Origin of the sequence: Serratia sp. MF1(2023), assembly GCF_030954545.1 — a bacterium.
GTDB classification, from domain to species: Bacteria; Pseudomonadota; Gammaproteobacteria; order Enterobacterales; family Enterobacteriaceae; genus Serratia; species Serratia sarumanii.
In genome coordinates this window covers 1-54,125 of sequence record NZ_JAVHUX010000017.1, presented here as the reverse complement: position 1 = coordinate 54,125, position 54,125 = coordinate 1, and the positions used below count along the sequence as shown (strand labels likewise).

Here is a 54,125-nt window from a genome sequence, read left to right as displayed (position 1 = left end):
GGATAACCGAACTGCGGGCAGTGAACGGGCATCCGTTTCGGTCCACAATATCCATCAGGCCAACGATCTCAGTTATCGGACGGTTGCAGAAAACCGCCCTGCCAACAACGAGCCAAATCATCGATTCAAGAGGGAGTTTTCGCTTGCGTAGGGTGACGGTATCGGTAAGCGTCAGGGCTTGCTGGATAAATTCAGTGGGGATAAGGTCGGAACGAGAAGGAGCACGCTCGGGTGTGGTGAAATTGATAATGCCCAGAGCCTGGGAAAGTTCCATTTTTAGGGTCCATGATGATGCCATGGACCCTTTTTACAGCAACTACCGGATCGGTCAATTGATCCTTAAACGATCGGCATTAGCCGCCAGGGCTGGTTTTTCATCTTGCGGGCGGGACATTGGCCTTACTTCTTGCCTTCGACCCACTTGCCGTCCACGTAGAACGCGGACCAACCGGTCGCCTTGCCGTCTTTTTCAGAAGAGACGTACTGCTGTTTGGTTTTGCGGCTGAAACGCACCAGCGTTTTATTGCCTTCGGCGTCCGCCACCGGCGCATCGGCCAGATAGCGCAGCTTCTCCGGCAGGCGATCCTTGAAGCGAGCCAGCTCTTCCACCAGCGGCGCGCGGGTCTCGCGCGATTTAGGGAAGGTGTTGGCCGCCAGGAACACGCCGGCAGCGCCGTCACGCAGCACGAAATAGGCGTCCGACTTCTCGCACGGCAGCTCCGGCAACGGCACCGGATCTTCCTTCGGCGGCGCGACGTCGCCGTTACGCAGGATCTTGCGGGTGTTTTTGCAGTTCTCGTTGGTGCAGCCCATGTACTTGCCGAAACGCCCCATTTTCAGGTGCATTTCCGAGCCGCACTTGTCGCACTCCACCACCGGGCCGTCGTAGCCTTTCAGACGGAACTCGCCCTCTTCGATCTCGTAACCGTCGCACGCCGGGTTGTTACCGCAGACGTGCAGCTTGCGCTGGTTGTCGATCAGATAGCTGTCCATCGCCGTACCGCATTTCTTGCAGCGGCGGCGGGCGCGCAGCGCGTTGGTTTCCGCCTCATCCCCTTCAAGGATGTTGAGCACTTCCGCTTCCGGCACCAGGTTGATGGTGGTTTTGCAGCGCTCCTTCGGCGGCAGCGCGTAGCCGGAACAGCCGAGGAACACGCCGGTGCTGGCGGTACGGATACCCATCTTGCGGCCGCAGGTCGGGCAGTCGATGCTGGTCATCACCATCTGGTTAGGCCGCATGCCGCCTTCTTCCGGATCCTTCTCCGCCGTTTCCAGCTGTTCGCTGAAGTCGACGAAGAACTCGTCCAGCACCGCTTTCCACTCGGCCTGGTTGTTGGCGACCTCATCGAGGCCATCTTCCATGCGCGCGGTGAAGTCATAGTTCATCAGCTCGCGGAAGTTTTCTTCCAGGCGATCGGTGACGATCTCGCCCATTTTCTCGGCATAAAAGCGGCGGCTTTCCACCCGCACATAACCGCGATCCTGAATGGTCGAGATGATGGAGGCGTAGGTGGACGGGCGGCCGATGCCGCGTTTTTCCAGCTCTTTCACCAGCGAGGCTTCGCTGTAGCGCGCCGGCGGCTTGGTGAAGTGCTGGCTTGGGATCAGTTTCTGCAGATCCAGTTCGCTGCCGATTTCGACGTATGGCAGGGTGCGATCTTCATCGCCCTTACGCAGCGCCGGCATCACCTTGGTCCAGCCGTCAAAGCGCAGCGTACGGCCCTTGGCGCGCAGCTGATAATCGCCGGCCTTCACCGTCAGCGTGGTGGAATCGTATTGCGCCGGCGTCATCTGGCAGGCAACGAACTGGCGCCAGATCAGCTGATACAGCTTCTGCGCGTCCGCTTCCATGTCTTTCAACTGCTCAGCGAGCACGTTCACGTCCGAAGGACGGATCGCTTCGTGCGCTTCCTGCGAATTCTCTTTGCTGCTGTACTGATTCGGCGCCTTCGGCAGGTATTTGTCGCCGAAGTTGTCGCCGATGTAGCCACGCACCATGTTGAGCGCATCTTGGCTCAGGTTGGTGGAATCGGTACGCATATAGGTGATGTGGCCGGCTTCATACAGCCGTTGCGCCATCATCATGGTTTTTTTCACGCCGAAGCTCAGGCGGGTACTGGCGGCCTGCTGCAGCGTGGAGGTAATGAAAGGCGCGCCCGGTTTGCTGCTGGTCGGTTTGTCTTCGCGATCCAGCACCGTGTAGCGGGCTTTTTCCAGCAGCTTGACCGCGGCGTGAGTCTGCTCGCGGTTGACCGGTTTGAACGGCTTGTCGTGCGCGTGGGTCACTTCCATCTGCAGCGCGGTTTCACCCTTCGCCAGCAGATCGGCATGCAGCTCCCAGTACTCTTCCGGCACGAAGGCCTTGATGTCGCGCTCGCGCTCAACCACCAGGCGCACCGCCACCGACTGCACGCGGCCGGCGGACAGGCCGCGGGCGATTTTCTTCCACAGCAGCGGCGAGACCATATAGCCCACCACGCGGTCCATGAACCGGCGCGCCTGCTGCGCGTTGACGCGGTCAATGTTCAGCTCGCCCGGCTGTTTGAACGCCTGCTGGATCGCGTTTTTGGTGATTTCGTTAAACACCACGCGGCTAAAGCGTTTGTCATCCCCACCGATCACTTCCCGTAGGTGCCAGGCGATGGCTTCCCCTTCGCGGTCAAGGTCGGTTGCGAGATAAATGTGGTCGGCGTTTTCCGCCAACGATTTTAACTCGGCGACCACTTTTTCTTTACCCGGCAGGATTTCATAATGCGCTTTCCAGCCGTGGTAAGGGTCGACGCCCATGCGATTTACCAGCGCCGCCTTCTCATCTTTTTTAACTTTTTTCTTGGCTTTGTCTTCGGTTGAGTCAGCGCTCTTTTTGCTGGCTGAGCCACTGGTCGGCAAATCACGGATATGACCGACGCTGGACTTCACCACGTAGTCACTTCCTAAATATTTATTAATAGTTTTGGCTTTTGCCGGGGACTCAACTATTACGAGAGCTTTACCCATATTTACCTTTACCTAATTTATTTCTTCTAAAAAGAAGTCTTTTATCTCGCCGTGCCGCGGCAATTCGTGTCTCTTTTTTTATATTGCGGCAGTCTGGCAAGAGATCAACAGATTTTTTCCTTTTGGTTGCCCAACCGCTCAACCTGAACGCAAGTTGTTGATCCTGCCTGCTATTCACCCATGCCCCAGAAGTATGGCTGTGTGAGTTTTATTCATGGCGTAAACAAAACCTTCCACCCGACGCCGCAAAATCCCACACTGTACCTGATAAAAAGCGTCACGCAACCTAATTAGCACGGAAAGACCGATTTCGCCAACCGGCGGCCGCGCATGGCCATCCAGACGGCAAATAAACCTTAGTCGGTTTGCGGATAAAAGCGAACCGGCGTTAGAATATGCGCAGAGTTTTTAGTTTGGAGTCTAATAAATGCGCACAAATACTGCCCCTATCGGCCGCGAGGCCCTGCTGGCGGAAGCAAATAACATCATCCGCCAACACGAAGATTATCTGCACGGCATGATCGCCACCGACGTTGAACAAAAAAACGGCGTTTTAGTTTTCCGCGGCGAATACTTTTTGGATGCCGACGGATTGCCCACCGCCAAAACCACCGCGGTATTTAATATGTTTAAACATTTGGCCCATCTGCTTTCGGAAAAATACCACCTGGTCGATTGAGAAAAGAAAACGGGGGCGCCCGGCCCCCGCTGATTCACGCTATCGCCGCCGTTACAGCAGCGGCTTTTCCCCACGCTGCCACCAGCGCAACAGCAAGCGATCGACGCTTTCCGCCGCGCTGCCGGTAAAGCGATCCATCAGGCGTTTGCGGCGCGAATAGCGCACGGCGATCACTTCGTGGTTATCCAGCTCGGCGATCAGCAAGTCATCGCTGGTGCCGATAGCGTCAATCAGGCCCTTCTCTTTCGCCTGTGAACCGAACCAGTGCTCACCGGTGGCGACGCTGTCGATGTCGAGCGACGGGCGCTGCTCATGCACGAAGCGTTTGAACAGCTCGTGGGTTTCGTTCAGATCTTCGCGGAACTTCTCGCGCCCCTGCTCGGTGTTTTCACCGAACAGCGTCAGCGTGCGTTTGAACTGCCCGGCTGTGTGCAACTCCACGTCGATGTCGTTCTTCTTCAGCAGGCGGTGGAAGTTCGGGATCTGCGCCACCACGCCGATCGAGCCGATGATGGCGAACGGCGCCGCCACGATGCGATCCGCGACGCAGGCCATCATGTAGCCGCCGCTGGCCGCCACTTTATCCACCGCCACCGTCAGGCGAATGCCGCCTTTACGCAGGCGCTCCAGCTGCGAGGCCGCCAGGCCGTAGCCGTGCACCACTCCGCCAGGGCTTTCCAGCCGCAGCAGGACTTCATCCTGCGCCGACGCCACCGCCAACACCGCCGAGATCTCTTCGCGCAGCGAGGTCACCTCGTGCGCGTCCATGCTGCCCTTGAAATCCAGCACATACAGGCACGGCTTGGCCACCTCGACCGCGCCGGACTTGGCGCGCTGCTTTTTCAGCTTGTCGTCGGCCTTGGTCTGTTTCTTGAACTGTTTCAGCCAGACCTTCTGCTCGGCGGTATCCATACGCGCCAGGCGCATATCACGCTGCATCTCGCGATACTGTTCACCGAGATCGGTCAGCTGCAGCTCCCCTTTCTGGCGGCTCTTGCGTTGCCCCAGACTGACAGCCAGTATGGCCAACGCGGCGATGGCGAGCACCACCGTGGCAACCTTGGCCAGAAACAGGCCATAAACAGATATAAACTCCACAGATTCCGCCTTTATTTACAGGTTGTTAGTATGATTCTTCCCATTTTAGCCAACCGCAGCGGCTGCTGTCGCGGCTAAATGAAAATTCATTGCGCACGGAGCATCACTATGGGGACGATTTGCGGCCGAACCAAGCCGTCGCCGCCGCGCTTTTGTTACAAAAGAATGCCATTTCAGCCTGCTACGCATTGAAAATGCCGGCGGATTAAGGCATATAACACCCATTATTCATCAATATGATGAGACGCATTCGCTGCGCGGCCCGCAGACGGTCGAGCCTTCGCTCCCGCCCCGGCCGCGCGTTTCACTCTTGCTCCCCGATATCTGCGGGAGAACGGCCACCCAGGCGAGGATTTATCGTGCATTACCAACCCAAGCAAGATCTGCTCGAACAACGTATCATTCTGGTCACCGGCGCCGGCGACGGCATCGGCCGCGAAGCGGCGCTGACCTACGCGCGCTTCGGTGCCCGGCTGGTGCTGCTGGGGCGCACCGAGAGCAAGCTGCTGGCGGTACAACAAGAGATCGCGGCCCAGGGCAGCGCCCCGGCGTTGGTGGTGACGCTGGACTTGCTGCACGCCACGCCGGAGCAATGCCGGCAGATAGCCGACGATCTGGCGCGCCAGATCCCCCGCCTTGACGGCGTGCTGCACAACGCCGGCCTGCTCGGCGACATCGCGCCGATGGCCGACCTGTCGATGACCATGTGGCAAGAGGTGATGCAGGTTAACGTCAACGCCACCTTTATGCTGACTCAGGCGCTGCTGCCGCTGCTGCTGAAATCCCACGCGGGTTCGCTGGTGTTCACCAGTTCCAGCGTCGGGCGCACCGGCCGCGCAGACTGGGGCGCCTATGCGGTGTCGAAGTTCGCCACCGAGGGCATGATGCAGGTGTTGGCCGACGAGTATAAAAACCGCAATTTGCGGGTGAACTGCATCAATCCGGGCGGCACCCGCACCAAAATGCGCGCATCTGCCTTCCCGCACGAAGACAAGAACAAGCTGAAAACCCCGGCCGATATCATGCCGCTGTATCTGTATCTGATGGGCGAAGACAGCCGCCGCAAAACCGGCATGAGCTTCGACGCCCAGCCGAACCGTAAACCCGGCGCGGCCGAATAAGGAGCGTTTTCATGGCGGAAGATCGTCATCAACAGCGCCAGCAGCGCCTGAAAGAACAGGTCGATGCGCGCATCGACGCGGCGCAGGACACGCGCGGCCTGCTGCTGGTGTTTACCGGCAACGGCAAGGGTAAGACCACCGCCGCCTTCGGCACCGTCACCCGGGCGGTCGGCCACGGCATGCGCGCCGGGGTGATCCAGTTCATCAAGGGCGAATGGCCCAATGGCGAAAAGAATCTGCTGCAGCAACACGGCGTTGAATTTCAGGTGATGGCCACCGGCTTCACCTGGGAGACGCAGAACAAAGCCGGCGATACCGCCGCCTGCCAGGCGGTGTGGCAACACGGCAAACGCATGCTGGCCGACAGCAGCCTGGATCTGGTGCTGCTGGACGAAGTGACCTACATGCTGACCTACGGTTATCTGGAACTGGAAGAGCTGAAGGCCGCGTTGCTGGAGCGCCCTGCGCACCAAACGGTGATCCTGACCGGGCGCGGTTGCCATCGCGATCTGCTGGAACTGGCGGATACGGTCACGGAGATGCGGCCGGTGAAGCACGCGTTTGATGCGGGCGTGAAGGCGCAACAGGGGATCGATTGGTAACAAAAGTTCTGGCCCCGAACGGGGCCAGAATGAGAGATTAGCTGCGTTTGCTCGGCTTGCCCGGTTTACCCGGCTTGCTGCCTGGCGCACTGCGGCGGCCGCTGCCGGCCACCTGCGAATGGCGCTTGACCGCGCGGCGGATCTGGTTGGCCTTCACGCGGCGGCGCTCACGCTCCACCGGCATCTTGCTGACCGTTTCCGGCTTCAATTCCACCAGCTCGCGCAGGTAGTTGATCGCCGGCAGATCCAGCTCGGCCCAGCCGCCGCGCGGCAGGCCTTTCGGCAGATCGATGTCGCCATAGCGCACACGGATCAGGCGGCTCACCTGCACGCCCACCGCTTCCCACAGGCGACGCACTTCACGGTTGCGGCCTTCGGTCAGGGTCACGTTGTACCACTGGTTGAGGCCTTCACCGCCCTGGAAGCTGATGGTGCGGAAGGCGGCCGGGCCGTCTTCCAGCTGCACGCCCTTGCTCAGCTGCTTCACTTTCGCATCGTCGACCTGGCCGAACACGCGTACCGCGTACTCGCGCTCCACTTCACGGCTCGGGTGCATCAGACGGTTGGCCAGTTCGCCATCGGTGGTGAACAGCAGCAGACCGGAGGTGTTGACGTCCAGGCGCCCTACCGCCACCCAGCGCGAACCGCGCAGCTTAGGCAAACGATCGAACACCATCGGGCGGCCTTCAGGATCGCTGCGGGTACACAGCTCGCCTTCCGGTTTGTAGTAGGCCAGCACTCGGCAGACCACGTCTTCAGACTCTTTGATCGACAGGACATGACCGTCCAGGCGAATTTTCATCGCCGGCGTCACTTCAACGCGATCGCCCAGCTTGGCGACCTTGCCGTCGACGCTGACGCGCCCGGCTTCAATCATGGTTTCGATTTCACGACGCGAGCCATGCCCGGCGCGCGCTAAAACTTTCTGTAACTTTTCGCTCATTGAGCAACCTCTAATGTCGCCTTCACAGGCGTCGGGGGGATAACCGCCGCGGCCAACCGCCACAACGGTAACAATACATTTATCAGGATCGAACCGCGTATTATACAGGCTTTCTAAGGTGTTGAAACCCACTTTATCGGCGGCGACCTCCCTCGGGCGGCGTTTACGGCGCCAAAAAATCCTCCACCGCCCACAGCACCGCGTCGGGCCGTTCCAGAATGCCGAGGTGAGTGCGAGCCTCCCCCAAACGCACCACGGAGAAAAACGGCTGCTCGGCGGCAAATGCCTGCTGGCGCCGCAGATAGTCGTCGCGGCGATCCAGCGAGTAGATGTGGCGGCACGGCGGCGGCGCGCTCATTCCCGCCAGACGTTGCAGCGGCGAGCCGAATTGCCGGTAGGCCTGTTCGATGGCCACGCCGGCGGCACGCCAGAGCCGGTAATCTTCTTGTGCCATCTCGACCTCCAGATGGCGTTTGACCCGTTCGTGGCGGATGCCGCCCTGCCAGAAGGCGAACAAGGCGTCGCGCGCCGCCAGCCACTGCTGCGGCTGCTGCATACGGCTCACCGCCGTAAAAAACGCCGGTTCTGGCTGCGTCATGATCCAATCGAGAAACACCATGCCCCGCACCCGCTGCGGCAACGCTTCGGCCAACGCCACCGCCAGCCAGCTGGCGTGCGCCACCGACAGAGTCACCACGTTGTCCAAACGCAGCGCCGTCAGTAGCTGACGCACATCTTCCAGCAAATCGTCCGCCGCGAGCGACATCTCCGCCGTTTTTGACGACAGGCCGTGGCCGCGCCAGTCGATGCTGATCACCCGATAACGTTCTGCCGCCAGGGCGATGAAGGGATCGAACACGGTTTTCGGCTCGCACCAGCCGGGCAGCAGCACCAGCGTGAGCGGCCCTGAGCCGATATCCTGATAATCGAGAGCGATGTTGGCGCTGTGAAATGTGGTCATATAACCTCCTGCGCGTCTCTCCCCGACCCGTTCGGGGGATGCCGACGATGCTAAGGTGACAGCGCCGCGGAGATTGATCTATTGAAGTTCGTGCGGAAAGTATGAGAGCGCACCTTATGAAAAAATGCGCACTAAATGGAATGCAAATTTAATGGCGCACGCAGGTATAGGCGGCGCTTAACGCCAGCATGATCACCGAAGGCGCAGAGTAATGCAACTGCTCGGGATGCTCGTTCAAATAGCGCATCACCGCATCGGCGGCCGTGCCGATACTCATCCCGGCTTCCGGGCAAATATTGCGGTTGCCCTGCATCGAATAAGTATCGAATACGCCGGCGACGTATCCCATAAACATGCCGCCGTTAAGCGCTTCGGCCACGGTGGCCTCACCGTTTTTATTTTTTACGTAACCGCCGGATTCCGCCAGCAAGGAACTGCCCGAATAAAAACCCGCATTTGCCATCGAGGAAAATAATAAGGCCGCTAAAAAAGAAACCCGTTTAATCATTGGTGCGCATCCTGCCCATTATCAATTCTGAAGTAGCAAGAATAGCTGCTTTCACCCGAAATAGCGTCGCTTCAGCCGATTTTCAGACAATGGGCAAGTCGGCGACGGTTTACATCAGCGGAAAGGCGCCGCGTCGCCCGCCCCTTCACGCACCACTTCCGGCGAGGATTCGGTCAGATCGATAACCGTAGTCGGCTGTTGACCGAGGAAACCGCCGTGGATCACCAGATCGACCACCTTGCCCAGGTGATCGCTGATCTCTTCCGGATCCGATTCGGCAAAATCATTGCCCGGCAGCATCAGGGTGGTGGACATCATCGGTTCGTTCAGCGCCTCCAGCAGCGCCAGCGCGATCGGGTTCGACGGCACGCGCAGGCCGATGGTTTTACGCTTTTCATTCATCAGGCGGCGCGGCACTTCCTTGGTCGCTTTCAGAATGAAGGTGTAGTTACCCGGCGTATTGTTTTTGATCAGGCGAAACGCCGTATTATCGACGTGCGCATAGGTCGACAACTCGGACAAATCGCGGCACATCAGGGTAAAGTTGTGGTTGCCGTCCAACTGACGGATGCGGCAAATGCGCTCCATCGCCGCCTTCTCTTCCAGCATGCAACCCAGCGCATAGCCGGAATCGGTGGGATAAACGATCACCCCGCCCTTGCGCAACACCTCGACCGCCTGGTTAATCAAACGCGGCTGCGGGTTGTCCGGGTGAATATAAAAAAGCTGACTCATGACTTGCTCCTAAAATGATGCCCGCGCGCGTTGCCACGCGCGTAAAATCAGACCGCCTCGCTAGGCTGCGGCCAATCGCGCCACACCGGCTCGACGCCGCCCGGTAGCCACAGTTTGCGGCCCAGTTCGATCCACGAACAAGGCTGATGAAAATCAGAGCCTTGCGAGGCCAACAGGCGGTAGTCCTGGGCGTATTTCGCCAATTGCGAGCGCTCATGCGGCGCCTGCTGACACTGCGCCACTTCCATGGCGTCGCCGCCGTGTTCGGCGAAATGCGCCAGCAAACGTTTCAACCACTTCGCGGTCAGATCGTAACGGCCGGGATGCGCCATCACCGCCTGGCCGCCCGATTGATGAATCGCATCAATGGCTTGTTCTATTGTACACCACTGCGGCGGCACGTAGCCGGTTTTGCCCTTGGCCAGGTATTTCTTGAACACCTGCGCCATGTTGTCCGCCACGCCAATCTCCACCAGATAGCGGGCGAAATGGCCGCGGGTCACCGCGCCGTCGCCCGCCAGCCGCTGGGCGCCGGCATAGGCGTCGGGAATGCGCGCCTTACCCAGACGCACGCCGATCTCCTGCGCACGCCGATTGCGCCGTTCGGTTTGTTCCGCCAACAGCGCCACCAGCGCCGGGTGCGCGACGTCCATGCCCAATCCAACGATATGGATCTCATGATTTTCCCACAGCGTCGAGATTTCCACCCCGTTGACCAGCCGCAGTGGTAACGCCTGCTCCGCAATGGCGGCGGCGGCCTCGGCCAGGCCTGCGGTGGTGTCGTGATCGGTGATCGCCAGCACGCCCACGCGCATCTCGACCGCCCGCTGCACCAGCTGCGTCGGCGTCAGGTAGCCATCGGAGGCGGTTGTGTGGCTGTGGAGGTCGTACAGAGTAAAGGCGGTGGATGGGGGGTTACTGTCTGTCAAAACGGCTATCCGGCAATGGCTTGGTTTTCTATCATACCCGCGATCGGCGGCCGGACGGAAATCTATTCTGCCCCGGCCGCGGACGCCAAGCGGAATGATGAATATAATTCACGCTGACCGCTAAAACATTGTGCAAAAAGAGGGTTGACTTTGCCCTCTCGAACCAGTTAACTAGTACACAAGTTCACGGCAATGGCCGTGTCGGATGAGCGTTAACAGAGAGAGTCTGCAAATGAACAATTACATTTCTCTTCACGGTTGGTGGCGTACCTCCCTCTTGCGGGCGGTGTAATCGCGCATAGCTGTCATCTGACAATGCAGATTTCCTGAGCCCGCACCTGATGCGGGCTTTTTTATGGACAGAATTCACTGGAACCACCGATGATGAACATCAAACCACAACTGACATTGCTGAAGGCGCAAGCCAGCTACCGGGGCGATCCCACCACCATTTTCCACCAGCTGTGCGGCGCCCGTCCGGCCACCCTGCTGCTGGAATCGGCGGAAATCAACAGCAAACAGAATCTGCAGAGCCTGCTGGTGATTGACAGCGCGCTGCGCATTACCGCACTGGGCCACACCGTCAGCGTGCAGGCACTGAGCGCCAACGGTGCGGCGCTGCTGCCGCTGCTGGACGAAGCGCTGCCGCCCGAGGTGCGCAATCAGGCGCGCCCCAACGGCCGCGAGCTGAGCTTCCCGGCGATCGACGCGGTGCAGGACGAAGACGCCCGCCTGCGTTCACTGTCGGTGTTCGACGCGCTGCGCACGCTGCTGACCCTGGTGGACTCCCCGGCGGACGAGCGCGAAGCCGTGATGCTGGGCGGCCTGTTCGCCTACGATTTGGTCGCCGGTTTCGAAGACCTGCCGGCGCTGCGCCAGGATCAGCGCTGCCCGGACTTCTGCTTCTATCTGGCGGAAACCCTGCTGGTGCTGGATCACCAACGAGGCTCGGCCCGTCTGCAGGCCAGCGTCTTCAGTGAGCAGGCGAGTGAAGCGCAGCGTTTGCAGCAACGCCTGGAACAGCTGCAGGCCGAATTACAACAAACCCCGCAGCCGATCCCGCACCAAACGCTGGAAAACATGCAGCTGAGCTGTAACCAGAGCGACGAAGAGTACGGCGCGGTGGTCAGCGGGCTGCAGGAAGCGATCCGCCAGGGCGAGATTTTCCAGGTGGTGCCGTCGCGCCGCTTCTCCCTGCCGTGCCCGGCGCCGCTGGCAGCCTACCAGACCTTGAAAGACAACAACCCCAGCCCGTACATGTTCTTCATGCAGGATGATGACTTCACCCTGTTCGGCGCTTCGCCGGAGAGCGCGCTGAAATACGACGCGAGCAATCGGCAAATCGAAATCTACCCGATCGCCGGCACCCGCCCGCGCGGCCGCCGTGCCGACGGTTCGCTGGATCTGGATCTCGACAGCCGCATCGAGCTGGAAATGCGCACCGACCACAAAGAGCTGGCCGAGCACCTGATGCTGGTCGATCTGGCGCGCAACGATCTGGCGCGCATCTGCCAGGCCGGCAGCCGCTACGTCGCCGATCTGACCAAGGTGGACCGCTATTCGTTCGTCATGCACTTGGTTTCCCGGGTGGTGGGCACCCTGCGCGCCGATCTCGACGTGCTGCACGCCTACCAGGCTTGCATGAACATGGGCACCCTGAGCGGCGCGCCGAAGGTGCGGGCGATGCAGTTGATCGCCGCCTCCGAAGGCACACGCCGCGGCAGCTACGGCGGCGCGGTAGGCTACTTCACCGCCACCGGCGATCTGGATACCTGCATCGTCATTCGTTCCGCCTACGTTGAAGACGGCATCGCCACCGTGCAGGCCGGCGCCGGCGTGGTGCTGGATTCCGTCCCGCAGGCGGAAGCCGACGAGACCCGCAACAAAGCCCGTGCCGTGCTGCGTGCCATCGCCACTGCGCACCATGCCAAGGAGGTGTTCTGATGGCCGATATTCTGCTGCTCGACAACGTCGATTCCTTTACCTACAACCTGGTCGATCAGCTGCGCGCCAGCGGCCACCAGGTGGTGATTTACCGTAACCAGATCGCCGCCGAGGTGATCATCGAACGCCTAGAGCACATGACCCAGCCGGTGCTGATGCTGTCGCCCGGCCCCGGCACCCCGTCCGAAGCGGGCTGCATGCCGGAACTGCTGCAGCGCCTGCGCGGCCGGCTGCCGATCATTGGCATTTGCCTCGGCCACCAGGCGATCGTCGAAGCCTACGGCGGCCAGGTCGGCCAGGCGGGCGAGATCCTGCACGGCAAGGCCTCGGCGATCGTTCACGATGGCGAAGGCATGTTCGCCGGCATGGCCAACCCGCTGCCGGTAGCGCGCTACCACTCGCTGGTCGGCAGCAATATCCCGGCCGATCTCACCGTCAACGCCCGGTTCGGCGAGATGGTGATGGCGGTGCGCGACGATCATCGCCGCGTGTGCGGCTTCCAGTTCCACCCGGAATCGATTCTGACCACCCACGGCGCGCGCCTGCTTGAGCAGACCCTGGCCTGGGCGCTGGCGAAGTAATATAAGGAACACGACGATGCAACCTATTCTTGAGAAACTGTACCGCGCCGAGTCGATGAGCCAGCAGGAAAGCCAACAGCTGTTCAGCGCCATCGTGCGCGGCGAATTGGAGCCGAGCCAACTGGCGGCGGCGTTGATCAGCATGAAAGTCCGCGGCGAGCGCCCGGAAGAGATCGCCGGCGCCGCCAAAGCGCTGCTGGACGACGCTCAGCCGTTCCCGCGCCCTGACTACCCGTTCGCCGATATCGTCGGCACCGGCGGCGACGGCACCAACAGCATCAATATTTCCACCGCCAGCGCCTTCGTGGCGGCGGCGTGCGGCGCGAAGATCGCCAAACACGGCAACCGCAGCGTCTCCAGCCGCTCCGGCTCTTCGGATCTGCTGGCGGCGTTCGGCATCCGCCTGGATCTGCCGGCGGAAGAAGCGCGCAAGGCGCTGGACGATCTCGGCGTGTGTTTCCTGTTCGCGCCGCAGTACCACACCGGTTTTCGTCACGCCATGCCGGTACGCCAGCAGCTGAAAACCCGCACGCTGTTCAACGTGCTGGGCCCGCTGATCAACCCGGCGCGTCCGCCGCTGGCGCTGATCGGCGTTTACAGCCCGGAACTGGTGCTGCCGATCGCCGAAACCCTGCGCGTGCTGGGTTATCAGCGTGCGGCGGTGGTGCACGGCGGCGGCATGGACGAGGTGGCGATCCACGCCCCGACGCACGTGGCGGAATTGAACAACGGCGAAATCAGCAGCTACCAGCTCACGCCGCAGTCCTTCGGATTGGAAACCTATCCGCTGGAAGCCTTGCTGGGCGGCACGCCGGAAGAAAACCGTGACATTTTGGCGCGGCTGTTACAAGGTAAAGGCGAGCCGGCGCACGCCGCGGCGGTCGCGGCCAACGTCGCGTTGCTTCTGAAGTTATTCGGACATGAAGACCTGCGCCAAAATGCGCGGCAGGCACTGGATATGATCAACAGCGGGCAGGCCTATGAGCGTGTCATCGCACTGGCGGCAAGAGGATAAATGATGCAGGAAACCGTGCTACACAAGATTGTCCGCGACAAAGCGCAATGGATCGCGGCGCGACAACAGCAACAGCCCCTGGCCGGCTTTCAGAACGACATCGTACCGAGCGAACGCAGCTTCTATCACGCGCTGCAGGGCACCCGGACGGCTTTCATTCTCGAATGCAAGAAGGCCTCGCCTTCCAAGGGGCTGATTCGCGAGAACTTTGATCCGGTAGAGATCGCCACGGTGTATAAAGATTTCGCCTCGGCGATCTCGGTGCTGACCGACGAGAAATACTTCCAGGGCAGCTTCGATTTCCTGCCGCTGGTCAGTAAAACCGTCAGCCAACCGGTGTTGTGCAAAGACTTTATCATCGATCCGTATCAGATTTACCTGGCGCGCTACTATCAGGCCGACGCCATCCTGCTGATGCTGTCGGTGTTGACCGACGAGCAGTATCGCCAGCTGGCGGCGGTGGCCCACAGCCTGAATATGGGCGTGCTGACCGAAGTGATCAGCGAAGAAGAGCTGCAGCGCGCGATCGCGCTGGAAGCGCGCGTGGTCGGCATCAACAACCGCGATCTGCGCGATCTGAGCATCGATCTGAACCGCACCCGTCAGCTGGCGCCGCGCGTGCCGCACGGCGTGACGGTGATCAGCGAATCGGGCATCAACAACTACGGGCAGATCCGCGAGCTGAGCCATTACGCCAACGGCTTCCTGATCGGCAGCGCGCTGATGTCGGAACCCGATCTGCGCGCCGCCGTGCGCCGCGTGATCCTGGGCGACAACAAAGTGTGCGGCCTGACCCGTCCGCAGGACGCCGCCGCCGCCTATCAGGCCGGCGCCATCTACGGCGGGCTGATTTTCGTCGGCCGCTCGCCGCGCTATGTGGACATCACCCGCGCTCGCGAAGTGATCTCCGGCGCGCCGCTGAAGTACGTCGGCGTGTTCTGCGACGCCCAGGTCGATACCGTGGCGTTGACCGTTGAGCGCCTCGGTCTACACGCGGTGCAATTGCACGGCGCAGAAGACCAGGCCTATATCAACGCCCTGCGCGCCCGCCTGCCGGCCGATTGCCGCATCTGGAAAGCGCTGAGCGTGAAAGATCGGGTGCCGGCGCGCGATCTGCAGCATGTCGATCGCTATCTGCTCGACAACGGCGCCGGCGGCACCGGCCAACGCTTCGACTGGTCGGTACTGCAAGGTGAAGATCTGACTAACGTGATGCTGGCGGGCGGCCTGCGCGCCGACAACTGCGTCGAGGCGGCCAAGCTCGGCTGCGCCGGGCTGGACTTCAACTCCGGCGTGGAAAGCGAACCGGGCATCAAAGATCCCGCGCGCCTGGCCTCGGTCTTCCAGACCCTGCGCGCCTACTGAATACGGCTCAACATTAATAACGGATAATAACGGGAACTCTCATGACGCTGCTTAACCCCTACTTCGGCGAATTTGGTGGCCAATACGTGCCGCAAATTCTGATGCCGGCCCTGAAACAACTGGAAGAAGCCTTTGTCAGCGCCCAGCGCGATCCTGCATTCCAGGCGGAATTTATCGATCTGCTGAAGAACTACGCGGGCCGCCCGACGGCGCTGACGCTGTGTAAAAACCTCACCGCCGGCAGCAACACCAAGCTGTACCTGAAGCGTGAAGACCTGCTGCACGGCGGCGCGCACAAGACCAACCAGGTGCTGGGCCAGGCGTTGCTGGCCAAGCGCATGGGCAAAACCGAGATCATCGCGGAAACCGGCGCCGGCCAACATGGCGTCGCGTCGGCGCTGGCCTGCGCGCTGCTCGGCCTGAAATGCCGCATCTATATGGGCGCCAAAGACGTCGAGCGCCAGTCGCCTAACGTGTTCCGCATGCGGCTGATGGGCGCGGAGGTGATCCCGGTGCACAGCGGCTCCGCCACCCTGAAAGACGCCTGCAACGAAGCGCTGCGCGACTGGTCCGGCAGCTATGAAACCGCACACTATATGCTCGGCACCGCCGCCGGTCCGCATCCGTACCCTACCATCGTGCGTGAATTCCAGCGCATGATCGGCGAAGAAACCAAAGCGCAGGTGCTGGAGCGCGAAGGCCGCCTGCCGGATGCGGTCATCGCCTGCGTCGGCGGCGGCTCCAACGCCATCGGCATGTTCGCCGATTTTATCGATGACGCCGACGTTGGGCTGATCGGCGTGGAACCTGCCGGCCTGGGCATCGAAACCGGCCAGCACGGCGCGCCGCTGAAGCACGGCCACGTCGGCATCTACTTCGGCATGAAAGCGCCGATGATGCAGACCGCCGAAGGCCAGATTGAAGAATCCTATTCAATTTCCGCCGGGCTGGACTTCCCGTCCGTCGGGCCGCAGCACGCCTACCTGAACAGCACCGGCCGCGCCGAATACGTGTCGATCACCGACGACGAAGCGCTGGAAGCGTTCAAGGCGCTGTCGCGCCATGAAGGCATCATCCCGGCGCTGGAATCCTCGCACGCCCTGGCTCACGCGCTGAAAATGATCCGTGAAACGCCGCAGAAAGAGCAGATCCTGGTGGTCAACCTGTCCGGCCGCGGCGACAAAGACATATTTACCGTTCACGACATTTTGAAAGCACGGGGAGAAATCTGATGGAACGTTATCAGCAACTGTTCACGCGTCTGGAAAGCAGCAAGGAAGGCGCCTTCGTCCCGTTCGTGACGCTGGGCGATCCTAATCCGGCGCTGTCGCTGCAGATTATCGACACCCTGATCGAAGCCGGCGCGGACGCGCTGGAGCTGGGCATCCCCTTCTCCGATCCGCTGGCGGATGGCCCCACCATCCAGAGCGCGACGCTGCGCGCCTTCGCCGCCGGCGTCACGCCGACCCAGTGCTTCGAGATGCTGGCAGCCATCCGCCAGAAGCACCCGACCATTCCCATCGGCCTGCTGATGTACGCCAACCTGGTGTTCCATAAAGGCATCGATGCGTTTTATCAACGCTGCGCCGAAGTGGGCGTGGACTCGGTACTGGTCGCCGACGTGCCGTTTGAAGAGTCTGCGCCGTTCCGCGCCGCCGCCGCGCGCCATGGCATCGCGCCGATCTTCATCTGCCCGCCGAACGCCGATGACGATCTGCTGCGTGAAATCGCGTCGCACGGCCGCGGCTACACCTATCTGCTGTCGCGTGCCGGCGTCACCGGCACCGAAAGCCGGGCGCAGCTGCCGTTGCATCACCTGGTGAACAAGCTGCGCGAGTACCACGCCGCGCCGCCGCTGCAAGGCTTCGGCATCTCCGAACCCGAGCAGGTGAAGGCCGCGCTGCAGGCCGGGGCCACCGGCGCGATCTCCGGCTCGGCAATCGTCAAAATCATCGAACAGCACCATGCCAACCCGGCGGAGATGCTGACCAAGCTGGCGGCCTTCGTCAGCAATATGAAGCGCGCCACCCGGGCGTGATCCTCTTCAGCGAGCGCCCTGCCGGCGCTCGCTTTAACAGCTTGTTTCCCCTCAAAGTTTGTTCCATTTATTTACAGCAAAAATTTGAACAAACCCAGGTCTTGTCTCACAATGAACTTTGTTCGCTATGCATTTCTTCGTTTGATTTGGGGAATGCGCCCGCTGCGGCGAAAAACCGTAGCGAATTTCAACCATAACATTGCATGGAGAGTAATTTATGAAGCTTTTTAAAACCCTTTCGGCCTTGTGCATGGCAGCCGTTGTGGCGGTCGCGGTGAGCGCTTGCGCGCCGACGGCAAAATCTGAGGGAACGGGTGGTTATATTGATGACACGGTGATCACCACCAAAGTGAAATCGGCACTGCTGGCGGATAAAAACATCAAGTCACGCGAAATCAGCGTGGAAACCTTTAAAGGGCGCGTACAGCTGAGCGGCTTCGTGACGTCCAGCGATGACGCCAACCGTGCGGTGCAGGTCACACGCGGCGTGGCCGGCGTGAAATCGGTTGAAAACGTAATGCAGATTAAATAATACCGACACAGGGAGGCGCAACGCCTCCCTGCTTGGAGCCTTCATCAGAAGCGGTACCCCGCCCCGAACATGAACACCCACGGATCCAAACGCGTGTCGAAGCTGTGGTGCCCGCCATTCGCATCGTTGAAGCGAGTTTTGGTTTCGATATTCATCCACCACACCGACATGTTCAGCATCCAGTGCTCATCCAGGTTGTAATCCAGGCCGGCCTGCGCCGCCACACCCCAGGAATCTTTTAGATCAAGATTGCTCAACCCGGCGCTTTTGCCGTAGTCGTTGAACTTCTCATCGAAGAAAGTGGTGTAGTTAACGCCGACGCCCAGGTAAGGACGCAGTTTGTCCTGCTTATCGCCGAAGTAGTATTGCGCCATCAGCGTAGGCGGCAGCTGGTGAACGGTCGCCAGATCGGTGCCACCCAGCGTCACCTTGTGGCGGAATGGCGTTGCGGCCAACAACTCAACGCCGATGTTGTCCGTCACCATATAACCGAAGGTCAGACCGAGCTGGGTGTTGTTTTTCGCATCCAGCGAACCCAATCCCAGCACGTTGTCCGAACCCGCATTTGGACGCACCGTCGCGGTGCCCGCGCGGAACAGGAAATCACCGGCCTGATGCGCACTTGCCAACATAGGCGCCATCATCGTCGCCAATACCATCAGAGTTGTCTTTTTCATTATCCATTCCATTTGTGTGGTTAATCGCTCGAGGGGGAATATACCTACTTTCGGGTATTTGTGATCCCATCGAGATCACATCTTATGTGTAAAAATTTAAAATCCTACTAAAAACAAGGTTACCTAACCGCCTAATAAATCAAGGATTGATCTGCATCAAAAAATCGATTTTGTTGCAAATTATCTACATGTTCAAATTTCGGTTGCGGAGAAAATTGCGGCTGAGGTAATTTCATTTTCCGTGTTGGTTTTGGTTGGTGCCGTGAGGAGTCGGCGGGCAATCAAGATGAGCGAAATCCTTAATCCCTGTGTCAGCTGCGGCGCATGCTGCGGTTATTTTCGAGTGTCATTCTATTGGGCCGAAGCCGAAGACGGCGGCGGCACCGTCCCTCTTTCCCTGACGGAGCCTTTGACCCCGTTCCTGCGCTGCATGCAGGGGACCAACAGCAAGTCCCCCCGCTGCAACGCGCTGGACGGCGAGATCGGCAAAGCCGTGTCCTGCTCGATCTACCTCAATCGGCCCAGCCCGTGCAGAGAGTTCGATCAGTCCGGTGAAAACGGCCTGCGCAACGAAGCCTGCGATCGCGCCCGGGAACGCTACGGCCTGCCGCCCTTGCCGGTGCCCCTGCCGCTGTCGCTGCCTGAGACGACGATCGTTGAAGAAATAGGCGTAGTGCAATTCGCGGGGTGCCACAGCGGCGTGGAACAGGGTACAATCACCCACTGATTTATCTCTGTTTTCCCGACGCCAAGGAGTCTGCATGTCTATCACGGCCAACGCTTTGTACCGTGACAGTTTTAACTTTTTACGCAACCAACTGGCCAGCATCCTGATGCTGGCGTTGTTGACGGCGTTTATCTCCGTGCTGCTGAATCAGGCCTTCAGCCCCGATGCCGAACAGTTGGCGACGCTCGCTGCCACCACCAGCGATTTCGCTTCGTCTACCGGTATGGGCATTCAGGAAGTGATCCAGCAGATGACGCCGGAACAGCAGATGGTGTTGCTGAAAGTGTCGGCGGCCGCCACCTTCTCCGCGCTGGTCGGCAACGTGCTGCTGGTCGGCGGGATGTTGACGCTGATTCGTCTGGTGTCGCAAGGGCAACGCACCAGCGCCCTGCGCGCGCTCGGCGCCTCGGCGCCCGACTTGCCGCGCCTGCTGCTGCTGCTGTTTATCTGCACCCTGCTGATCCAGCTTGGCCTGACGCTGTTTGTGGTGCCGGGCGTGCTGATGGCGATCGCCTTCGCGCTGGCGCCTGTGATCGCCTCGGTCGACAAGAAAGGCGTGTTCGCTTCGCTCAAGCTGAGCAGCAAACTGGCCTTCGCCAATGCACGCGTGATCGTGCCGGCGATGATGCTGTGGCTGGCGGCCAAACTGCTGGTGCTGTTTTTGGTGAGCCATCTGTCGGTGCTGACGCCGAACGTCGCCAGCGTGGTGTTGACCGCGTTGAGCAACCTGGTGTCTGCCCTGCTGCTGATCTACCTGTTCCGCCTGTATATGCTGCTGCGCGGCTAACGCCGGCGTCAGCGAAAATCAAGGGGCACGCTTCGGCGCGCCCCTTTTTTGTTTACCCCATCACGGCGGCTTCCGCCTGCTCCTTACTCTGAATCAGCTTCAGCGCCAGATACAGATCCGGCACCAAAATCAGCTCTTTGTCGCGCCCTAAGCGGTTGATGCGGAACCAACGCGTCAGTTCGGTGCGACGCCCCGCCAGCACCAGCCTAACGTTACGCTGTAACAGATCGCGTTTCAGTTCGTCGATGGCCGCCAGCACGCTGATATCGGCATGGGTAAAACTGGCCACCGCGTCCACCACCACCCAGCGCGGCTGGAACGGCGTGCCGTCGACCAAATTGAGAATGCGGCGTTTGAAGTACGCCACGTTGAAATAGGTCAGGGGCGAATTGAAACGATACATCATGACGCCGGGCACCGCCTTCACCCCATTGTTGTTGCCCATGGAATGGATCATGCCTTCGTCGTTGACGCCCAGCAGCTGTTCCGTCGGCCGGAAGACGGTGCGCAGAAACTGCATCAATCCCAGTAACACCGCCAGCCCGATGCCGCTGATCACCCCCACCAGCAGCACGCTGAGGAAGGTAAACAGCGCCAGGCGGAACGCCTGCGCGTTGCGACGGCGCAAGATCCAGATGCCGCGGATGTCCAGCAGTGACCAGGCCGCATACATCAGCACCACCCCCAATCCCGCCACCGGAATAAACTGCAGCGGCGACATCAGGAACAGCAAGACGAAGGCGATTACCGCGGCGGCGATGATCGACACCAGCTGGCTCTTGCCGCCGTTGGCATCATTCACCGCGGTGCGCGAGTCTGCGCCGCTGATGGCGAAACCTTGCGACAGCGCAGAGACGATATTCACCAGCCCCAGCGCACGAAACTCGGCGTCGGCGTTCACCTCATAACCGTTTTTGGCGGCAAAGCTGCGGGCGGTGAGCATCATGCTGACAAAGCTCACCACCGCCAGGTTGAGCGCCGGGATCACCATGTCGCGCAGTAAACCGGGCTGGAAATCCGGCCACTGGACGATCGGCAACACGCCGCTGAAACCGCCCACCGTCACCACGCCATGCTGTTGCAGGCCGCCCGCCCAGGTCACGAACGCCGCCAGCACGATGGCGAACAGCGGTGCCGGCCAGTTAGGCCGCCATTTTTTAAATCCGAGCAGCGTCACCAGCGTCAATAACGACACCGCCATCGTCAGCCAGTCGCTGTGCAGCAGGTTGCCGGGCAGCGCGTAGATGCGCTCGATCAGCTGCGCCGGGCGCACCGTGAACCCCAACACCTTGCCGATCTGATCGACCATAATGGTGATCGCCACCCCGTTCAGCAACCCGCTGAGGATCGGCCGCGACAGCAGATCCGCCAGCGCCCCCAGCTTGAACCGGCTGGCCAGCAGGCACCAGCCGCCCATCATGGCGGTCATCATGATGGTCAGTTGCCAATGGCGCTCCATATTGCCCGCCGCCAGCGGCGTCACCACCGCGGCGATCACCGCACAGGTGGCGGCGTCGGGCCCGACGATCAGCTGGCGTGACGATCCGAACAGCGCATAGGCCACCATCGGCAAAATACAGGAATAGAGCCCCACCACCGGGCTGACCCCGGCCAGCTCGGCATAGGCGATGGCCACCGGCAAGGCGACGGCGGCGACGGAAAGGCCGGCGCGAATATCCGGCTTGAGCCAACTGCGTTGATAGCCCAATAAATGCGTCAAACCCGGCGTCAGGGCCTGGAGAGATTTCCACTGCATGCTGTTTTCCGCGGTAAATTATCTGGTTATTATGCTACTTACTATGCGGCCTGCGGCGCGCGCTGGCAATGCGCCCGCGCTTTCTCGCGTAAGTTTATGCAAATTCCTGCTTTCGCGGCAGAAATCCGCCAGCCAAACGCCGATAATCGGCAGCGCCCGGCGGTACACAGAGCTCGCCGAATCCGGTATAGTCGGCCGATGAACAGATGATGGATTGATTTATGAAGCAGTTTCTTGATTTCCTCCCGTTAATTGTCTTTTTCGCTTTTTACAAGCTGTACGATATTTACGTCGCTTCCGGCGCGTTGATCGTCGCTACCGCACTGGCGCTGGTGTTCACCTGGGTGAAATACCGCAAGGTCGAGAAGATGACGTTGATCACCTTCCTGATGGTGCTGGTGTTCGGCACCCTGACGCTGGTGTTCCACAACGATTTGTTCATCAAATGGAAGGTCACGGTGATTTACGCGCTGTTCGCGCTGGCGCTGCTGATCAGCCAATGGGTGCTCAAAAAACCGCTGGTTCAGCGCATGCTGGGCAAAGAGCTGACGCTGCCGGACAAAGTGTGGAGCAACCTCAACCTGGCCTGGGCGGTCTTCTTCCTGGCCTGCGGCCTGGCGAACATCTATGTCGCCTTCTGGCTGCCGCAAAGCGTCTGGGTCAATTTCAAAGTCTTTGGCCTGACGGTGCTGACGCTGGTCTTCACCCTCCTCAGCGGTATCTATATTTACCGGCACATGCCGGAAGAACAGAAAAAATAGTTACAAAATTGTTAATGCCTGCGGCGCTTGTCGCGGGCAGTATGATGTTATTCCCTCCTTTTAAAAGCAGACTGCTATGACACAACAACGACCTTTACCCAGCGGCGAGCTGGTGCTGCGCACGCTGGCGATGCCGGCCGATACCAATGCCAACGGTGATATCTTCGGCGGCTGGCTGATGTCGCAAATGGATATCGGCGGCGCCATCCAGGCAAAAGAGATCGCCGAAGGGCGCGTGGTGACCGTGCGCGTGGACGGCATGACCTTCCTGAAACCGGTGGCGGTAGGTGATGTGGTTTGCTGCTATGCGCACTGCATCCGTACCGGGCGCAGCTCGATCACCATCAATATCGAAGTGTGGGTCAAGAAAGTCTCCTCCGCCCCGATCGGCCAGCGCTACCGGGCGACCGAAGCGGTGTTCACCTATGTGGCGGTCGATGCGGAAGGCAACTCGCGCGCGCTGCCTGAGGGCAAAATGAATTTCCGCGTCGGCTTCGAAGAATAAACTGACGCTACACCGCAAATGCAAAAAGGGTCGCCGAGGCGACCCTTTCTTTTTGTGTTGACCGAACTCAGTTCAATTCAGTCGTGCCGTTCAGCTTGAAGCGGATAGTGACGGTGCGATCTTTCGCTTCTTTGGCTTCATAGCGCCACTTGCGCATCGCCTGCTTCACTTCACGCTCAAACATGTTGCGCGGCTCGGCCGACAAGATGCGCACGTTGCTCACGCGCCCGTCGCTGTCGATATCGAACTGTACCCGCACGTTGCCTTCGATCTGCAAAGCCTGGGCCCGCGGCGGATAGAGCGGATTGGCGCGGCTGATCGGCCTTGGCCCGACCTCGCGCGAGTTGCCCTGCACCGGCGCAGCAGGCGCCTGTTTCACCGGCGCTTTATCGATCGGCTTGGCCGGCGAATCGTTGTTGAACGGCGACGGCTCGCGCGGCTCGACCTTCTTCGGCTCCGGTTTGACCTGTTTTTCGACCTTCGGCTTCGGCTTAGGCTTCGGTTTCGGCTTGACCGGCTCCGGCTTCACGATCGCCTTCGGCGGCGGCTCCACGATAGGCTCCGGTTCTGGCTCCGGCTCAGGTTCGACCTGCGGCGGCTCCGGCTCGGCCGGCGCCGGCGGTGGCGGTTCGGCCATCGCGGCGGTGTTGACCATCATGACGCTGATCGGCGCGTCCTCTGGCTTCGGCAGCTCCACCACTTCTTTTACCGAAGCGTAAAGCAATCCCGCCACCAGGGCGCTGTGCAGGCCTACGGACAAGACGAAAGGCACGGATATACGGCGATTAAGGAACATCTTTTTTAGCGGCATAATGATTCTGTTTCCTCTGGTTCGCCAAGTTTAAATGCAAATAGCAATCATATTCAATAACGAAAGGCAAACTATCGCTTTAATAGTCAGTATGCGCGGCTAAAACCAGCAAACTCATAAGGATATTAACCTGGCCGTTGCTTTTTTATCGCCGGAACACCACGCTTCATTAACGTTTCGCCTGGCGTCAAAAAGTAAAAAACCCGCCGTAGCGGGTTGATTGCGGTGATTAAGCGTTATTCTTCATCGCCATAGTAAAGCACGCCCAGCTTGATCAGCGGCCGCCCTTGCGCCTTGCGGTGCAGGTTGGTGTCGCGCAGCGAATAGACGCAGCCGCAGTATTCCTGCTGATAGAAGCGTTCGCGCTTGCTGATCTCTATCATGCGCGAAGAACCGCCCTTCTTGCGCCAGTTGTAATCCCAGTACACCAGGTCAGGATACTTTTCCGCCGCGCGAATGCCGCAGTCGGTGATCTGCTGCATGTTCTTCCAGCGCGAAATGCCGAGCGAGCTGGAGATGGTGTCGTAACCGTGCTCATGCGCATACAGCGCCGTGCGCTCGAAACGCATGTCGAAACACATGGTGCAGCGGATACCGCGCTCCGGCTCATTCTCCATCCCTTTGGCGCGGGCGAACCAGTTGTCGGTATCGTAATCGGCATCGATGATCGGCACCCCGTGCTGCTCGGCGAAGCGGATGTTCTCTTCCTTGCGCAGCAGATACTCTTTTTGCGGATGAATATTGGGGTTATAGAAGAAAATGGCGTACTCGATCCCGGAGGCCTGGATCGCTTCCATTACCTCGCCGGAACAGGGCGCGCAGCACGAATGCAGCAGCAGTTTGCTTTTGCCCGCCGGCAAATCGAGTTTTTCCCTTACCAGTTCCGTCATGTCCTCACCTCAATGGCATATCAGTTTAAGCGCGCCGCACTATACGAATAAAAAGTAGCGGCTTCAAGGCATAAGCGCCAATCCGCCGGGAAATTCGCCCTACGCCGTTCCCCTGTCGCGCCTTTTGCGCTACCTTGGTAGCACCGTTTTATAGCCATGATTTTAAAGGTGAAACATGCTTTATCTGATCTACGCGCAAGACGTCCCCAACTCGCTGGAAAATCGTCTGGCGGTGCGTCCGGCACACCTGGCGCGCCTGCAGGCGCTGCGCGACGCCGGTCGCCTGGTGGTCGCCGGCCCTAACCCGGCCATCGACAGCAACGATCCCGGCGCCGCCGGCTTTACCGGTTCGACGGTGATCGCCGAATTCGAGTCGCTGGCGCAAGCCCAGGCCTGGGCACAACAGGATCCCTATATCGCCGCCGGTGTCTATGCCGACGTGACGGTGAAACCGTTCAAGCAGGTGTTCTGATCTCCAGCCCCCCAATACCGGGAACGCCCGTTCGCGCGCCGTTCCCGGATCAATGCGTGCTTTCACCCTAACCCGTCGGTAGAAAAAATGCTTTCCCTTCAGGAGGCGTCGCGTCGCCCGCCTATACTCTCCTGAACCCGCGGCATCGCCGCGAAGCCGGGAGATAGACCGATGCGACTCGACGTACACGCTCACCTGTGGAGCACAGAGTATCTGGATCTTTTGCAAGCGCATGGCGTGCACGACGTCGCCGCCTATCGGCAACTGGGCGCCGGCCGCACCGAGCGCGAACTCGACGCCCGCTTCGCCCTGCTGGACAGCGCCGGCATCGACATGCAAATCCTGTCGGCGACGCCGCTGTCGCCGCATCTGGAAGACGAACAGGCGGCCGTTGATGCCGCGCGCCGGATCAATGATGAATATGCGGAACTGGTAGCGCGTTATCCCACCCGCTTTCGGGCTATCGCTTCTTTGCCGCTGCCGCATATCGACGCGGCGTTACGCGAGCTTGAAAGGGCCTTTACCCAGCTCAATATGCTGGGCGCCTGCATCACCACCTCGGTGCTCGGGCTGTCTATTGCCAACCCGCTGTTCGAACCGCTCTATCAGGAACTCAATCGCCGCCACAGCGTGCTGGCCATTCATCCCGCCGGCCGCGGCGCACACTCGCCGCTGATCGCCGATTACGCTTTGACCTGGTCGATTGGCGCGCCGATCGAAGATACGGTCGCCGCCATGCACTTTATTCTCCACGGCATCCCCCAACGCTTTCCGGAGATGAAAATCATTGTGCCGCACCTGGGCGGCCTGCTGCCGATGACGCTGGAGCGTCTCGACCAAACCGTCGCATGGGAAGCGCCGCATACGCCGGAACCGCCGAGCCGCGCCGCCCTGCGCATGTGGTACGACACGGTAGGCCACGATCAGGTGCCCGCATTGCAAGCGGCGGCGGCGACCTTCGGCGCAGAGCGGCTGCTGTTCGGCACCGATTTCCCGTTCCAGCCGGGCGACCTGTTTCAAACCACGGTGGACTACATCCGCCGTGCGGGATTGCCGGAGGCAGACGTGAACGCCATTTTGGATCGCAATGCCGCGGCGGTGTTTGGGCTATAGGATGTGAGGCGGCCCTCCCAGGTTTGGCCGCGCTTACTGCGCGATGCGTTCACCGGTCTGAAAATACTCGCCGATGACTTTCTCCAGCATCGTCGTCGCAGGCTCGCCGTCGGCGGCGAAAGAGCGCAGCAGCTGCACCTCATACGGCGCGACCGGTGGCAACTCTTCGAGTATCCGCATCGCGCCAGAGAGCCGCGCCCGATCGAGCAACGTGACGGCTAACCCCGCCTCTACGCAAGAGGCCACCACGCTGGCCGAGGGACTGCTTAAAATGACCCGCCATGGCCGCCCCGCGGCCGTCAACGCCTCGAGCATCGCTTCGCGATAAGGGCAGTCGGCGGCATGCAACGCCAGCGGCAACGGCCGGTTAGCCTGCAGCGCCAGCGAACGGCCTCCGGCCCACACCGGCGCAGTCACCGCAAGCGGTGTCTGGCACTGTCTCCCCGAGGGTTGAACCACCAGCGCAAGATGCAGCCGATTACGGCCAATTTGTTCCGCCAGCGCCTGGCTGGCGGCGGTAGAGACCTCCAGCTCCACTGCGGGAAAACTGTCGGCAAACCGCGGCAAAATATGGCGTATCACATGAGAAGCGTACTCATCGGGCAATCCCAATTTGATATGGCCGCTCAGCGGCTCGCCCTGCAGCTCCCGCAAAATATCGTCATGGGCGTTCAGCAGCCCGAGCGTCGAGGCCAGCAGCCTGTTTCCCAGCGGCGTCAGCGCCACGGACTGATTGTCACGCTCCAGCAGGCGCCCGCCCGCCAGCTGTTCCAGGCGCTGGATATGCACGCTCACGGCGGCGGGGCTGCGATTGACAAATGCCGCCGCCGCGCGAAATTGCCCCAAACGCGCAATGGCGTGAAAAGTGCGCAAGAGATCGATATCCAATGTCGGCCGCATGATTTAACTCCATTAAACAACTAAACAAAAATTATTCGATTTATTAAATTATAGCCACTCACTACCATCGGGCGGAAAAGGAGGTGACCACCATGTCCCTGCCACAATTCCGCCCCTCTTCCCACTGCGGCAAAGCCGCCCTCTGGCTGGCTGCGGCCGAGGTTCTGCTGATCGTGGCCTGGAGCTCCGGTTTCGTCGGCATCCGCTTCGCCGCCGATTACGCGCCGGTGTTGCTGGTGGCGTTCTGGCGCTGCGTGGTGGTCGCGTTCGCGCTGCTGCCATTTAGCCTGAGCGCCATAAGGCGCGCATCTCCGCTGACGGTAGCTGTTCACGCCGGGATCGGGTTGCTCGCCATGACCGGTTACCTGACCGGCGTCAGCAAAGGCATTGAATATGGCGTGCCGGCCGGGCTGGCCGCGCTCATCGCCGATTTGCTCCCTCTCGGCACGGCGCTGCTGAGCATGCTGGTGCAACGTCGCCTGCCCGATGGCCGCGTCTGGTTCGGGTTAACATTGGGGGCTAGCGGGGTAACGCTAGCGACCGGCAGCGCCATCTCATGGGGAAACGCCCCAATGTGGAGCTACTTGTTGCCGCTGGCGGGGATGCTGTCGCTGGCGCTGGCGACGCTGTGGCAGCAAAGGCTGCCGCAGACGCAGGCAATGAGTTTGCCGGCCGCGCTGGGGATACAAAGCGCGGTTTCAGCACTGGCTTTCGCCGCGATGGCCGGCGCTGAAGGCCCGTTGCTGCCAACCATGACGACGGGTTTTGTGATCGGCGTGCTTTGGACCGCGCTGCTGGCGACGCTGGGCGGCTACGGGCTGTACTGGTTTTGTCTAAGGCTCACCTCTGCACTGCGCGTGACGAGCCTGCTGTTTCTCAGTCCCTTCGTCACTTTCTGCTGGGCATGGTTAATGTTCGATGAGCCCCTTTCCTGGCCGATGCTGCTGGGCGCGGCGGCCGCAGGAAGCGGTTTGTGGTTGCTAATCCGTCCCGCCGCGGGGATGAGCCGTAAACGGCACAACGCGCTGAAAAATGACGGGTAAAGCGAACGGCGCCGCCGCTACGCGATGAGTTTTCCCCGCACCACCACCTTGCCCGGCTTGATATCGGGGTCGGCAATGCGCCGGATCGCCAGATTCAACGCTTGCCAGGCGATCTCTTGCAAATCATGCGACACGCAGGGGAAATGAAAACCGTAGATCTCGGCATGTGAAACCTCATCGATGCTGAACAGCGACACGTCCTGCATCAACGGCAGCCGGTGTTCAATGCAGGCCTTGATAATGCCCAGGGAGATCTGGTTATTGCAGCCGACGAAAAAGTCCGGTGCGCGGTTATTGGCCAGCCAACGGCTCGTTTCTTGCCAGGCGACATCCATAAAGAAATCGGCATACAGCACTTCAAGCGACGCCACCTTGCCTTGTAATGCCGCTTGCAAGCCAGTGACCCTGTCACGCGCCACGTTGGAGTTTTCCGGCCCAGAGACCACCACCACCCGCTGCGCCTTCTGTTCCAGCAGCCAGCGCCCCGCCTGGAGGCCGCAGTCCAGGTTATCGATATACACCCCGCTGCAGTGGCGATTGTCCAGCTCCCGGTCGATCAAAACCACCGGAATATTCAAGATTTCCAACCGTTTTAGGTAGGAAGGCTGGTACAAATGATCGTTGGAAATGACCGAGAGAATGATCGCATCGACGTTGTAGCCAATCAGTTTGTCGATGATTCTGTCTTCGCTTTCCTGAGACTCATAGGAGTCGAACACCAGGGTGTCGTATCCCATTTTTTGCGCTTCAAGCGTCATCAGCCGCGTCAGACCGCCAAAGAACGGGTTGGCCATATCAGGGTTGACGATACCGATGGTTCTGCTGCTTTTCGCCCGCAGGTTGCGCGCTGCGGCATTGACCACATAGCCGAGCTCGGCAGCGGTCTCCCGAATGCGGCGCAGCGTTTCCGGATGAACTTTGTCCGGCTGTGAAAATGCCCGCGACGCGGTGATTTTACTGACGTTTGCCTGTGCGGCGACGCTAGCCAGCGTCGCTTTCCGTCCTCGACCCACTGCCAAATGCAGCTCCTTAGCTTTGAGTATCATTTTGTACCATTAACAACATCATGACAGAACTTTCATCGTGGCGCTAATGGTTTACGCCCGCCAGGCGGTTAATCCGGGGATCGGTAAAGATATCCAGCTCGTCACGGCTCTCGGAAGAGAACTCGGACACCACCGCCCCCCGCTTTCCAGCCTGAAACCAGTGCCGGGTATTGGGCGCGATGGTGTATTGCTCGCCCGGCCGCAAGAGGATATAGCGATTGCAGGTATACCAAGGCTCCGCGCCCTCTGGCACCCGGCATACCGGTTCACCGCCGGCGTCATTAAGCGTCAGGTTTTCATCATCGACAAACAGAAACACCTCGCCCCAACGGCAGCGAAACGTCTCTTGCTTGCCCGGCGTGCCGGCGAAAGGAGGATGCAAATGTTCCGGGCAAGTCTGCTCTGGAAACAGCACCAGCTCTTTCGCACAATAACGAGGCGAGTTGACATAGGTCAGCAGTTGCAGCCCTGAGGCGGGATAGTCGGCCAGGCCAAATGTCGCAATTTCAATACGTTGCTGTTCTTCTTCGGTCAGAATAATGTCCGCCTTGCGCAAATATTCCAGCGTAGCGGCTATGGCGGTTTGTCGTTTGTTCATCATTTCCCCTGCAAAGTAACGGTATCGATATCAACACGCTGATATTAAAACCGTCATTGCATCGCCGATTTTGTGATCGTTATCCCCATATTGAATAACAACCCACCAGCAAAATTAACTCTCGTCGAGTAATTCCAACATCGATCACAGTTTACCCCCTCGCTTTGGCCCAATATCGCCGCATTGAAATGATACCGTTACCATAAAAATGATTCACCAGGAGGCAATATGAAAGCATTAGTGTTGGCCAAAGCGGGGGAAATCGCTATCGAGGACGTCCAGCTTGCCGAAACGCTGGGCCCCGATGATGTGCAGATAAAAATTCATTCCGTGGGCATCTGCGGCAGTGATGTGCACTATTACCAACATGGCCGCATTGGCCCGTTCGTGGTTAACGCCCCGATGGTGCTCGGCCATGAAGCCTCCGGCGTGGTGCTCGCGACAGGTAAAAACGTCACTCACCTCAGCATCGGCGATCGCGTTTGCATGGAGCCCGGCATTCCCGATCTCAACTCGGCGCAGACGCGCGCCGGTATTTACAACCTTGACCCGGCCGTTCGCTTCTGGGCGACGCCGCCGGTACACGGTTGCCTGCGCGAAATCGTCATCCACCCTGCCGCCTTCACGTTCAAATTGCCGGACAACGTCAGTTTCGCTGAAGGCGCCATGGTGGAACCCTTAGCCATCGGCATGCAAGCGGCCACCAAAGCCGGGATCAAACCCGGCGATATCGCGCTGGTGATCGGCGCCGGGCCGATCGGCGTGGTCACCGCCCTCGCGGCGCTGGCGGGCGGCTGCTCGGACGTCATTATTTGCGATCTGTTCGACGAAAAACTCGCCGTTGCGGCCAGTTACGAGGGGCTGCACGCCGTCAATATCAAAACCGGCGACCTGGCGGGGAAAGTGGCCGCCCTCACCAGCGGCAATGGCGCCGATGTCGTGTTTGAATGCAGCGGCGCGAAACCGGCTATCGCTACGCTGGCCGAACATGCGGCGCCCGGGGCGACCGCCGTGCTGGTCGGCATGCCGATCGATGCCGCGCCGCTGGATATCGTCGCCGCGCAGGCCAAGGAAATTACCTTCAAGACCATTTTCCGCTACGCCAACATGTACCCGCGCACGTTGCGGCTGTTGAGCAGCGGCAAGCTGCGCGTCCAGCCGTTGATAAGCCAAACCTACAAGTTCTCCGACAGCGTGGCGGCCTTCGAGCGCGCAGCGGCGGGACATGCCTCAGACATCAAAATCATGCTGGAGATGGAGTGATCCTATGGCGCTCTATGCTGGCATAGACTGCGGTACGCAAGGCACGAAAGTCGTGATTGTCGACAGCACACAGGGCGTGATCCTCGGTGAGGGCAATGCCCCTCACCGCCTCATCAGCCAAGCCAATGGCCGGCGCGAACAGGAGGCCGACTGGTGGATTGAGGCGCTAGTCATCGCTTTTCGCCAAGCCGTGACTCACGCCGGCGTTGATGCACGGGAGATTCACGCTCTGGGGGTCTCGGGCCAACAACATGGGTTTGTGCCGCTGGACGCAGACGGCAACGTGCTGCACAGCGTCAAGCTGTGGTGCGATACCGAAACCGCAGAGGAAAACGAACGGCTCCTGCAACAGCTCGGCGGAGCCAACGGCTCGCTGGAAACGCTTGGCCTGCGGATCGCCACCGGCTATACCGCGTCAAAAATCCTTTGGTTCAAGACGCACCATCCGGCGCTGTGGGCACAACTGCATACCGTGTTGTTGCCCCATGACTACTTGAACTTCTGGCTGACCGGGGAGCGCGTAGCGGAATATGGCGACGCTTCCGGCACCGGGTTGTTCGATGTGCGCACCCGTCGCTGGAGCAAAACCGCCGTCGATCTTATCGACGACAGCGGCCGCCTGTGGCAAGCCCTGCCGCCGCTCAAAAGCGCGGAGTGCTGCATCGGCACGGTGCGCCCCGCTGCCGCGGAAAAACTCGGCCTCGGCCCGGCAGTGCGGGTCTCGACCGGCGGCGGCGACAACATGATGGCGGCCATCGGTTCCGGCAACATCGAGGCCGGCACCCTCACCCTGAGCCTGGGCACCTCCGGCACGCTGTTCGCCTGGTCCGCCGCCCCCGTCACGGCGGAATCGGACATGATTGCCGGCTTCTGCTCCAGCACCAACGGGTGGCTGCCCTTGATTTGCACCATGAATGTCACCTCGGCCACCACCGCGGTACAAACGCTGCTGGACCAAGATCTTGCCGGCTTTAACGCTTTGCTGGCGCAGGCTTCGCCCGGCGCAGGCGGTGTCGAGATGCTGCCGTTCTTCAATGGCGAACGCGTTCCGCCATTGCCCCACGCGCGCGCCAGCCTGCACAACCTTGATAGCGACAACTTTACCCGCGCCAATCTCTGCCTGGCGGTGGTCGAGAGCGCCACGTATGGGTTGCGCTATGGCATCGAGTTGTTTCGCCGTCAGGGCATCGAAGCGCGCGAAATCCGCCTCACCGGCGGCGGCGCCCGCAGCGCCGCCTGGCGACAAATCGTCGCGGACGTAATGGGATGCCCGGTGGTCTGTCTGAAAGCCAAAGAGACCGCGGCGCTGGGCGGCGCCATTCAGGCGATGTGGGCGACGATGTTGGCCGACGATCCGCGCCGGAACGCCACCGCATTGCTGGCCGAACTGTGCCAACGCTTCGTTGCGCTGGATGAGGCCACGCGCACGCCGCCAAACGCCGGCAGGCAGGCGCAATACGAGACGCTTTATCAACGCTACCTGCAACGCTTGCAGCAGAACTACCCGGAGGTGCAACTGTGACGCGAGCCCCCCATACGCCAGCGCCCGCCTACCTGCTGGAGGTCAGCGGCGTCAGGAAAGCCTTCGGCCCGGTCGTGGCGCTCAAGAATGCGGAGTTTTGCCTGCGGCGCGGATCCATCCATGCCCTGTGCGGCGGCAACGGCGCGGGTAAATCCACCTTTCTCAGCATTCTGATGGGCTTTATTCAACCCGATGGCGGCGACATTTTTATCAATGGTCAACGCTGCGAATTTCATCATCCTCGGGAAGCCCTCAATGCCGGTATCGCCATCGTGCAGCAGGAACTGAGCGCGATCCCGGATCTGACGGTGGCCGAAAACATTTGGCTGGGCCGCGAGCCGAGACGCCTGGGGTTCGTGGATTTCGCAACGCTCAATCAGCGCACGACCCGCCTGCTTGAAGAGCTTGATTTCAAGATCGACGCCCGAGCAAAAATGCGCAACCTGAGCGTCGCCGAGCAGCAGCTGGTCGAGATCGCCAAGGCGCTGTCGCATGCCAATGCCGACATCATCATCATGGATGAACCCACCTCGGCGATTGGCGAAGAGGATGCGCAAAAAATCTTTCAGACGCTTCAGCAACTGGCGGCAAAAGGTAAAGGCATTATCTACGTCTCTCACCGTTTGTCAGAGATATTCCAAATTGCGGACAGCTACACCATCTTCCGCGACGGCGCTTATATCCATGAAGGCTATATCGCCGACATCACCCGTGAGCAGCTGATCGAACACATTATTGGCGGCGAGTACGACAGCGAGTTCGCCAAATTCAATCAGCCCGGCGAACAGGTCTTGCTGGAGGTCAACAACCTGTGTTGGCGCAGCAAGATAAAAGATATCAGCCTGCAACTGAAGCACGGAGAGATCCTGGGCATCTATGGGCTGGTGGGCTCGGGCCGCAGCGAGTTTCTCGATCTTATCTTCGGCATTCAGCATGCCGACAGCGGCACGATTCGCTTGGGTGACAAGACGTTGAACCGCCATTCTCCGCGCAAGGCCATCGACAGCGGCATTGCCTACGTGACGGAAGATCGCAAGGAAACCGGCCTGGTGCTGTGCCGTTCCGTCAGTGAAAACATCAATATCGCCTCTTTTGCCGCCATCAGCCGGATGGGGTTTGTCAGCGAGAAACGGGAGCAGGCGCGGACCCGCGACATGATCCAGCGCTTCAACGTTAAAACCCACGATGGCGAACAGCCGGTGGGCAACCTGAGCGGCGGCAACCAGCAAAAGGTCGTGCTGGGCCGTTGGGCGCTGCTGGATCCGGAGGTTTTGCTGCTCGACGAGCCGACGCGCGGTATCGACGTCGGGGCCAAGAAAGAGATCTATCGATTTATGTCGGAGTTCGCCCTGCAAAACAAAGGGATCATTATGGTTTCCTCCGAGCTTTCGGAAATTATCGGCATGAGCGATCGCATATTGGTGTTTCGTGATGGGCAGTTGGCCGGCGAGCTTTCGGCAGCCGATGCGACTCAGGCAGCACTGATGAAACTTGCGGTTTAACAGAGAGAGAAAAAAAATGAGCAGCGCCCACTCCTTATCACCAGGAATTTCATTTTTCACCCGCAATAAGCGCCGTATGCACAAGTACGGCATTATCATCGCCTTTTTCGCCCTGTGCCTGATCGTGGCGCTGATTGGCGAATATCAGGTCGCTCAGGGGGCCTGGAGCAGCAACTATTTTCTCAGCAATGAAAACACCCTGATCGTCCTGCGCCAGGTCTCGATCAACGGCATTCTGCCCATCGGCATGACCTTTGTCATCATTACGGCCGGCGTCGATCTCTCCGTGGGCTCGGTGCTGGCCTTAAGCGGGATCGTCGCCGCCCGCTTCGCCACCAACAACAGCGGATTGGCTATCGGCGACACCGCGACCGCCGTCATGGCGCCGCTGATTGTGGCGCTGGGCATCGGCATCGTTTGCGGCCTGGTGAACGGCACCGTGTTAGCACGCTACCGGCTGCAGCCGTTTATCGTCACCATGGGCATGCTCTCCGCAGCGCGCGGTTTAACCATGTTGACCACCAACGGCAATCCGGTATCGCAATTGAACAGCGATTTCCGCTGGTTAGGCAATGGCTATGTCGGCGGCGTTCCGGTGCCCGTCATCATCTTCATCGTGCTGTTCGCCCTCGCCTGGCTCGTGCTGAATAAAACCCTCTTCGGGCGCTACATCTACGCCGTCGGCGGCAACCCGAAGAGCGCGCGCACCTCGGGGATCAACGTGACCCGCATCAAAATACTGGTGTATACGCTGTGCGGCGCGCTGGCCGGCATCGCCGGCCTGATCCTCACGGCGCGTACCGGTTCGGCGCAGACCAACGCCGGCGCAGGGTATGAGCTGGACGCCATCGCAGCGGTGGTGATCGGCGGCACCAGCATGGCCGGCGGCGTCGGTACGCTGGTCGGCACCTTCTTCGGCGTGCTGATTATCGGGGTGATGAATAACGGCCTCGATCTGCTCGGCGTGCAGTCGTATTACCAACAAATTATCAAAGGCGCATTGATTGTCCTTGCCGTATTGCTCGACCCCTCGCGTAAGCAACAGCGCGATTAATAACATCAGACCCAACTCTACCAGGAGAAAACCATGAATAAGACCAAGATAGCGTTGTTTGCCTCTGCCCTGATGCTGGGCAGCCTGTCGGCAGCCCAGGCCGCCCCGGTTAAAATCGCGGTATTGATGTACGGCAACAAAGCCGAGTTCGTGCAATTGATGGAAAGGTTCGGGAAGGAACACCCGGCGGTGAAAAGCGGCGAAGCCGTGCTGACCTTCTACGATGGGCGTTATGATGCATCGGTGCAAAACGATCAGGCCGCCACCGCTATCCAGACGCGCGCCGATGCCATTATCGTCAACCCTATGGATTTTGAGGCCAATATCGATATCGTCACCAATGCCAACGAGGCCAAAATCCCGGTGGTGGTCACCAATGCGCGCCTGAACACGGACGCGATGACGTCTGAAGTGGTGTCTAACGACGAGTTGGGGGGATATCTGGAAGCCAAAGCCGTACTGGACAAACTCGACTGCAAGAACCATAAGGTGAACGTGGTGATTATCGAAGGCCCGAAAGGCGGCAGCGGCGAGATCCAGCGCGGCAAGGGCAATGATAAAGCGATAGCCGAGTGCGGCGCCGGCCAGGTCACCGTGCTTGAACGCAAAACGGCCAACTGGTCACGCGCGGAAGCGCAGCCGCTGATGGAAAACTGGCTGCAGAAACATCGGGGCAAAATCAACGGCGTGATTGGCCAAAACGACGAGATGGCGCTGGGCGCTATCGAGGCGATTAAAGGCGCCGGCCTGAATGTGAAGGACTTCGCGATTGCCGGCGTTGACGGCGTTTCCGACGCGATTCATGCGGTGCAGGCCGGTGAAATGGTCTCTATCCTGCAAGATGCCAAAGGCCAGATGCAGGGGTCCATCGACGTCGCGCTGCGCGCCGTGAAAGGTGAAAGCTATCAGCCGCAGTCGGATATCTGGAAACAGTACGCCAAGGATCTGAAATGGGAAGGCGGCACGCAGAAGCATTACTACATTCCGTGGACCGTCGTCACCGCAGAGAACGCCCAATCGCTGTTGGACGCCCGTAAATAATCGCCCCGCCCCCTGCCTCCAGGGGGCACCGCTTGGGCGCTTGCCTGCAAACAAAAAAAAGCCAGCACGGAGTGGCTGGCTTAAAAGTTCTTCGAGGGAATATCTTGTTCGATAACCATACGCCCTTCACTGCGGACTTTACTAGCTATCAGTGCGATAGGCATCCTCAGTTAAAATCAACGCCTGCATATCGGCGAACATCGTTTCCCATTCCGCCTGGTCGATATCCATCAAACCAAAGTAACGCAGCATAAAGGCGCCTTCTGTGGCGAGAAACGCCAGGCGCGCGCGCTTGCCCTCTTCGGTGGTCAAATCGAGCCCGGCGATGCGGCTGCGATACCATTCGCGCGTGCTCGCCAGATGCTCCGGCGTTTGAATCAGCGTCGCCATCAGCCCGGCGGCCTTGGCGCTGGCGGTCTGATCCGAACTGTGGGTGGCCAGCATATGCGCCCGCACGGCGGTCTGCGGCGAAGGATCGTCGCCGGCGATAGCCGTGAACAGCGTTTCATAGGCACTGCCCCAGCGATCGAACATGGCATCAATCAGGGCGTCTTTGCTGCCAAAGCAATACTGCACCCCGCCCTTGGAGATCCCCATCGCTTTGGCGACGGCGTCGATGGTCAAGCCGGCGGCGCCCTGGGTGGCGACGATTTCTTCGGCGATGTCCAAAACCTTGTCGCGATCGATGCTGCGTTGACGTCCCATTAAGAAACCCTTCTTTTCAATACGAACGTATGGATATATATTATCACCAGTATACCACCCGGCATCGCCGGTGGGTTACCCGAATGGCGGCGCCTCCGCGCGGCCCACTTTAACTGGATTATGACTTATGTACGCCAAGAACCGCTGGTTGATCCTGACTATGGTCGCCAGCGCCCTGTTCCTGATCGTCATCGATATGACGGTGTTATATACCGCCCTGCCGCGCTTAACCCAGGCGCTGGACGCCAGCGCTTCGCAAAAACTCTGGATCGTCAACGCCTACCCGCTGGTGGTGGCCGGCCTGTTGCCCGGCGCCGGCATGCTGAGCGATCGCATCGGCCATAAACGGCTGTTTCTCGCCGGACTGCCGGTGTTTGCCGTCGCGTCGCTGTGCGCCGCGTTCTCGCCCACCGCCGAGTGGCTGATCGCCGCCCGGGTGTTCCTCGCCGTTGGCGCGGCGATGATGATGCCCGCCACGCTGTCCATCGTGCGCCACGTCTTTACCGACGAACGCGAACGCGCGCTGGCGATCGGCATCTGGGCCTCGGTGGCCTCCGGCGGCGCGGCCATCGGCCCGGTGGTCGGCGGCCTGCTGCTGGAGTATTTCTGGTGGGGTTCGGTGTTCCTGATCAATGTGCCGGTCGTGCTGCTGGTCTGGCCGCTGGCGTGGAAACTGATCCCGCGCTGCGGTGGCGATAACCCGCGCCCTTCGGACATCGTCGGCTCGGTGCAGATCATGATTGGCCTGGTCGGCGCTATCTATGCGCTGAAGGAGCTGAGCAAACCGACGCCTGATGTGAGTGCCTTGCTTGTGGCAGCCCTGATCGGCGTGTTGTTCCTGGCCCTGTTCGTGCGTCGTCAGCAGCGCAGCGCCCACCCGATGATCGATTTCTCTCTGTTCCGCAACCGGCTGTTCGCCGGCGGCATCGGCGTGGCGCTGCTGTCGATGGTGGCGCTGATCGGCATCGAACTGGTGCTCAGCCAACGCCTACAGCTGGTGCTCGGCCTCAGCCCGCTGCAGGCGGCGCTGTTTATTTTGCCGATCCCGCTGGCCTCGGCGCTGGCGGGGCCCGTAGCCGGCCTACTGTTGCCGCGCTACGGCGAACGCAGCATCATCCTCGGCGGTTTTGTCCTGACCACTCTCGGCATCGCCGGTCTTGCCGCGTTATACCAGAGCGGCATGGCATTGCAATTGGTCAGCCTGGCGCTGGTGGGCTTTGGCCTCGGTGGCGTGATCACCGCCGCTTCCACCGCCATCATGCTGAACGCGCCGGAGGAAAAATCCGGCATGGCGGCGTCGATCGAGGACGTCTCCTACGAGCTGGGCGGCGTGCTGGGCGTGACGCTGCTCGGCGGGTTGATGACGGCGGTTTACAGCCATAGCCTGGCGCTGCCGGCGGAGCTGCCGGTCAACCCGCTGGCATACGACAGCATCGACGAAGCCCTGCGCCTGGCGGCCGGGATGGCGGCCGATCGCGCGCAGCAGCTGACGCAGCTGGCGCGTCTGGCCTTTGATCGCGCGTTTATTACGGTACTGATCGCCGCCGCGCTGTTAATGGCGCTGGGCGCCGGGGCGGTAAAACTGGCGCTGCGCAAGTAACCGATAAAAGCGGCTTTTTTCGCCGGCGGAACCTGCGTAAACTGATCCGGCAATTTGCTCGACGGATTTGTCGTCATCGGTTTGAACGATGGCAATAATGCCTGTTATCGTATTTAACCCTGCGATAAATCCGGTTACTGTATCCCCTATGGAAATTGATTCTGTCTACTATCGGAACAGATAATCAGGAGAAGATTATTATGGCAACGGCAAAGAAAGCAGCGAAAACCCATATCGGCCTCGACAGTAAACAATCGGCAAAACTCGCCGAAGCGCTGAACGCGCTGTTGGCGAACTATCAGGTGCTGTATATGAACGTGCGCGGCTATCATTGGAACATTACCGGCCCGCAGTTCTTTGAACTGCACGCGAAGTTCGAAGAGACATATAACGATCTGCTGACCAAGGTGGACGAGCTGGCGGAACGTATTCTGACGCTGGGCTCGCAGCCGCGTCACGCTTTCAGCGACTATCTGAAAACCGCCGACATCAAGGAACACACCAACGTGACCGATGATAAGGGCACGCTGCGCGGCCTGTTGGAAGGGTATTCAATCTTGCTGCAACAGCAGCGTGAACTGCTGACGGTGGCGGCGGACGCCGGCGACGAAGGCACCGCGTCGCTGATGAGCGATTACATCAAAGAGCAGGAAAAACAGGTCTGGATGCTCAACGCCTATCTGGGCAAATAACCCTGGCGCCATAACAAAACAGTCCCTTACGGGACTGTTTTCGTTTTACCACTCGCAGGATACCGCAAACAGCAGCGCGCGCCGATGCTGATCGTCCAGGCGGCGCCGCACCCGGATGATATGGCGATTGCTGCACGACTGGCGCTCCAGCCAGCGATGCCGGCGGCGTTGGCTCTGCCGCAACATGCGCCAGCGGCCCACTTCATTTCTACTGCGTCTCATAATTCCGTCACTCGTTCGTCTAATGCCAACCGCGGGCATTATAGCCCTTTCCGCCCGTGATCCAAGCCGCCGTTATCGGCGGCACAGCGGACGCCGCGCGGGCAAAAGCCGCCCTTTCATTTTCAGCAAGTGCCTTAACTTCATCATATTTATGTAACATAAGCGCCGATAAAAGGTTTCGCCTTGCCCGATCTGTGCGTACACTCATCATTGGTGGTTTGCGAACGGGATTTTTCGCCTTTATGACAACATTTTATACCGTAATCAGTTGGCTCATGGTGTTCGGCTACTGGCTGCTGATCGCCGGCGTGACGATGCGCATTTTAATGAAACGCCGTGCGGTTCCCTCTGCCATGGCCTGGCTGCTGGTTATCTACATTCTGCCGCTGTTCGGCATCGTGGCCTATTTATCGTTCGGCGAGCTGCATCTGGGCAAGCGCCGGGCCGAGCGCGCCAAGGCCATGTGGCCGTCGACCGCCCGTTGGTTGAAGGAGCTGAAAGAGAGCCGCCGCATCTTCGCCACCGAATACAGCGAAGTCGCCGAACCGCTGTTCCAACTGTGCAACCGCCGCCAGGGCATCGACGGCGTCAAGGGCAACCAGCTGCAGCTGCTCACCACCACCGACGATACGCTGAAAGCGCTGATCCGCGACATCGAGCTGGCGCGCCACAACATCGAAATGGTGTTCTATATCTGGCAGCCCGGCGGCCTGGTCGATCAGGTGGCCGAATCGCTGATGGCCGCCGCGCGGCGCGGCGTACACTGCCGCCTGATGCTCGACTCCGCCGGCAGCCTGCAATTTTTCCGCAGCCCCTACCCGGCGATGATGCGCAATGCCGGCATCGAAGTGGTGGAAGCGCTGAAGGTCAACCTGCTGCGCGTGTTCCTGCGCCGCATGGATCTGCGTCAGCACCGCAAAGTGGTACTGATCGACAACTACATCGCCTATACCGGCAGCATGAACATGGTCGATCCGCGCTACTTCAAGCAGGATGCGGGCGTCGGCCAGTGGATCGACCTGATGGCGCGCATGGAAGGCCCGGTGGCCACCACCATGGGCATCGTCTATGCCTGTGACTGGGAGATTGAAACCGGCAAGCGCATTCTGCCGCCGCCGCCGGACGTCAACATCATGCCGTTCGAGCAGGAGAGCGGCCACACCATTCAGGTGATCGCCTCCGGCCCCGGCTTCCCCGAGGAGATGATCCACCAGGCGCTGCTGACCGCGGTCTATTCCGCCCGCGAGCAGCTGATCATGACCACGCCGTACTTCGTACCGAGCGACGATCTGCTGCACGCCATCTGCACCGCCGCCCTGCGCGGCGTCGAGGTCAGCATCATCGTGCCGCGCGACAACGATTCGATGATGGTGCGCTGGGCCAGCCGCGCGTTCTTCTCCGAGCTGCTGGAGGCCGGCGTCAGGATCTATCAGTTCGAAGGCGGCCTGCTGCATACCAAGAGCGTGCTGGTGGACGGGCAACTCAGCCTGGTCGGCACCGTCAATCTGGATATGCGCAGCCTGTGGCTGAATTTCGAGATCACGCTGGTGATCGATGATGACGGCTTCGGCAGCGATTTGGCCTGCGTGCAGGAAGATTACATCGCCCGTTCCAAGCTGCTGAACGCCAAAGAGTGGCTGAAGCGGCCGTTCTGGCATCGCCTGGTCGAGCGCCTGTTCTACTTTTTCAGCCCGCTGCTGTAAAAGCCGCGACGAGCGTGCTTTAATAGCGCCAAATCATTTGTTATCAGGATTTTTTTATGGATTTGAATAACCGCCTTACCGAAGACGAAACGCTGGAACAGGCCTACGACATCTTCCTCGAATTGGCCGGCGACAATCTGGATCCGGCGGATATTCTGCTGTTCAACCTGCAGTTTGAAGAGCGCGGCGGCGCCGAACTGTACGACCCCGCCGAAGACTGGAGCGAGCACGTGGATTACGATCTGAACCCGGACTTCTTCGCCGAGGTGGTGATCGGTCTGGCGGACAGCGACGGCGAGCCGATCAACGACGTGTTCGCCCGCGTGCTAATCTGCCGCGAGAAAGACCACAAGCTGTGCCACATTCTGTGGAAAGAGTGATTCGCCGATAGCATATCGGATAAAAAAAGCCCCGCTCATTCAGCGGGGCTTTTTGTTGCCGGCTAGCGGCGCATTACAGCGGATCGACCTTCAGGCACGAAACCGCATGGCGGAAACTGCCCTCCAGCAGCGGACGCGTCTTGGCGCACTCCGGCCCAGCGATCGGGCAGCGGGTGCGGAACACACAGCCGGTCGGCGGGTTGATCGGCGAAGGCAGCTCCCCTTCCAGCAACTGGATCTGCTTTTCCTTCTCCTTGTCCGGATCCGGGATCGGCACCGCCGACATCAGCGCTTTGGTGTAAGGGTGCTGCGGATTGTGGTACACCTCGTCATAGGTGCCCAGCTCCACCGCATGGCCCAGATACATCACCAGCACGCGATCCGAAATGTGCTTCACCACCGCCAAGTCGTGGGCGATAAAGATCAGTGACAGCCCCATCTCGCGCTGCAGCTGCTGCAGCAGGTTCACCACCTGCGCCTGAATCGACACGTCCAGCGCGGAGACCGGTTCGTCGCAGATCACCAGCTTCGGCTCGAGGATCAGCGCGCGCGCGATGCCGATACGCTGGCACTGGCCGCCGGAAAACTCGTGCGGGTAGCGGTTGATCAGGTTAGGCAGCAGGCCGACCTTCAGCATCATCGCCTTGACCTTGTCCTTCACTTCCTGACGCGGCATTTTCGGGTAGTAGGTGCGCAGCGGCTCGGCGATGATCTCGCCGATGGTCATGCGCGGGTTGAGCGACGCCAGCGGATCCTGGAAAATCATCTGGATATCGCTGCGGGTTTTGCGCCAGTCGGCGTCGCTCATGCCCAGCAGATCTTTGCCCAGCCAGGCGACGCGCCCGCTGGTGGCCTTCACCAGGCCGATGATGGCGCGCGCGAAGGTGGATTTGCCGCAGCCGGACTCGCCGACCACGCCCAGGGTTTCCCCCTCGAACAGCCGCAGCGTGACGCCATCGACCGCTTTCAGGGTTTTCGGCGGCTGCCAGAACCACTGTTTGTCGTCATGAATGTCGAAGTGCACTTTCAAATCGGCCACTTCGAGCAGCACTTTCTTGTCGGTTACCGCTGTCATACCAACGCCTCCACCGGTTTAAAGCAGGCGCGCAGGCGCCCTTCCCCAAATTGCTCCAACGGCGGAGCGCTCGCACACTGCTCCATGGCGTACGGGCAGCGCGGTTGGAACGGGCAGCCTTTCGGCAACCGCAGCAGGTTCGGCGGGTTGCCGGGAATGGTCAGCAACGCTTCGCCTTCGGCGTCGAGGCGCGGCACCGCGTTCAACAGGCCGATGGAGTACGGATGGCTCGGCTGGTAGAACACCTCGCGCGCGCTGCCGTATTCCATGGTGCGGCCGGCGTACATCACCAGCACCTTGTTGCAGATGCCGGCCACCACGCCCAGGTCGTGGGTGATCATGATGATGGCGGTGTTGAATTCGCGCTTCAGTTCGTTGAGCAGCGTCATGATCTGCGCCTGGACGGTCACGTCCAGCGCGGTGGTCGGTTCGTCGGCGATCAGCAGCTTCGGCCGGCACAGCAGCGCCATGGCGATCATCACGCGCTGGCGCATGCCGCCGGAAAACTCGTGCGGATACATGCGCATGCGCTTGCGCGCTTCCGGCATTTTCACCGCGTCGAGCATGCGTACCGACTCTTCGAAGGCTTCGCTTTTGCTCATTTTCTTATGCAGCATCAGCACTTCCATCAGCTGTTCGCCAACGCGCATATAAGGGTTGAGCGAGGTCATCGGGTCCTGGAAGATCATCGAGATCTCTTCGGCCCGCAGCTTGTTGAGCTGATTTTCCGGCAGGTTGAGAATTTCACGGCCGTTGAATTTGGCCGAACCGCCGATGCGGCCATTGCTGGCCAGCAACCCCATCAGGGCGAACGCGGTCTGCGATTTGCCGGAACCGGATTCACCGACGATGCCCAGCGTTTCGCCGGCGCGCAGGTCGAAGTTCAGATCGTTCACCGCCGTCACGTCGCCGTCCGGGGTGGAGAACGTGACGCGCAGGTCTTTCACGTCCAGCAGCGGCGACGTTTTGACGCCGGCGCCGGTTTGCAGTTGAGGATGTTCAATGGTGCTCATGATTGCACTCCTTAACGATCTTTCGGGTCGAGGGCGTCACGCAGGCCATCGCCGATAAAGTTGAAACAGAACAGAGTGACAACCAGGAAACCCGCCGGGAACAGCAGCAACCACGGTGAAACTTCCATTGAGTTGGCGCCGTCGCTAAGCAATGCGCCCCAGCTGCTGAGCGGCTCCTGCGTGCCCAGCCCCAGGAAGCTGAGGAAGGATTCGAACAGGATCATGCTCGGCACCAGCAGCGAGGCATACACCACCACCACGCCGAGCACGTTCGGCACGATATGCCGCAGCACGATATTGCGCGTGGAGACGCCGCACACCAGCGCCGCTTCGATGAACTCCTTGCGCTTCAGGCCGAGGGTTTGGCCGCGCACGATACGCGCCATATCCAGCCACGACACCATGCCGATCGCCACGAAGATAAGCAGGATGTTCTGGCCGAAAAAGGTCACCAGCAGGATCACGAAGAACATGAACGGGAAGGAGTTAAGGATCTCCAGCAGGCGCATCATCACCGAGTCGACCTTGCCGCCCAGATAGCCGGACATCGCGCCGTACAGGGTGCCGACGATCACCGCCACCAGCGCCGCCGCCACGCCGACCATCAGCGAGATGCGCCCGCCGATCGCCACGCGCACCAGCAGATCGCGCCCGGAGGAGTCGGTGCCGAAATAGTGCCCCGATTCCACGCTTGGCGCGGCGGACATCATCGCCCAATCGGTATCGTCGTAGGCAAATTGCGACAGCATCGGCGCCAGCACCACAAACAGCGTGATCAACACCAGAATGAACAGGCTGCTGACCGCCGCGCGGTTGTGCATAAAGCGCCGGCGCGCGTCTTGCCACAGGCTGCGTCCTTCCACTTCCAGCTTCTCGCTGAAGTGTTCCAGAGCTTCGCTGTTCTTTTTAGTCAACATCATTCGCGTGCTCCAGATTAATAACGGATTTTCGGATCGATGACCGCATACAGCACATCGACGATCGCGTTGAACAGAATGGTCAGTGCGCCCACCAGAATGGTCAGGCTCAATACCAGGGAGTAGTCGCGGTTCAGCGCGCCGTTAACGAACAGCTGGCCGATCCCCGGCAGACCGTAGATGGTTTCGATCACCATCGAACCGGTGATGATGCCGACGAACGCCGGGCCCATGTAGGACAGCACCGGCAGCAGCGCCGGCTTCAGCGCGTGGCGGAAAATGATGCGACGCATCGGCAAGCCTTTGGCACGCGCGGTGCGGATGAAGTTGGAGTGCAGCACTTCAATCATCGAGCCGCGCGTGATACGGGCGATGCTGGCAATATAGGCCAGCGACAGCGCCACCATCGGAAGGATGATGAATTTAGGCGCGCCGCCGTTCCAGCCACCGCCCGGCAGCCATTTCAGCGTGATGGCGAAGATCAGCACCAACAGCGGCGCCACCACGAAACTGGGTATCACCACCCCGGTCATGGCGAACCCCATCACCGTGTAGTCCCATTTGGTGTTCTGATTCAGCGCGGCAATCACGCCTGCGCTCACCCCCAGCACCACCGCCAGCAGAAACGCGGCCAGGCCGAGTTTGGCGGACACCGGGAAAGAGCCGGCGACCAGATCGTTGACCGAATAGTCCTTGTATTTAAAGGACGGGCCGAAGTCTCCCTGCGCAAGCTGCGCCAGATAATGACCGTACTGTTTCCAGATCGGGTCGTTCAAATGATATTTGGCCTCGATATTCGCCATAACTTCCGGCGGCAATGCGCGTTCCCCGGTAAATGGACTGCCGGGCGCCAGGCGCATCATGAAGAATGAGATGGTGATAAGGATAAATAGTGTCGGGATCGCTTCCAGCAAGCGACGAAGTATAAATTTAAGCATTGCCCTAACCCTGTGCGACAGCCTGATGACGGCTTATTATTCTCAACATGGGCCGGCGGCCTGCGCCGCCGGCTCTTACCGTATCAATGCTTGATGATGTACAGGTTTTTGTCGTACACGTTATCAAGCGGGTCTTTGCCGGTGTAGCCACCGACGTAAGGTTTCACCAAACGGGCGTTCACGTAGTAATACAGCGGAACGATGGCGGAATCCTTATCCAGCTGAACTTCCGCTTTCTGATACAGATCGGCGCGCTCGTCTTTGGTCTTCGCGGTCAGCACGTTGGCCATCAGCTTGTCGAACTCGGCGCTCTTGTAGTGCGGGGTGTTACTGCTGCTGTCGGACAACATCATGTTCAGGAACGAACTCGGTTCGTTGTAGTCGGCGCACCAGCCGGCGCGCGCCACGTCATAGGTGCCCTGATGGCGGGTATCCAGGAAGGTTTTCCACTCCTGGTTCACCAGCTTCACGTCCACGCCCAGGTTTTTCTTCCAGATGGAGGCGGCGGCGATCGCCAGCTTCTTGTGCAGGTCTGAAGTGTTGTACAGCAGGGAGAAGGTCAGCGGTTTGCCCGGGCCATAGCCGGCTTCCGCCAGCAGTTTCTTCGCCGCTTCGTTGCGTTTTTCCTGCGTCCAGCCGAACCACTCCGGCGGGGTCAGCTTGGCGCCGTCGGTGTATGGCGGCGTAAAGCTGTAGGCCGGCAGATCGCCCTGGTTTTTCACCTTGTTGACGATGATGTCGCGATCCATGCCCAGCTTCAGCGCTTCACGCACGCGCGCATCGGTGAACGGTGCCTTCTGGTTGTTGATTTCGTAGTAATAGGTGCACAGGTAAGGATCGACATGCACCTCTTTCGGGATCTCTTTTTTCAGCTTCTGGAACAGTTCGATCGGCATGTTGTTGTAGGTCATGTCGATTTCGCCGGTGCGGTAGCGGTTAACGTCGGTCACTTCCGACGAAATAGGCAGGAACGTCACTTTATTGATGATGGTTTTGGCGTTATCCCAATATTCCGGGTTGCGTTCCAGTACGATGCGTTCGTTGACAATCCAGTCTTTCAGTTTGTAGGCGCCGTTGCTGACGTAGTTGGCCGGCAGCGTCCACTTCTCGCCAAACTTCTCCACCGCGTCTTTGTAAACCGGCTTCATGGCGTAGTGCGGGGTCATTTCAACCAGATAAGGCACCGACTCGCTCAGGGTCACCTGGAAGGTGTGGTCGTCGATGGCCTTCACGCCCAGCGTCGACTTGTCTTTTTTACCGGCGATGATGTCATCGACGTTTTCCACATGGGCGTACTGCAGGTAGCTGGCGTAAGGCGACGCGGTTTTCGGATCCACCACGCGCTGCCAGCTGTAGACGAAATCTTGCGCCGTTACCGGCTTGCCGTTGGACCATTTGGCGTCTTTACGCAGGTGGAAGGTCCAGACTTTGAAATCCTTGTTATCCCAGCTTTCCGCGACGCCCGGCACGATGGAACCGTCCGGGCTGTTGTTCGCCAGGCCTTCCATCAGATCGCGGGTGACGTTGTTTTCCGGCACGCCCTCGATTTTGTGCGGATCCAGCGACTGCACTTCGGAACCGTTGTTTTTGACGATTTCTTGCTTGTCGGCCAGCTGCACGCCTGCAGGAACGTCGGCGGCAAAGGCGGAGGTGGTTGCTGTGATGCCCAGCGCGGCGATGACGCCGGCGGCAATGAGCGTTTTCTTCGTGATGTTGGTCATACTTATCGACTCCAGTTTTTTATTATCACAGGCTCTTCGTGGAACCTGCGTTGCCCGTAAGCGGACTCTGTTTTCCCGCCGCCGCGGAACGAATGCGGCGGCCGGCCTTCCCTATATTCCTCAGCGAACTAGCGCCAGGAATACCCCTTTTACTGCTTGATAATGTACAGATTTTTAACGTCGGTATAGTCCAGCGGATCTTTGCCGGTGAACCCGCCCACCGTCGGCTTGATCAACCGCGCGCTGACGCGGTAATAAACCGGGACCAACGCGGAGTCTTTGTCCAGCTGCGCTTCCGCCTGCTGATAGAGCGCGGCGCGCGCGGCCTCATCCGGCGCCTTCAGCGTGGCGGCCATGATGGCGTCGAACGCCGGGCTCTTATAGAACACGGTATTGATGCTGCTGTTGGACAGCACCAGGTTCAGGAACGCGCTGGGCTCGTTGTAATCCCCGCACCAGGTGGCGCGCGCCACGTCGTATTGCCCCTGATGGCGGCTCTCCAGCGACGTTTTCCATTCCTGGTTGCGCAGCGTGACCTCGGCGCCCAGGTTCTTCTTCCACATCGACGCAGCGGCGATCGCCTGCTGTTTGTTTTGATCGGAGGTGTTGTACAGCAGCGAGAATTTCAGCGGCTTGGCGTCGCTGTAGCCCGCTTCCGCCAGCAGTTTCCTGGCTTCGGCGTTGCGCTGTTCCTGGCTCCAGCCGGCCCACGCGGGCGGCGTGAAGTTAGCGCCTTCCGTGAAGGTCGGCGTGAAGCTGTAGGCCGGGATCTGCCCCTGGCCCATGATCTTGTTGGCGATGATGTCGCGATCCAGCGTCATCTTCACCGCCGTACGCACGCGCGCATCGGTGAACGGCGCCTGCTTGTTATTGAGCTCGTAATAGAAGGTGCACAGATAAGGGTTAACGTGCAGCTGTTCAGGCATTTCGCGTTTCATCTTGACGTACAGGTATGGCGGAATGGCGCTGTTGGTGATATCGATCTCGCCGCTGCGGAAGCGGTTAACGTCGCTGACTTCCGAGGTAATCGGCAGGAAGGTCGCCTGATTGATCACCGTCTGCTTGTTGTTCCAGTAGCTCGGGCTGCGCTCCAGCACGATGCGCTCGTTCACCACCCACTCTTTCAGGCGGTAAGCGCCGTTGCCGACGTAGTTGGCAGGCAGCGTCCATTTATCGCCGAATTTCTCCACCACCGCCCGTTTGACCGGTTTGAGCGACGTGTGGCTCAGCATGCTGATGAAATACGGCACCGGCTCGCTCAGCGTCACCTGCAGCGTTTGATCGTCCAGCGCCTTGACGCCGAGGGTCTGCGGGCTCTTCTTACCGGTCAGGATGTCGTCGATATTCTCGACTTTGGTGTATTGCAGGTAGCTGGCATAGGGCGAGGCGATTTTCGGATCGGCCAGACGCTGCCAGCTGTAGACGAAATCTTGCGCGGTCACCGGACTGCCGTCGCTCCACACCGCGCCGGGACGCAGGTGGAAAGTCCACTGCTGATAATTCTGGTTTTCCCAGCTCGCCGCCGCCGCCGGCACCACATGCCCGTTGGCGTCGGTGCTCACCAGCCCTTCCAGCAGGTTAAGAATGATATTGCTTTCCGGTACGCCCTCGACCTTATGCGGATCCAATGAAGCCACTTCGCTGCCGTTATTGATCACAATATTCTGCTGCTGCGCCAACTGAACGCCGGCCGGCACCTGCGCCGCCCAACCGCTATTTACGGCGCCGACGCTCAGCGCGCCGCTAATCAACAAGGTCAAAGAAGTACGCTTCAGGGTTTGCTGCATAATCGAGGCTCCTTTTCACCGACAAGCATCGCTTATCGAAGTTTGTGAAGTGTTTATAAGAATTCTAAATAAACGGATACCAGCAAAAATCATTCCCGTTTTTATGGCGCATTTCAGTTAATTGACCACGGGAAAGTTGCTCGGAAATTAGCAGAAGCCAAATTCCATAGCCAATAAATTTTACGAAAATGTTAAGCAATTCTCTTTTATCGCACGAAGCCCGATCCGTCCCCTGCGTTCGAGGCCAAGAAAAACCAATGTCATTGATATGATTTTAAAGGCAAAAAAACCGAATTCATTTCAATTGAAACCGTCAGCACGATCTCACTGCCGCGAAAAGAAACATTCAGTTAACAATCCAATCATTCAAAGAACAAACACCTGTCTACGGGCGGTTAATCACTAATAACACCTGGATGAAAGTGAGACAAGCCCCACAGAATGATGTGACTAATTTAACAACAGCTTTACCGTTGAACGGGGGCAAAATGCGCGAAAAGGGGGGAGGAAAAGTGTTTGAAATAGCGCTCAGCGTTTTTTTTGAGCAGCAACATGAGATTTATGCAACATAAGAGTGCAACGGCATAATTTTTATTCACTCTGTGCACTATAATAATGCGAACCAATAAATAATTTAAACTTTAAAATTAATTTTAGCCGCGCCGACGCGAAAGGTACGCGGCTAAACAAAGGGTATTACAACAGGCCGGGGAATATCGCCTTAATGCCGGTAACGATAAACTCGATGCCGAGCGCCATCAGCAGCAGACCCATGATACGGGTGATCACGTTGATGCCGGTCTGCCCCAGCAAACGCACCAACAGCGGCGCGGCGCGGAACAACAGCCAGCAACAAAAGGCGAACAAGGCGATCGCCACCGTAAAGCCGAGCAGGCTTTGCCAGTTGTGATAACGGGAACTCCACACGATGGTGGAACTGATCGCCCCCGGCCCCGCCATCAGCGGCAGCGCTAGCGGCACCACGCCGATGCTTTCGCGGATCGCGCTCTCCGATTTCTCCTGCTTGTTTTGCTTGTCTTCCCCCAGCTTGCCGCTGATCATCGACATGGCGATGGTCACCACCAGAATACCGCCGGCGATGCGGAACGAATCGATAGAGATGCCGAACATCCGCAGGATCCCTTCGCCCAGGAACAGCGACGTCCACAAAATGATGGCGACCGACAGGTTGGCGGTCAGGTTGGTTTTATTGCGCCCCGCTTCCGCCTGGTAGCTGGTCATGCTGATAAACACCGGCAAAATGCCCACCGGGTTGACCAGCGCAAACAGACCGACAAAGAACTTGATAAAGCCGGAAAGATCCAACAGAGATTGGCCCACAGATGCTCCGCATTAATCGCTATAAAAAAGGTGTGCTGCCTATGCGCGCTAATGTAATGGAATTGGCGCGGGTAATCCATCCGGCCCAAGCAGCATTTTTGACTGTCAGCAAGTTATGCAACGAAACAAATGCCCTTTGTTAAAGTGATGTATGGCCTTTTGATTTTTTATGTTGAAAAAAGAGTCATCGCTCACAGTTATCAAGAATGATTCCCAACACCGGCAAGCTGAAAGGTGTCAGCTTGCACTTTTCATGATTTAGATCACAAATCGACTACCCAACAGTAGGTAAGCTCTTAGTCGTAGTCAGGGAGTAGAACAAAGTCGGCGGCAGCCCAGCCGGTTCCCTTCTCCTCACTGCCTGCCCCTCCGGTTGGCGTAGGGTGAAGCTCTTTAAGCAAATCAGCAGCATGCGAAGAAATAACGCGGGAAAGCCCCGGTATTCAAATCACCGTTTATTCCCGTTATGACTATACTAGTGGCTCGCACGGCTTATTTACTGAAAGAGTTTAACATTATCAGGAGAGCATTATGGCTGTAACGAATGTCGCTGAACTGAACGAGCTTGTCGCACGTGTCAAAAAAGCCCAGCGCGAATATGCCAACTTCACTCAAGAGCAAGTGGATAAAATTTTCCGCGCTGCCGCCCTCGCCGCTGCTGATGCCCGTATCCCGTTGGCCAAAATGGCCGTGGAAGAATCCGGAATGGGTATCGTCGAAGACAAAGTGATCAAAAACCACTTCGCTTCCGAGTACATCTACAACGCCTATAAAGATGAAAAAACCTGTGGCATCCTGTCTGAAGATGACACCTTCGGTACCATCACCATCGCCGAGCCTATCGGCCTGATTTGCGGTATCGTCCCTACCACCAACCCAACTTCTACCGCGATCTTCAAAGCGCTGATCAGCCTGAAAACCCGTAACGGCATCATCTTCTCGCCGCACCCGCGTGCGAAAAATGCCACCAACAAAGCCGCCGATATCGTGCTGCAAGCCGCTATCGCCGCCGGCGCGCCGAAAGACATCATCGGTTGGATCGACCAACCGACCGTCGAACTGTCCAACCAGCTGATGCACCACCCGGACATCAACCTGATCCTGGCCACCGGTGGCCCGGGCATGGTGAAAGCCGCCTACAGCTCCGGCAAACCGGCCATCGGCGTCGGCGCCGGTAATACGCCGGTGGTGGTAGACGAAACCGCAGACATCAAGCGCGTGGTCGCGTCTATCCTGATGTCCAAAACCTTCGACAGCGGCGTTATCTGCGCTTCCGAACAGTCGGTCATCGTCGTCGACTCTATTTATGATGCGGTACGCGAACGCTTCGCTTCCCACGGCGGCTATCTGCTGCAGGGTAAAGAACTGAAAGCGGTGCAGGACATCATCCTGAAAAACGGCGGTCTGAACGCGGCCATCGTCGGGCAATCCGCACCGAAAATCGCCGAGATGGCAGGCATCAAAGTGCCGGCCAACACCAAAGTGCTGATCGGCGAAGTGAAGCTGGTCGACGAGTCCGAACCTTTCGCCCATGAAAAACTGTCGCCGACGCTGGCGATGTACCGGGCCAAAGACTTCGAAGACGCCGTCGCCAAAGCCGAAAAACTGGTCGCCATGGGCGGTATCGGCCACACTTCCTGCCTGTACACCGACCAGGATAACCAAACGGCTCGCATCGCCTACTTCGGCGATAAAATGAAAACGGCTCGCATCCTGATCAACACCCCGGCTTCTCAGGGCGGTATCGGCGACCTGTATAACTTCAAACTCGCGCCTTCGCTGACGCTGGGTTGCGGCTCCTGGGGTGGTAACTCCATCTCTGAAAACGTCGGACCTAAACACCTGATCAACAAGAAAACTGTAGCGAAGCGAGCAGAAAACATGTTGTGGCATAAACTTCCGAAATCGATCTACTTCCGCCGTGGCTCGCTGCCTATCGCGCTGGAAGAAGTGGCGACCGACGGGGCAAAACGCGCCTTCATCGTGACCGACCGTTTCCTGTTCAACAACGGCTATGCCGACCAGATCACCAAGGTTCTGAAGTCTCACGGCATCGAAACCGAAGTGTTCTTCGAAGTGGAAGCCGACCCGACGCTGAGCATCGTGCGTAAAGGCGCCGAGCAGATGAACTCCTTCAAACCGGACGTCATCATCGCGCTGGGCGGCGGTTCGCCGATGGACGCTGCGAAAATCATGTGGGTGCTGTACGAACATCCTGAAACCCACTTCGAGGATCTGGCGCTGCGCTTCATGGACATTCGCAAGCGTATCTACAAGTTCCCGAAAATGGGCGTGAAAGCGAAGATGATCGCTATCACCACCACCTCAGGCACCGGTTCGGAAGTCACGCCATTCGCCGTCGTGACCGACGACACCACCGGGCAGAAATACCCGCTGGCCGACTATGCGCTGACCCCGGACATGGCGATTGTCGACGCCAACCTGGTGATGAACATGCCGAAATCCCTGTGTGCCTTCGGCGGTCTGGATGCGGTCACCCACGCGCTGGAAGCCTACGTCTCGGTGCTGGCGAACGAATACTCCGACGGCCAGGCGCTGCAGGCGCTGAAACTGTTGAAAGAGTATCTGCCGGCCAGCTATAAAGAAGGTGCGAAAAACCCGGTTGCTCGTGAACGCGTGCACAACGCCGCCACCATCGCCGGTATCGCTTTCGCCAACGCCTTCCTTGGGGTTTGTCACTCCATGGCGCACAAGCTGGGTTCGGAGTTCCACATTCCGCACGGCCTGGCCAACGCGATGCTGATTTCCAACGTTATTCGCTACAATGCGAACGACAACCCGACCAAGCAGACGGCCTTCAGCCAGTACGACCGCCCTCAGGCGCGCCGCCGCTACGCTGAAATCGCCGACCACCTCGGCCTGAGCGCCCCGGGCGACCGCACCGCGCAGAAGATTGAGAAACTGCTGGCCTGGCTGGACGAGCTGAAAACCGAGTTGGGCATCCCAACCTCCATCCGCGAAGCGGGTGTGCAGGAGGCGGACTTCCTGGCGAAAGTCGACAAGCTGTCGGAAGACGCGTTCGACGACCAATGCACCGGCGCCAACCCGCGCTATCCGCTGATTGCCGAACTGAAGCAAATCATGCTGGATACCTTCTACGGCCGCGAATTCAGCGAAGCGGTAGAAGAGGAAGCTGCCGCTCCTGCTGCCGCCAAAGCCGCGGTAAAGAAGCCCAAGAAATAACGGTTCCGTGAACCGATAAAAAAACCCGCCACACGGCGTAATGCCGATCGTTTAAGGATCAATTGACCGCTCCGGTAGTTGCTGTAAAAAGGCTCCATGGCATCATCAAGGACCCTTAAAACGGAACGTGCCCAGGCTCTCGGCATTATCAATTTCCCCCCCCCCGAGCGTGCTCGTTCTCTTGCCGCCCAGATCCCCGCTGAAGTTATCCAGCAAGCCCTGACGCTTTCCGCTACCGTCCCCCTACGCACGCGAAAACTCCCTCTGGACTCGATGAGGGGGCTCGGTGTTGGCATGGCGGGGTTCTGCCC

General features: G+C 59.4%; 50 protein-coding genes, 1 pseudogene and 1 other annotated feature. Of the genes and pseudogenes, 27 read left to right on the top strand and 24 right to left on the bottom strand.

Annotated elements, in window-relative coordinates; genetic code table 11:
* Together REA38_RS09895 and topA are read right to left on the bottom strand one after the other, a co-directional pair.
* A partial coding sequence (locus tag REA38_RS09895; protein WP_308885802.1) for a transposase domain-containing protein occupies positions 1-274 on the bottom strand: 274 nt, incomplete at its 3' end.
* A 125-nt stretch (positions 275-399) separates the two neighbouring features.
* Positions 400-2,997: a type I DNA topoisomerase gene (gene topA / locus REA38_RS09890; protein WP_033647571.1), complete on the bottom strand. Its 2,598-nt coding sequence runs from the start codon at positions 2,995-2,997 to the stop codon at positions 400-402.
* A gap of 427 nt (positions 2,998-3,424) precedes the next feature.
* On the opposite strand from topA, the gene REA38_RS09885 reads away from it, so the two are divergent.
* Complete coding sequence (locus tag REA38_RS09885) at positions 3,425-3,676, top strand: YciN family protein (RefSeq protein ID WP_033634749.1); 252 nt, start codon at positions 3,425-3,427, stop codon at positions 3,674-3,676.
* 51 nt (positions 3,677-3,727) lie between these two features.
* Here REA38_RS09885 and sohB read toward each other — a convergent pair whose 3' ends face one another.
* A complete protein-coding gene (sohB, locus tag REA38_RS09880; protein ID WP_060425418.1) occupies positions 3,728-4,774 on the bottom strand; it encodes a protease SohB in 1,047 nt (348 codons plus the stop codon).
* Positions 4,775-5,133: 359 nt separating this feature from the next.
* Between sohB and REA38_RS09875 the strand changes: the two genes are divergently transcribed.
* Both REA38_RS09875 and cobO read left to right on the top strand, forming a co-directional pair.
* Complete coding sequence (locus REA38_RS09875) at positions 5,134-5,895, top strand: YciK family oxidoreductase (protein WP_164134177.1); 762 nt, start codon at positions 5,134-5,136, stop codon at positions 5,893-5,895.
* Positions 5,896-5,906: 11 nt separating this feature from the next.
* The gene (gene cobO, locus REA38_RS09870) at positions 5,907-6,497 is read left to right on the top strand and encodes a cob(I)yrinic acid a,c-diamide adenosyltransferase (RefSeq protein ID WP_308885801.1); all 591 of its coding nucleotides are present in this window, start codon (positions 5,907-5,909) and stop codon (positions 6,495-6,497) included.
* A 37-nt stretch (positions 6,498-6,534) separates the two neighbouring features.
* Here the strand turns inward: cobO and rluB are convergent, their stop codons facing one another.
* From rluB to REA38_RS09845, 5 genes are all read right to left on the bottom strand, one after another.
* On the bottom strand, positions 6,535-7,440 hold the full coding sequence (gene rluB / locus REA38_RS09865) for a 23S rRNA pseudouridine(2605) synthase RluB (protein ID WP_308885800.1): 906 nt from the start codon (positions 7,438-7,440) through the stop codon (positions 6,535-6,537).
* 163 nt (positions 7,441-7,603) lie between these two features.
* The gene (locus REA38_RS09860) at positions 7,604-8,401 is read right to left on the bottom strand and encodes an alpha/beta fold hydrolase (protein ID WP_033634754.1); all 798 of its coding nucleotides are present in this window, start codon (positions 8,399-8,401) and stop codon (positions 7,604-7,606) included.
* Positions 8,402-8,549: 148 nt separating this feature from the next.
* Positions 8,550-8,909, bottom strand: coding sequence for a Rap1a/Tai family immunity protein (locus REA38_RS09855; RefSeq protein ID WP_308885799.1), 360 nt, complete (start codon positions 8,907-8,909; stop codon positions 8,550-8,552).
* Positions 8,910-9,023: 114 nt separating this feature from the next.
* The gene (locus tag REA38_RS09850; protein WP_033643268.1) at positions 9,024-9,644 is read right to left on the bottom strand and encodes an L-threonylcarbamoyladenylate synthase; all 621 of its coding nucleotides are present in this window, start codon (positions 9,642-9,644) and stop codon (positions 9,024-9,026) included.
* Between the two features lie 47 nt (positions 9,645-9,691).
* Positions 9,692-10,573 carry a PHP domain-containing protein gene (locus REA38_RS09845; protein WP_308885798.1) on the bottom strand — a complete coding sequence of 294 codons (882 nt, stop codon included), beginning with the start codon at positions 10,571-10,573 and terminating at the stop codon, positions 9,692-9,694.
* Positions 10,574-10,826: 253 nt separating this feature from the next.
* Positions 10,827-10,930 (top strand) — a sequence feature (Trp leader region).
* 24 nt (positions 10,931-10,954) lie between these two features.
* Here REA38_RS09845 and REA38_RS09840 point away from each other — a divergent pair.
* The 6 genes and pseudogenes from REA38_RS09840 (at position 10,955) to REA38_RS09815 (ending at position 18,048) form a co-directional block, all read left to right on the top strand.
* Positions 10,955-12,517 (top strand): anthranilate synthase component 1, encoded by a 1,563-nt coding sequence (locus tag REA38_RS09840; RefSeq protein WP_308885797.1) that lies wholly within the window; start codon positions 10,955-10,957, stop codon positions 12,515-12,517.
* Positions 12,517-14,113: pseudogene (gene trpD / locus REA38_RS09835) on the top strand (bifunctional anthranilate synthase glutamate amidotransferase component TrpG/anthranilate phosphoribosyltransferase TrpD). The gene REA38_RS09840 and the pseudogene trpD overlap by 1 nt, the downstream one beginning before the upstream one ends.
* 3 nt (positions 14,114-14,116) lie before the next feature.
* Positions 14,117-15,478 (top strand): bifunctional indole-3-glycerol-phosphate synthase TrpC/phosphoribosylanthranilate isomerase TrpF, encoded by a 1,362-nt coding sequence (gene trpCF / locus REA38_RS09830; protein WP_079656981.1) that lies wholly within the window; start codon positions 14,117-14,119, stop codon positions 15,476-15,478.
* Between the two features lie 41 nt (positions 15,479-15,519).
* Positions 15,520-16,710: a tryptophan synthase subunit beta gene (gene trpB / locus REA38_RS09825; protein WP_033634762.1), complete on the top strand. Its 1,191-nt coding sequence runs from the start codon at positions 15,520-15,522 to the stop codon at positions 16,708-16,710.
* Entirely contained in the window at positions 16,710-17,516 is an 807-nt protein-coding gene (gene trpA / locus REA38_RS09820; protein WP_308885796.1) for a tryptophan synthase subunit alpha, read from the top strand. Before trpB ends, trpA begins: the two co-directional genes overlap by 1 nt.
* A gap of 217 nt (positions 17,517-17,733) precedes the next feature.
* The gene (locus tag REA38_RS09815) at positions 17,734-18,048 is read left to right on the top strand and encodes a BON domain-containing protein (RefSeq protein WP_033634764.1); all 315 of its coding nucleotides are present in this window, start codon (positions 17,734-17,736) and stop codon (positions 18,046-18,048) included.
* A 44-nt stretch (positions 18,049-18,092) separates the two neighbouring features.
* On the opposite strand, the gene ompW is transcribed toward REA38_RS09815, so the two are convergent.
* Positions 18,093-18,725 (bottom strand): outer membrane protein OmpW, encoded by a 633-nt coding sequence (gene ompW, locus REA38_RS09810; RefSeq protein ID WP_004932076.1) that lies wholly within the window; start codon positions 18,723-18,725, stop codon positions 18,093-18,095.
* Positions 18,726-19,011: 286 nt separating this feature from the next.
* On the opposite strand from ompW, the gene REA38_RS09805 reads away from it, so the two are divergent.
* Both REA38_RS09805 and REA38_RS09800 read left to right on the top strand, forming a co-directional pair.
* The gene (locus tag REA38_RS09805) at positions 19,012-19,452 is read left to right on the top strand and encodes a YkgJ family cysteine cluster protein (RefSeq protein ID WP_033634766.1); all 441 of its coding nucleotides are present in this window, start codon (positions 19,012-19,014) and stop codon (positions 19,450-19,452) included.
* Positions 19,453-19,486: 34 nt separating this feature from the next.
* Positions 19,487-20,239 carry a YciC family protein gene (locus REA38_RS09800; protein WP_033647584.1) on the top strand — a complete coding sequence of 251 codons (753 nt, stop codon included), beginning with the start codon at positions 19,487-19,489 and terminating at the stop codon, positions 20,237-20,239.
* A gap of 52 nt (positions 20,240-20,291) precedes the next feature.
* Here the strand turns inward: REA38_RS09800 and REA38_RS09795 are convergent, their stop codons facing one another.
* A complete protein-coding gene (locus REA38_RS09795) occupies positions 20,292-21,995 on the bottom strand; it encodes a SulP family inorganic anion transporter (RefSeq protein WP_033634768.1) in 1,704 nt (567 codons plus the stop codon).
* 221 nt (positions 21,996-22,216) lie between these two features.
* On the opposite strand from REA38_RS09795, the gene REA38_RS09790 reads away from it, so the two are divergent.
* Both REA38_RS09790 and yciA read left to right on the top strand, forming a co-directional pair.
* Complete coding sequence (locus REA38_RS09790; RefSeq protein WP_004932082.1) at positions 22,217-22,756, top strand: septation protein A; 540 nt, start codon at positions 22,217-22,219, stop codon at positions 22,754-22,756.
* A gap of 76 nt (positions 22,757-22,832) precedes the next feature.
* Entirely contained in the window at positions 22,833-23,261 is a 429-nt protein-coding gene (gene yciA / locus REA38_RS09785; protein WP_004932085.1) for an acyl-CoA thioester hydrolase YciA, read from the top strand.
* Positions 23,262-23,328: 67 nt separating this feature from the next.
* On the opposite strand, the gene tonB is transcribed toward yciA, so the two are convergent.
* Positions 23,329-24,072 (bottom strand): TonB system transport protein TonB, encoded by a 744-nt coding sequence (tonB, locus tag REA38_RS09780; protein ID WP_016927510.1) that lies wholly within the window; start codon positions 24,070-24,072, stop codon positions 23,329-23,331.
* 236 nt (positions 24,073-24,308) lie between these two features.
* Positions 24,309-24,962 (bottom strand): epoxyqueuosine reductase QueH, encoded by a 654-nt coding sequence (locus REA38_RS09775; protein ID WP_025303057.1) that lies wholly within the window; start codon positions 24,960-24,962, stop codon positions 24,309-24,311.
* 175 nt (positions 24,963-25,137) lie between these two features.
* On the opposite strand from REA38_RS09775, the gene REA38_RS09770 reads away from it, so the two are divergent.
* A complete protein-coding gene (locus REA38_RS09770) occupies positions 25,138-25,434 on the top strand; it encodes a YciI family protein (RefSeq protein ID WP_033634770.1) in 297 nt (98 codons plus the stop codon).
* A gap of 171 nt (positions 25,435-25,605) precedes the next feature.
* Positions 25,606-26,547 (top strand): amidohydrolase family protein, encoded by a 942-nt coding sequence (locus REA38_RS09765; protein WP_033634771.1) that lies wholly within the window; start codon positions 25,606-25,608, stop codon positions 26,545-26,547.
* A gap of 33 nt (positions 26,548-26,580) precedes the next feature.
* Here REA38_RS09765 and REA38_RS09760 read toward each other — a convergent pair whose 3' ends face one another.
* Positions 26,581-27,447, bottom strand: coding sequence for a LysR substrate-binding domain-containing protein (locus REA38_RS09760; protein WP_308885795.1), 867 nt, complete (start codon positions 27,445-27,447; stop codon positions 26,581-26,583).
* A 92-nt stretch (positions 27,448-27,539) separates the two neighbouring features.
* On the opposite strand from REA38_RS09760, the gene REA38_RS09755 reads away from it, so the two are divergent.
* The gene (locus tag REA38_RS09755) at positions 27,540-28,490 is read left to right on the top strand and encodes a DMT family transporter (RefSeq protein WP_308885794.1); all 951 of its coding nucleotides are present in this window, start codon (positions 27,540-27,542) and stop codon (positions 28,488-28,490) included.
* A gap of 17 nt (positions 28,491-28,507) precedes the next feature.
* On the opposite strand, the gene REA38_RS09750 is transcribed toward REA38_RS09755, so the two are convergent.
* On the bottom strand, positions 28,508-29,509 hold the full coding sequence (locus REA38_RS09750) for a LacI family DNA-binding transcriptional regulator (protein WP_308885793.1): 1,002 nt from the start codon (positions 29,507-29,509) through the stop codon (positions 28,508-28,510).
* A gap of 70 nt (positions 29,510-29,579) precedes the next feature.
* Entirely contained in the window at positions 29,580-30,134 is a 555-nt protein-coding gene (locus REA38_RS09745) for a D-lyxose/D-mannose family sugar isomerase (protein WP_060706585.1), read from the bottom strand.
* 228 nt (positions 30,135-30,362) lie between these two features.
* Here REA38_RS09745 and REA38_RS09740 point away from each other — a divergent pair, with 228 nt between their 5' ends.
* The 5 genes from REA38_RS09740 to REA38_RS09720 all read left to right on the top strand — a co-directional run bounded on the left by REA38_RS09740 (position 30,363) and on the right by REA38_RS09720 (position 36,516).
* Positions 30,363-31,397, top strand: a complete 1,035-nt coding sequence (locus REA38_RS09740; protein WP_308885792.1) for an NAD(P)-dependent alcohol dehydrogenase — start codon at positions 30,363-30,365, stop codon at positions 31,395-31,397.
* A 4-nt stretch (positions 31,398-31,401) separates the two neighbouring features.
* Positions 31,402-32,919 carry a xylulokinase gene (gene xylB / locus REA38_RS09735; RefSeq protein ID WP_308885791.1) on the top strand — a complete coding sequence of 506 codons (1,518 nt, stop codon included), beginning with the start codon at positions 31,402-31,404 and terminating at the stop codon, positions 32,917-32,919.
* Positions 32,916-34,421: a sugar ABC transporter ATP-binding protein gene (locus REA38_RS09730; protein ID WP_308885790.1), complete on the top strand. Its 1,506-nt coding sequence runs from the start codon at positions 32,916-32,918 to the stop codon at positions 34,419-34,421. The genes xylB and REA38_RS09730 overlap by 4 nt, the downstream gene beginning before the upstream one ends.
* Before the next feature lie 76 nt (positions 34,422-34,497).
* The gene (locus tag REA38_RS09725) at positions 34,498-35,475 is read left to right on the top strand and encodes an ABC transporter permease (RefSeq protein ID WP_374213783.1); all 978 of its coding nucleotides are present in this window, start codon (positions 34,498-34,500) and stop codon (positions 35,473-35,475) included.
* Positions 35,476-35,508: 33 nt separating this feature from the next.
* Positions 35,509-36,516, top strand: a complete 1,008-nt coding sequence (locus REA38_RS09720) for a substrate-binding domain-containing protein (RefSeq protein WP_033634778.1) — start codon at positions 35,509-35,511, stop codon at positions 36,514-36,516.
* Between the two features lie 141 nt (positions 36,517-36,657).
* On the opposite strand, the gene REA38_RS09715 is transcribed toward REA38_RS09720, so the two are convergent.
* The gene (locus REA38_RS09715; protein ID WP_049195460.1) at positions 36,658-37,221 is read right to left on the bottom strand and encodes a TetR/AcrR family transcriptional regulator; all 564 of its coding nucleotides are present in this window, start codon (positions 37,219-37,221) and stop codon (positions 36,658-36,660) included.
* A gap of 127 nt (positions 37,222-37,348) precedes the next feature.
* Between REA38_RS09715 and smfY the strand changes: the two genes are divergently transcribed.
* A complete protein-coding gene (gene smfY / locus REA38_RS09710) occupies positions 37,349-38,821 on the top strand; it encodes a multidrug efflux MFS transporter SmfY (protein ID WP_033634780.1) in 1,473 nt (490 codons plus the stop codon).
* A 200-nt stretch (positions 38,822-39,021) separates the two neighbouring features.
* A complete protein-coding gene (locus REA38_RS09705; protein ID WP_004932132.1) occupies positions 39,022-39,513 on the top strand; it encodes a Dps family protein in 492 nt (163 codons plus the stop codon).
* A gap of 45 nt (positions 39,514-39,558) precedes the next feature.
* Here REA38_RS09705 and REA38_RS09700 read toward each other — a convergent pair whose 3' ends face one another.
* A complete protein-coding gene (locus tag REA38_RS09700) occupies positions 39,559-39,735 on the bottom strand; it encodes a YciY family protein (protein WP_025159792.1) in 177 nt (58 codons plus the stop codon).
* Positions 39,736-39,977: 242 nt separating this feature from the next.
* On the opposite strand from REA38_RS09700, the gene cls reads away from it, so the two are divergent.
* On the top strand, positions 39,978-41,438 hold the full coding sequence (cls, locus tag REA38_RS09695) for a cardiolipin synthase (RefSeq protein WP_033634781.1): 1,461 nt from the start codon (positions 39,978-39,980) through the stop codon (positions 41,436-41,438).
* A gap of 56 nt (positions 41,439-41,494) precedes the next feature.
* Complete coding sequence (locus REA38_RS09690; RefSeq protein ID WP_253334957.1) at positions 41,495-41,818, top strand: HI1450 family dsDNA-mimic protein; 324 nt, start codon at positions 41,495-41,497, stop codon at positions 41,816-41,818.
* Between the two features lie 73 nt (positions 41,819-41,891).
* Here the strand turns inward: REA38_RS09690 and oppF are convergent, their stop codons facing one another.
* The 7 genes from oppF to REA38_RS09655 form a co-directional block, all read right to left on the bottom strand.
* Positions 41,892-42,893 carry a murein tripeptide/oligopeptide ABC transporter ATP binding protein OppF gene (oppF, locus tag REA38_RS09685; protein WP_025303071.1) on the bottom strand — a complete coding sequence of 334 codons (1,002 nt, stop codon included), beginning with the start codon at positions 42,891-42,893 and terminating at the stop codon, positions 41,892-41,894.
* Positions 42,890-43,906 carry an ABC transporter ATP-binding protein gene (locus REA38_RS09680; RefSeq protein WP_033634782.1) on the bottom strand — a complete coding sequence of 339 codons (1,017 nt, stop codon included), beginning with the start codon at positions 43,904-43,906 and terminating at the stop codon, positions 42,890-42,892. Before REA38_RS09680 ends, oppF begins: the two co-directional genes overlap by 4 nt.
* Before the next feature lie 11 nt (positions 43,907-43,917).
* On the bottom strand, positions 43,918-44,826 hold the full coding sequence (gene oppC, locus REA38_RS09675) for an oligopeptide ABC transporter permease OppC (protein ID WP_033634783.1): 909 nt from the start codon (positions 44,824-44,826) through the stop codon (positions 43,918-43,920).
* A 14-nt stretch (positions 44,827-44,840) separates the two neighbouring features.
* Positions 44,841-45,761 (bottom strand): oligopeptide ABC transporter permease OppB, encoded by a 921-nt coding sequence (oppB, locus tag REA38_RS09670; RefSeq protein ID WP_033654356.1) that lies wholly within the window; start codon positions 45,759-45,761, stop codon positions 44,841-44,843.
* A gap of 83 nt (positions 45,762-45,844) precedes the next feature.
* Positions 45,845-47,482: an oligopeptide ABC transporter substrate-binding protein OppA gene (gene oppA / locus REA38_RS09665; protein ID WP_033647597.1), complete on the bottom strand. Its 1,638-nt coding sequence runs from the start codon at positions 47,480-47,482 to the stop codon at positions 45,845-45,847.
* A gap of 149 nt (positions 47,483-47,631) precedes the next feature.
* On the bottom strand, positions 47,632-49,269 hold the full coding sequence (locus tag REA38_RS09660) for an ABC transporter substrate-binding protein (protein WP_033634786.1): 1,638 nt from the start codon (positions 49,267-49,269) through the stop codon (positions 47,632-47,634).
* Positions 49,270-49,965: 696 nt separating this feature from the next.
* Positions 49,966-50,610: a YchE family NAAT transporter gene (locus REA38_RS09655; protein ID WP_015378089.1), complete on the bottom strand. Its 645-nt coding sequence runs from the start codon at positions 50,608-50,610 to the stop codon at positions 49,966-49,968.
* A gap of 531 nt (positions 50,611-51,141) precedes the next feature.
* On the opposite strand from REA38_RS09655, the gene adhE reads away from it, so the two are divergent.
* Entirely contained in the window at positions 51,142-53,814 is a 2,673-nt protein-coding gene (adhE, locus tag REA38_RS09650; protein ID WP_033634787.1) for a bifunctional acetaldehyde-CoA/alcohol dehydrogenase, read from the top strand.
* Between the two features lie 96 nt (positions 53,815-53,910).
* Positions 53,911-54,125, top strand: a 215-nt coding sequence (locus tag REA38_RS24560; protein ID WP_374213782.1) for a transposase domain-containing protein, incomplete at its 3' end; no start/stop codon positions are given.

Bases quoted from the DNA above. Each gene is read 5' to 3' on its own strand.
- rluB (WP_308885800.1), bottom strand. From the start codon at position 7,440: ATGAGCGAAAAGTTACAGAAAGTTTTAGCGCGCGCCGGGCATGGCTCG.
- REA38_RS09680 (WP_033634782.1), bottom strand. From the start codon at position 43,906: ATGAGCACCATTGAACATCCTCAACTGCAAACCGGCGCCGGCGTCAAA.
- REA38_RS09745 (WP_060706585.1), bottom strand. From the start codon at position 30,134: ATGAACAAACGACAAACCGCCATAGCCGCTACGCTGGAATATTTGCGC.
- REA38_RS09705 (WP_004932132.1), top strand. From the start codon at position 39,022: ATGGCAACGGCAAAGAAAGCAGCGAAAACCCATATCGGCCTCGACAGT.
- REA38_RS09660 (WP_033634786.1), bottom strand. From the start codon at position 49,269: ATGCAGCAAACCCTGAAGCGTACTTCTTTGACCTTGTTGATTAGCGGC.
- REA38_RS09855 (WP_308885799.1), bottom strand. From the start codon at position 8,909: ATGATTAAACGGGTTTCTTTTTTAGCGGCCTTATTATTTTCCTCGATG.
- adhE (WP_033634787.1), top strand. From the start codon at position 51,142: ATGGCTGTAACGAATGTCGCTGAACTGAACGAGCTTGTCGCACGTGTC.
- oppF (WP_025303071.1), bottom strand. From the start codon at position 42,893: ATGACAGCGGTAACCGACAAGAAAGTGCTGCTCGAAGTGGCCGATTTG.
- REA38_RS09700 (WP_025159792.1), bottom strand. From the start codon at position 39,735: ATGAGACGCAGTAGAAATGAAGTGGGCCGCTGGCGCATGTTGCGGCAG.
- oppB (WP_033654356.1), bottom strand. From the start codon at position 45,761: ATGCTTAAATTTATACTTCGTCGCTTGCTGGAAGCGATCCCGACACTA.
- REA38_RS09760 (WP_308885795.1), bottom strand. From the start codon at position 27,447: ATGCGGCCGACATTGGATATCGATCTCTTGCGCACTTTTCACGCCATT.
- REA38_RS09720 (WP_033634778.1), top strand. From the start codon at position 35,509: ATGAATAAGACCAAGATAGCGTTGTTTGCCTCTGCCCTGATGCTGGGC.
- ompW (WP_004932076.1), bottom strand. From the start codon at position 18,725: ATGAAAAAGACAACTCTGATGGTATTGGCGACGATGATGGCGCCTATG.
- cls (WP_033634781.1), top strand. From the start codon at position 39,978: ATGACAACATTTTATACCGTAATCAGTTGGCTCATGGTGTTCGGCTAC.
- smfY (WP_033634780.1), top strand. From the start codon at position 37,349: ATGTACGCCAAGAACCGCTGGTTGATCCTGACTATGGTCGCCAGCGCC.
- yciA (WP_004932085.1), top strand. From the start codon at position 22,833: ATGACACAACAACGACCTTTACCCAGCGGCGAGCTGGTGCTGCGCACG.
- REA38_RS09860 (WP_033634754.1), bottom strand. From the start codon at position 8,401: ATGACCACATTTCACAGCGCCAACATCGCTCTCGATTATCAGGATATC.
- REA38_RS09815 (WP_033634764.1), top strand. From the start codon at position 17,734: ATGAAGCTTTTTAAAACCCTTTCGGCCTTGTGCATGGCAGCCGTTGTG.
- tonB (WP_016927510.1), bottom strand. From the start codon at position 24,072: ATGCCGCTAAAAAAGATGTTCCTTAATCGCCGTATATCCGTGCCTTTC.
- REA38_RS09690 (WP_253334957.1), top strand. From the start codon at position 41,495: ATGGATTTGAATAACCGCCTTACCGAAGACGAAACGCTGGAACAGGCC.
- REA38_RS09850 (WP_033643268.1), bottom strand. From the start codon at position 9,644: ATGAGTCAGCTTTTTTATATTCACCCGGACAACCCGCAGCCGCGTTTG.
- cobO (WP_308885801.1), top strand. From the start codon at position 5,907: ATGGCGGAAGATCGTCATCAACAGCGCCAGCAGCGCCTGAAAGAACAG.
- REA38_RS09795 (WP_033634768.1), bottom strand. From the start codon at position 21,995: ATGCAGTGGAAATCTCTCCAGGCCCTGACGCCGGGTTTGACGCATTTA.
- REA38_RS09775 (WP_025303057.1), bottom strand. From the start codon at position 24,962: ATGACGGAACTGGTAAGGGAAAAACTCGATTTGCCGGCGGGCAAAAGC.
- trpCF (WP_079656981.1), top strand. From the start codon at position 14,117: ATGCAGGAAACCGTGCTACACAAGATTGTCCGCGACAAAGCGCAATGG.
- REA38_RS09725 (WP_374213783.1), top strand. From the start codon at position 34,498: ATGCACAAGTACGGCATTATCATCGCCTTTTTCGCCCTGTGCCTGATC.
- REA38_RS09840 (WP_308885797.1), top strand. From the start codon at position 10,955: ATGATGAACATCAAACCACAACTGACATTGCTGAAGGCGCAAGCCAGC.
- REA38_RS09805 (WP_033634766.1), top strand. From the start codon at position 19,012: ATGAGCGAAATCCTTAATCCCTGTGTCAGCTGCGGCGCATGCTGCGGT.
- oppC (WP_033634783.1), bottom strand. From the start codon at position 44,826: ATGATGTTGACTAAAAAGAACAGCGAAGCTCTGGAACACTTCAGCGAG.
- REA38_RS09740 (WP_308885792.1), top strand. From the start codon at position 30,363: ATGAAAGCATTAGTGTTGGCCAAAGCGGGGGAAATCGCTATCGAGGAC.
- REA38_RS09755 (WP_308885794.1), top strand. From the start codon at position 27,540: ATGTCCCTGCCACAATTCCGCCCCTCTTCCCACTGCGGCAAAGCCGCC.
- REA38_RS09800 (WP_033647584.1), top strand. From the start codon at position 19,487: ATGTCTATCACGGCCAACGCTTTGTACCGTGACAGTTTTAACTTTTTA.
- REA38_RS09790 (WP_004932082.1), top strand. From the start codon at position 22,217: ATGAAGCAGTTTCTTGATTTCCTCCCGTTAATTGTCTTTTTCGCTTTT.
- REA38_RS09770 (WP_033634770.1), top strand. From the start codon at position 25,138: ATGCTTTATCTGATCTACGCGCAAGACGTCCCCAACTCGCTGGAAAAT.
- trpA (WP_308885796.1), top strand. From the start codon at position 16,710: ATGGAACGTTATCAGCAACTGTTCACGCGTCTGGAAAGCAGCAAGGAA.
- topA (WP_033647571.1), bottom strand. From the start codon at position 2,997: ATGGGTAAAGCTCTCGTAATAGTTGAGTCCCCGGCAAAAGCCAAAACT.
- trpB (WP_033634762.1), top strand. From the start codon at position 15,520: ATGACGCTGCTTAACCCCTACTTCGGCGAATTTGGTGGCCAATACGTG.
- REA38_RS09715 (WP_049195460.1), bottom strand. From the start codon at position 37,221: ATGGGACGTCAACGCAGCATCGATCGCGACAAGGTTTTGGACATCGCC.
- xylB (WP_308885791.1), top strand. From the start codon at position 31,402: ATGGCGCTCTATGCTGGCATAGACTGCGGTACGCAAGGCACGAAAGTC.
- REA38_RS09885 (WP_033634749.1), top strand. From the start codon at position 3,425: ATGCGCACAAATACTGCCCCTATCGGCCGCGAGGCCCTGCTGGCGGAA.
- REA38_RS09765 (WP_033634771.1), top strand. From the start codon at position 25,606: ATGCGACTCGACGTACACGCTCACCTGTGGAGCACAGAGTATCTGGAT.
- oppA (WP_033647597.1), bottom strand. From the start codon at position 47,482: ATGACCAACATCACGAAGAAAACGCTCATTGCCGCCGGCGTCATCGCC.